The sequence below is a fragment of the Exiguobacterium sp. s161 genome, assembly GCF_018619045.1.
GTDB lineage: Bacteria > Bacillota > Bacilli > Exiguobacteriales > Exiguobacteriaceae > Exiguobacterium_A > Exiguobacterium_A indicum.
Window position 1 is genome coordinate 115,343 of record NZ_JACSNH010000006.1, and the last position, 44,578, is coordinate 159,920.

Below are 44,578 nucleotides of genomic sequence, written 5' to 3' on the forward strand. Positions count from 1 at the left end.
GAGACGTTTGATCCACCTTGTTCGATGCGTGCATCGTAACCGTCTGGCATCCGTTCGATGAAATCGGTCGCTTGTGCGATTTGCGCTGCATGCGCGACTTCTTCGTCTGTCGCGTCCTCTTTCCCGAAGCGAATGTTTTCCGCGATCGTACCCGTGAACAATAACGCCTTTTGGGGAACGAAGCCGATTTTCGACCGCAGTTCCTCTTGCGGGACATCCTGGCTATCGACACCGTTGACGCGGATACTCCCTTCCGTCACGTCATAAAAACGAGGAATCAAATTGACGAGTGTTGATTTACCAGAACCGGTTCCGCCGATCACAGCCGTCACTTCACCTGGTCGTGCCGCAAAACTGATATCGGATAAGACAGGTGTCTCAGCACCTGGGTAACGGAATGTGACGCGATCAAAGACGAGCGTTCCTTTTTCACGGTCAGCGGTTTGTGTACCCTCATCTGTCATCGTCGGAGTCATCTCGAGGACTTCATTGATCCGTTTCGCCGAGACGGCTGCCCGCGGAATCATGACGAACATGACCGATGCCATGACGAGAGCGAACATGATTTGCATGACGTACTGGATGAATGCCATCAAATCCCCGATTTGCATGCCGCCATTATCGATCCGAATGCCCCCGAACCAAATGACACCGACGACCGTCAAGTTCATGACGAGCATCATCACTGGCATCAAGAACGCCATGATTTTATTGACCTTGATCGAGACTTCTGTCAAATCCGCGTTCGCTTTCGTCAATCGTACTTGTTCATCGCGTTCTCGGTTAAAGGCACGGATGACACGAATGCCGGTCAGGTTTTCTCGCAGGACGAGGTTCAGACGGTCGAGTCGCTTTTGGACCTTTCCGAACAACGGAACCCCTTTCCACAGGATCAACAGGATTGAAATAACAAGGACCGGCATCGCCGCGACGATGACAAGTGATAGTTTGGCATCTTTTGAGACAGCCATGATCAATCCACCGATGAACATGATCGGCGCACTGACGACCATCCGTAACATCATGATGACGACTTGTTGGACTTGCGTGATGTCGTTCGTCGTCCGTGTGATCAATGACGCCGTTCCGACTTGGTCGAACTCTTGCAGGGAGAACCGTTCAACATGGTTGAAGACTTGGCGACGGATATCCCGTCCGAGTCCCATCGACGCCTTCGATGAATAATAACTGGCGGCAACTGCAGCTAACGCCCCGACACCGGTTACCCCCAGCATGACGGCACCAATTTTCCAGATATACGCGGTATCGCCGGTAACGACGCCTTTATCGATAATGTCCGCCATCAGTGTCGGTAAATACAAATCGGACATCGATTGTGCAAATACAAGGATAAGCACAGCAAAGACCGCCCATTTATAGACCGTCAACCGTTTGAGTAACTTAATCATCCGAACATCCTCCTTTCAGATCTGGACGTAAAATCTGACCGATTCCCTCAGCAATCATTGCGTGTGTTTCAAGCATCTGTTCGAATACGTCCGGCTCAATCGTCGCAAGCACTTGCTCAAGTTGACGTTGCATGCCTTTTTCTTGTTCCTTGATGTCGGTGACGAATTGCTGACCTTGATCACTAAGCATCAAAACGACTTCCCGTCGATTATCGGGGTTTGTCTCGCGAATGACCCAGCCCGATTGGACGAGCCCTTCAATCGACTGACTGAGTGTGCTTTTCGGTAAATGCGTATGCGCAGCAAGCTCTTTTTGTGAGATCGGTCCACGCGGTGCAATCGTCATCAAGCTATGAAATTGCGGTAAGCTGAGTCCATTTTCCTGTGCCGTCTGGTGTGCTGCTCGGACCAGATGACGCTGGACATTCCAAAACGACTGCATCATCGCTGTCGAACGGGTCGTTTCCGTTTGATCCATCTTGTTTCGCCTCCTTGTTCCATTTCAAATCGTTCCAAAGGGAACAATTACTTATATGAATTAAATTACGCCGATTATTTTTGATTGTCAACGAAAAGGCAATGTGAAAAATCACATAGTTTTTGCTATGCTCAAGGAACACAAGGAGTGAGCATAGATGAGACATGAAATGGGATTATTTGAAGAACCGTTTCGTTCGATTGAACAAGGACGAAAGACCGTCGAGATTCGACTAAATGATTTAAAACGACAACAGGTAAAAGTCGGTGATCAGATTCGGTTCACGCATACGGAAACGAGCGAGACACTACTTGTTCGTGTAACAAAACGACAAGTCTTTCCTGATTTCCGAGCGCTTTATGAACACATCCCAAACGAAGCTATCGACTGTGTCGGTTGGTCGCTCGACGAACTCGTAACGTCAACTTACTCGATCTATTCAAAAGAAGCCGAGCAACAGTACGGGGCACTGGCTCTGACGATCACATTAGAACCATAAAAAAACGTCTTTTCTACGCTTACAGTAGAAAAGACGTTTTTTCGATTCATTCCGGTTCGACGTGAACATGGATATCGTAGACACCATATTCTTCCGTCAGTGTATCCTCGACACGTGTCGCAATATCGTGCGCCTGATGGATATTCAATGTGGAGTTGACGAGGATAACAACATCGACGACTTCATTGTTGCCGTAGTTACGTCCTTTGATTGACTTGATCCCTTTGACACCTTCGAGATCGAAGATGACATCTTCATACATCTTCAGCTTCTTCTCATCGAAGCCATCCGTCAGTTCGTGTGACGCTTCCGTGAAGATGTCCCATGCTGTCTTACAGATCAAGAAGCCGACGATGATCGCGGTCACGACATCAAGCCATGGCATACCGAACTGTGAACCGACGATCCCGATTGTCGTCCCGACACTGACCCACGCATCGGATAAATTATCTTTCGCTGCTGCCATGACGGCTTTACTATCAATCTCCTCGGATAACTTCTTATTGTAGCGGTACACGAAGTACATCACGAGGGCTGAACCGATTCCGACGTATGCTGCGAGGATATCCGGTGACTCCTGTTTGCCTTCGAACAACGTCGAGATTGTATCGATCAAGACTTGAAGACCGACTGCCATCATGATGAAGGAAGCTACGAGCGAGGCAATCGTCTCACTTTTCCAGTGTCCGTATTTGTGATCGTCATCTGCCGGACGTTGCGAAATCCGTAAGCCGATCAAGACAGCGATCGACGCGATGATATCAGTCGCATTGTTCAAACCGTCCGCCCGGAGTGCGGCAGAATCTGCTGTATACCCAATGATTAATTTTAAAGATGATAACAAGATATAAGCTGCAATACTGATCATCGCACCGCGTTCGCCGCGTTTTAGATTATCGTATTTTTGTTGTTCCATTCTCGTCGCCCCCACTTTCTCTGCGATTAGCAAACCTCATCGTACCAGTCGGAAATCGAGTGGGTCTAGAGAAATCATTTTGTTTCGAACTAGGTAATTAACAAACACGCAATAATGTTTCCCTATACCAAACAGAATTTAATTGAGTCATGTGGCTCTTTTAAAGAAAATCGGTAGCATTATTTTAAAGAGCAACCAACTTTTTTGACTTGTCAGACTCTTTAACGAACATAATTCGTGCAAGTTCTGAAGGGAATCGGTAGACTAAAGGTACAACACCAAGAGGAGGAGTTCTCACAATGGCAGAATTCATTAAGAGTGAAGAAACATTCAAGGAATTGATTTCAAGTGATGCACCGGTCATCATCAAGTTCGAAGCAGACTGGTGCCCGGACTGTAAACGGATGGATTACTTCATGCCGGACGTCGAGTCACAATTCGACCACTTACCAATCCACACGATCGACAAGGATGAGTTCCCTGAAATCGCATCGAACCACGATGTCATGGGAATCCCAAGCTTACTCGTCTTCAAAAACAATGAAAAACTGGCGCATTTGCATAGTGCAAATGCCAAAACACCAGAAGAAGTTACAGCCTTCCTAAAGCAAAACTTCAACTAAGCAAAAATAACCTGACGCTGCGGCGTCAGGTTATTTTTTATGTATCGATCTGATTTGGGATGCTACTTCAATCCGTCTCAACTTTTCTTAAAAAAGATACGGGTGAACAGATTCGTAATCGTCCCAGCTATCGCTGCTTCGATCAGAGCGACGACCACAATCGCTAAAATATCCTGCATACCTAGAGTTCCTAAGAAATTAATGAGATTCAGAATGAAAAAAAGAATAAAGAAAATCAGATAATCTCGTTTTCGCATCGTAGTCCTCCTACTCAATACGTCTTTGTCGTCTTTCATCGCTACAACACTACCATACATAATATTTTCTAAGGATTACATAATTGAAAGGAACAACCCACATCTACAAAAAACAACATCTACAAAAAAGTAGTCTTTCTCCCGCTCGAGAAAGACTACTTTTGCTTATTTAACGTTCACACGCGATGCCGTCTTTATCCCGGTCTCTTTTCGTGTTTAAGTTATACGTCGCAAGACTCACGTATGCCTTGTACTTTCTTGCTTTGTAAATCGGTTTGCCATTCTTGTCATACCCGGTCCGATTTTTTAGACCCGCTTTTTTCGCGACACCGCCTTTATACGTCTTTTGCATTTCTGCACAACTGGAAAAGGCTTTTGCTTTCGTTGCCGCTTCACTGGCTACCGGAACATGGATCAAGGCGAGACTGACGACACCCGCGAGTACGAGCCGACTCCATTTTTTCATAGGGATTCCTCCTTTTTTCAAAAAACAACGATTCGTCTTTTGATTATAAGAGGTCATTTTTAGAAATTGTTTCCTTTTTTCATTTTTACGTCAATGTTTTTTAAAATCTGACAATCAACGAATATAGGTCGAACTGACGAGGTCATCTTTTAAGATCGACGTCGGGATCTTAAACTCAACGATGCCCATATATCCTGGAGCGATGCTGTACTCATCAAACGACAAAACTAATTTGTGATCTGCCGTAATATAGAAGTTTTGCTTCGCTGAAATGTGCTTGAACTGTTCGTCCTCTGGTACATCCGGTGTTCCTTCGACGAAGTAGACCTTCCCTTCATCGGCTTTCATTTGGCGACGCATCTCTTCTTTTAGATACTCACTGATCGTCGTGATATATCCGTCATCCTTGAACAAGGATGGTAACGTCAGGACCAGCTGTTGTTTTTTGTCGATTGTATCGTATTGGGCGCTTTCCGATGCACTTGCCCGTGTTTCGGTGACGGTTCGCCCAATCGACAACAAGTCGTCCGTATCCGTCTTAACGTCATAGCGGCTATCGACGGCAAATACCCCTTCCTGTCCGTTCGTCTCCTGTTTGAACTTTTCGTAGAGTGCTTGTCCTTCCGCAATATACTTTTCGTTTAGTTGTTGCTCGAGTGCTTTGTCCGGTAACGTCACTTGAGGGGCTTTGATATCAGCCGACTGTTGTGTCTTCGTCTCTTTCCAGTCGATCGTCACGATCTCAGTCAGTTGACCAAAGACCGGCACCTTCGCCATCGCGTCCGCAAATGATGTACTGCTATTTAATCCGCCAACGAATAACGTGATGGCGGCAGCTGTAATCAACACGGATCGCTTCGTCCGCGAAGGACGCGTCCGGTGCTCGACTCGGGCAATCATTTCATCGAGTTCTTTTGGAACCGGTGGTTGTTGGTATGCCTGTTTCAGATCATCAAGTTTGTTCGACATCTAAATCATCTCCATTCAATTTCATTTTCAGTAAGGTCAACCCTTTATACAGCCGGGACTTGGTCGTACTTAAATTCAGCTCTAAAATCGTCGCGACGTCTTTTAAGATCAAGTCCTCGAAATAGTGTAAGATGACGACTTCCCGGTACATGACCGGTAGCTCCTCGAGCGCCTGTCGTAAATCGGAATCCGGGTATGTATCTTCTTTTGTCGCGACGAGTTCGATCAGTCGATCCGTGTCGTAACTGATACTATGCTGACGCTTCCGGATTGCATCAATCGCTGTTCGTGTCAAAATTTGATAGAACCAGGCTTTCATCCGTTCCTCATCCTCGAGTCGATCGAGCGACTGTAACGCTTTTTGGATGCTGTCCTGAATGACATCCAGGCTATCCTGTTCATTTTTCATATAACTGTAGGCTAACCAGTAGAGATTCGGTTTGTATTGCTTTAAAAAACGGACGAATGCTTTTTCCCGTTTTCTCATTTGACGAGAGGTCATAGGCCGCGGCTCCTTTTTTCGATATCGTTCTGTGTATACATCATTAAGACGGGCGAGTCGAGAAAAAAGTTGACGACACAACAAAAAAAGGTGACACCAGGTCACCTTTTCATGGAGCAGACTTCATTAAGATAAGGATGATCAACAGAAACGGAACGATGAAAAGTAATGGAATGCCGACAATCGTGACGCATCCCACATCGATTTTCCGTTGTTTTCGGCGTTCGCGTTTCCCGGTCCGTTCTTCGCGCTCATTCACGGGACTCAACATACCATTCACCTTTTCTACTTAATAATGCAAATGCCGCGATGTATCATTCCAGACCTTTACGTAGAGCGTAATCAAGGCGATACCGTACAGGACACTCATGTATAACGAAAACTCACCAAACAATACATCCGTCCAGGCATTTAATCCAAACAATGGGACAACGAAGAGAAAATAGAACACGAACTGAACACTCGCCAATGCATCAAACCAAATCGTTTCAGAAAATGCGCCTTCGAGTAACGAAACACCATAAATGAATAACGCCGCAACGAGACCAATCCGGATATACCAGACCACGAGGCGAAGCGCCTTGTCTTCCTTCATATAGAATAGCGACCCGACTAGAATAACGAGCCAGACGACGGAGGCGATGCTTTGCCATCCGTTAATCGTGCCGTCCGGATGGAGCATGGCGGACCATCCATTGATACCGATCATGCCAAGTAAACCTATGATGAAGATGAGCCGATACGGTATGTACCTCTGACGCATGACGTTTCCTCCTCTGAAAACGAATAGATGTCACTTCTACGTTGTATATTCCATATGATGGGTTTTATTCCTTTTTCATCACGAAAAATAGTTCGGCTTTTTTGTTTAAGCTGATGACACAACAACAAGGGCTAACTCATCAGTCAGTCTATACAAAAGATAAGGGTGACAGAATGATGATCTGCCACCCTTATCTCGTAAAAAAATGACACGTTACACGCCACTCCTACAGGAAAAAGCGCATTATGCGCTGTCAGAGACAAACAAGACCCGTTTTCCTGCTTGGATGAAGCAGGAAAACTGGCTTGTGTCTCGCCTGAGGAAAGGGCGTGCAACGATGAGTCATTCTTTTTTGAGTCAAATCCTTGTTTCGGTCATTCCTTCACTTTAAGATTCACATCATCAATCGTCACGTCATGGGCGGCGAACGGCGAACCTTCCGCGCGTCCCATCAAGAACTTCAACGCACCTGTATCGGCTTGTCCCATCGTAAACGTATAGCTATACGTTTTCGGTGTTGCCGTGATTGGCTCGACTTGACTGAAGTAACGCGTGTACGAAGCATTTTCGACTGTTACTTCGATCGGACGCGGTACAGTCGACGATGCCGTGAAGCTCAATTCATATGTTTTGCCTTTCGCGAGTGACAAGTTTCCTTGCTCGAGTAAGACACTCCATGGTTCTTGTCCTTCCGCTCCGATTTGGATGCGTGCTGCTTCATTGACAGCTTCGATAGCGGCTTGCGCATCATAGTGGACGTATGACGACCACGACGTCAATCCGTTTGCGAACGAACCGTTCTTCAGTGGTGACGGATCGACCGGCACTGGTGTCACATCGATCAATTCCACATCATCGAGCGAGATTTTTCCGGCTTGTCCACTGAAGTCAAACACAAGCTGATTGTCGTCTGCCGTTTGTGTAGCTGTGAACGGAATGTCGACAGTCGTTGCTTGTTTCGTCAACGGTACAGTCGTCTGTTTCAATTGCTCTTGTGCTCCAGTGATTTTCACCTGAAGTGATTTCGCTTTTTTCGCACCTGCTGTGAATCGAAGCTGATACGCATGCCCGGCTTCTAGTTGAAGTCCCTTTTGCGTTAAGCGCGCTGTCGTTTTTTGACCATGTCCTTCATAACGGAAATCACGTGACTCGGGATCAACAGACCCTGTCGTCCACTTGTTACCATCGAAGTGCCAATACGTCAAACGATCCATCGCCCCTTGATCGAACGTTCCGTTGTAGACGAGGTTCCCGTCCGGTAGTGCCGGTTTTGTTGCATCTTCATCGATGACGCCGCGCGGAATCTGTTCGACACGGACGTTCCCGATCTGAACACCCGCTTTTTCAAGTCCGAGGTTGAACTCAAGACGCGCTGCGAGATCCGTCTCTGCCGCCATATCGAACGTGAACGTATGTCGTTTGACGCTCGGTGTCAGAGCAATCGACTGTTCATTTGAATATTTCGTGTAGCCACGCTCTGCTCCACCGCCGACTTTGACCATCATCTTCCGGTCTGCTGTGCTGCTCGCGTCAAAGCTAACTTGGTAACGTCCACCTTGCGCAAGGGATACGTTTTGAATCAGTTGGTGAGAATACGTCTGTGAACCAGGCTGATCAATCGTGACGTCTGCCATCCGTTGCCCTTCTTTTTCAATGATCGCAAGGCTTCCTTTGCCACCGAAGTCTGGGAGCGTGACGTAGTTCCAGTACAGCGGATCAAACGACTGATTCCCGGTGATCATCGTGACTGGTTTTTCAAACGCTGTGTCGTAAACGAGGTTGCCGTCGATCGGTTGTTTGGCTCCGTCCGGTAACGTTACGTTTTCGTAGGTCGGTTCGACCGGTTCACGGTACGCTCGGTTTTTTAAATCATAGACCCGGACGTAGTCGACTTCCATCTCGGCTGGGAACTTCGTCGTCGCATCGACCTCTCCATCGAACCAACCGCCGACCGCGAGATTCATGACGAGATAGAAGTTTTGGTCGAACGGTGCCGGATAACTATAGTTCGTTGCTGCGTTCAAGCCTTTGCTGTACCAATCGTTTTGTGTTTGATAGAGGTTGCCGTCAACGTACCAGCGGAGCTCACCCGGCTCCCATTCGACTGCGTACGTATGCCATTGGTCGATGCGTTGTCCGTCTGGGAAGTGGTAGTCTTTCCCCGTATACTTATTGTTCGGCCAGTTTTCTCCGTAGTGAATCGTTCCAGCGACCTTGTCCGGTTGACTGCCCCAAGCTTCCATCACGTCAATCTCACCGGACGCTGCCCACGCCCCGTACTTATCTTGCTCCGGTAACATCCAGAACGCAGGCCAGAGCCCTTTTCCGGTCGGGAGCTTCGCTTTGATCTCATAACGCCCGTACGTCTTACTGAATAATCCTTTCGTCTTCAGCTTCGCTGACGTGAAATCGTATGTACCGAGATCATCCGTCGTCTTTTCCTGCTTCGCCTTGATGACGAGTTTCCCGTTGCGAATAAACGAGTTGTCCTGTTTCGTCGTGTAGTATTGTTTTTCATTGTTGCCCCAACCCGGTGAGACCGGTTGTCCGTTCGCATCCTTGATCCAGTTCCCCGTATCATACGTCCATTTCGTCCGGTCGAGTTGTTTTGCCTGAAACTCATCCGACCAGACGAGCTTCCACTTCGTCTCTTTTTTGTCTGCCTTTGCGTCGACCGCTTGACCGCTCAGCAATAAACCGGTCCCGACCGCCAGTGCTACCCATGTCTTCATGTCTGTTTCCTCCTCTTAGTCAAAAAGAGGCAAGGACGAATGTTCGACCTTGCCTCCTTTGTCACGCTTCTTGCGGAATCGTTGCCTTATGTTGCTCGATGACGCCCGCATACCAGTGAGCGCTGTCTTTCCAAATCCGTTCTTGTGTCTCGAAATCGACGTAGAGAATCCCGAAGCGCTTATCGTAGCCGAAGCTCCACTCGAAGTTGTCGAGCAGTGACCAAAGATAATAGCCTTGGATGTTCATCCCTTCTTCGTTTAAATCAGACACGGCTTGCAAGTGTTGTGCGACGTAATCAATCCGGTTCTGGTCGGCGACGCGACCGTCGATCAATTCGTCGTCGAATGCCGCACCGTTTTCTGTGATATAGATCGGTAAATCCGTATACTCGGCGCGCAAGCGACGAATCAAGTCCTTGAATTCGCTCGGGGCGATATCCCAGCCCATGCCTGTCTTGTCATAATCCGAGTACGCATCCTTCTGCAGGAAATCGTTCGCAGCACTGAACTCGACGAGGTTGCGGCTGTAGAAGTTGATCCCGAAGAAGTCACACGGTACAGAGATCGTCTCCATGTCGCCTTCCTCGATGAACGCATAAGAATGGACGTATTTCGAGAACAGGTTCATCATGTCGACTGGATACTGACCTTTGAAGACTGAATCGAGGAACCATCGATTCGCATATCCGTCTGCATTGTTCATCGCCAACTGATCGTTGACGGAATCCGTCTTCGCATACTTCGGTGCCAAGTTCAACGTGATACCAATCGGTGTGACCGATTTGAACTCACCCTTCAACAGTTCGACTGCTTTTCCGTGTGATAATAACAAGTGGTGCACGGCACGAACGGCTTCGTTCATGTCCGTATGACCTGGTGCATGTTGTCCGAGATGGTAGCTGAGGAACCCGGCACACCATGGTTCATTGTGTGTGATCCACGAGTCGACGATCCCGTCGAGCTCCGCAAAACAAGCACGGGCGAAGTCGAGGAACCAGTCGACCGATGCTCGGTTGACCCAGCCGCCTTCTTCATGTGCCCAAAGTGGTAAGTCCCAGTGGTACAACGTCACGGCTGGCTTGATGCCTTCTGCCCGCAGACGTGTCGCGAGTTTCTTGTAGAAGGCCATGCCTTCCGGATTGTAGACCCCTTTTTGCGGGAAGATCCGTGGCCAGGCAATCGAGAAGCGGTACGTGTCGACGCCGAGACGTTTGATGTGCTGAATGTCTTCTTCATAACGGTGGTAATGGTCACACGCGACATCACCGTTATGTTTTTCGAAGACTTTTCCGTCCTCATCACAGAAGGCATCCCAGATCGAAGGCGTACGTCCGCCTTCGTTGTGGGCTCCTTCGATTTGATACGACGACGTCGCCGTTCCGAATACGAAGTTCGGTGCAAATTTCATATGTGTACTCTCCTTTAAGCTACTTATTCTTTAACGGCACCTGCCGAGATACTGCTGACGATATATTTCGAGAGGAACAAGAAGGCGATCATGATCGGTACGACGGAAATCGCGATCCCGAGATAGAGCGAGCCTAAGTTCTCTGCGACTTGTGATCCTTTCAAGAAGCCCATCAAGACCGGGAGCGTATACTTCTCTGGAGAGAAGAGTAAGACGAGCGGCATGATGTAGTTGTTCCATGAACCGATGAACGTAAAGATCGACATCGTTGCGATCGCCGGCATCATCATCGGCAAAGCGATCGTATGGAAGATCCGGAACTCACTCGCTCCGTCCATCCGTGCTGCTTCGATCAAACTCGGGTGCAGGACGGTCTGGACATACTGTCGGACGAAGAAGACCGTGAACGGACTCGCGATCGCTGGAACGATCAACGGGATATAGCTATCGAGCAAGCCAAGATTTTTACTTAATTCGTAGAACCCGATCAAACCGAGCTGACCCGGAACCATCATCATGACGAGCATGAAGACGAACATCGCGTTCTTTCCTTTGAACTGATAGAAAGCGAATCCGAATGCTGTCAACGCCGAGAAATACCCTGATAGGACGGTAACGAGAACGGCAATGATCAAGCTGTTCTTGAACCCAGACCAGATGTTGACGTATGAACTGAGGGCGGCGTAGTTCTCAGCAAGTGAGTTCCCGGGAATCAACGAGAACCCGGACAAGACTTCTTCGTTCGAGCGCGTCGCGTTGATGATCATCATCAAAAACGGGATGATACAGGCGATCGTTAAGACGACGAGACCAATATAGATGACACTTTTGCCGAACCAGGCTTTCTTTTGTTTCGGTGGTGGCGTCAACTTGAGCGGGCGTTCGGAACGCTCCGGTTGTTCCTCCGTTTGTGGCACGATCCGACGTGCTTCTGCATTTCGTTCCATCGGTCAGGCTCCTTTCGGCGAACGTTCTTTTCGGAACATCCCTTTGAAGACGATGATTGAAAAGACGAGCGTGATGGCAAACAGTCCGTATGCGACAGCAGCGGCGTAGCCATAGTTGTTGTATTTGAAAGCTTGGTTATAGAGATAGAGCACCATCGTGTTCAAGGCACCATCTGGCGCACCGACACCATCCGTGATCAACATCGGGAGGTCGAACAATTGCAGACCACCGATCAACGACGTGATCATGATGTAGAGCAAAATCGGTTTTAAGAGTGGCAACGTGATGCGTGAGAAAATCTGCCAACGGGTTGCCCCGTCAATCAAGGCTGCTTCGAAGTAGTCCTTCGAGATCCCGGATACGCCCGCCATGACGACGATGAACGAGTGACCGAGCCACATCCATGTCAGGATGAGCGAGACGGAGATTTGTGCCGTCACCGGTTGCGTCAACCAGTTGATCGGCTCCGAGATGATTCCGATTTTCATCAACATCATGTTCAGTGAACCATGCTGCCAGTCGAGCAAGATGCCGAACAATAAGGCGACCGAGCTGATCGTGATCAAGTTCGGTAAGTAGAACGTCGCCCGGAAGAAGGCAAGCCCTTTTAATTTCAACTGGAGATCCGAGAACAACAAAGCGAGCAATAAGGCGCCACCGATCTGAAGGATGAAGTTCAGACCCCAAATCTTCAGAGTGTTAAAGAACGCTTCGATGAAGTACGTATCCCCGAGTAACCGCGTATAGTTCGCGAGTCCGACGAGTTGTTCGCCTTCAGCGCCCGTGTAGTTCGTGAAACTGTAATAGAAAGTCAAGGCAACCGGATAGATGCTGAAGATCAAGAAGACGATCCAAAACGGTGCGATGAACAGATACCCATGCCGATCGAGTTTTTTCACAGGTCAAACCCCTTTCTTAAACAAGAAGAGGTGAGGCGAGGATCGCCCCACCTACTCTCCTTATTCCGGTACTTTTACGTCCGGATACGCGTTTTTGACTTTTTTGTAGAACTCAGCAAGTGCTTCGTCTTTTGATTTTTTACCTTGGACGTATTCCATGACCGATGCACCATACAATGTATCGAGCTGCTGGTCATACTTCGTGACGATTCCTGGTGTGATCTTGTCTGCTTGATCAAGGAAGAACTCATAGTTGTTCTGTCCGCCGAGAAACTCATCTTTGAAGTCGGTCTTGATTTTTTCAGTAACTGGCTTGTATGCTAACACGTCACCTGTTTCTTTTGCCCAATCTGTTAAGAACGCTTCGTCTTGCGTCATCATCTTGACGAAATCATACGCAAGCTTTTGTTTCTTCGAATCTTTGTAGACACCTAACCACGTACCACCCCAGAAGTATGGGCTCGGTCCGCTTGTGACCGCCCAGTCACCCGCTGATTTTTTCGCGTTTTCTTTGAGGACACTGTGAAGACCCCATGTCGGGAGAACGTAAGAGAAGACTTCTGTTTCAGTCTCTTTACCGTTTTCTTTGACTTTGACCGGTTTATCCATGCCTGCGAACCATGATGGTGACCATTCTGGTGCAAGTGCTGTGTATTGTTTCGTCCGAAGTTCTTTTGCGTAATCCATGTAATCCTTCTTGTCTTGTGTCAAGACGAGCTCTTGCTTATCGTTGACCCAAGGTTGTGGGTCGTTCCCTTGTGCGAACCAACGGATTGATCCTTCATCCGGGAACATCTTGTAGCCTTTGCTCTTCATTTTTTCAGCGACTTCGAAGACGCCGTCCATCGAGTCCATCATGCCGCCGATTTCTTTTGGATCGTCTGTACCGAGAACTTTTTTCGCGATGCTTCGTTTGTAGTAGACGCCACCTGGTGTCGTTTGCCATGACAGCGCACGCACGTTGCCGTCCTTATCTTTCCCCATGTCATAGACGTACGGAATATAGTCATCTTTGACTTCGCCTGCGTTGAATGGTTTTTCAGAGAAGTTCGCCCAGTAGCCGGCATCAACCCACTGTTTCAAGAACGCGATCTCACCTGTGAAGATATCCGGTGCGCCGACGCCACTTTCAAGAGCTGGTTTCAACTTCGTCGGGTAGTCGGCGATTGGCACGATCGTCAATTCGACTTTGACTCCGTTTTTCTCTTCGAACTTTTTGATAGGCTCTTTTAACTCATCCGTGAACGACCAGATTTTCAAGACTTCTTTCCCGCCGCTCGTCTTTTCTTCGCTGCTACCTGAACATCCAGCAAGGACGCTTGCTGTTAACGCACCGACTGTTAACACGCTAACTAATTGTTTCTTCATCTCATCTCATCCTTTTGTTAAGTATTCCGCTTGTAAGTAAGCGGTTTCAATTAATTATTCAAAAATACCGAAAGCGCTTTCGAAAAGGCTTTAAAGAAAATTCCCGAAAGCCCTTTCGGAAAAAGTGATAAAAATGATTTCGAAATCGCTCTCGCTTTTCCTCACTGACAACGAGCGAGAGCGATTCCGAAACAACCATTGTGTTATTCAGGTACTGGACCTGTCGATTGACGAACCATCAAGTTAACCGGAATGACATCGCGTGTCGTGACCCGTTTTTTGTTGACGATCTGTTCAATCAAGACTGATGCTGCATGTTGACCAATCGTTTCCGTATCTTGTCGGACCGTCGTCAACTTCGGTGTAATGTATTTCGCGACATAGATATCATCGTACCCAATGACTGAGATGTCTTCTGGAATCCGTAACCCGGCTTCATGAATCGCTTCAATCGCACCGATTGCCATTTCATCCCCGGCAACGAAGACCGCTGTCGGTCGTTCAGGTAATGCTAGCAATTCGTTCATTGCCCGCTTGCCTTCTTCCCCGGAAAAGAATCCACCGTTGACGAGATATCCGTCCGGAATCGGCAAATCAAGTTGTTCCATCGCTTGCTGATAGCCTTCAATCCGCGCTCTTCCCGCATCTGTCGACGTATCCCCCGCAATGTGGGCGATCAACCGATGACCGAGTTCGTGCAAATGATTGATGGCGAGTGTGCCACCAGTGATGTTATCCGAGTAGACGACACTACAATCGGCACTGTCCATGTCGACGACGACGATCGGAATCGTACTTTGAATCAACTCCTGGACGTGCTGGTCCATCTGATCGGAGCAGATGACGACGATGCCGTCGACTGCCCGGTGTCGGAAATGCTCGAGGTAACTCATATCACGATTGCGTAAGTTTCGCGATGCGAAGATGAGGTCATACCCTTGTTGTTCTGTTGCTTTTCGGAAACTCTCAATGATCGCGTTGAAGAACGGATGCATCATTCCGACGCCATGTGCTTCCGAGAACATGACACCGATCGTCCACGAACGTTTCGTCGAGAGCGACTGGGCGTGCGCGTTCGGTAAGTATCCCATCTCGGCCGCTGCTTGGACGATTTTTGCTTTCGTCTTTTCACTGACATCCGAATAGTTATTTAAGGCTTTTGAGACCGTTGTAATCGAAAAACCGGTCATCTTCGCTAAATCATAAATTGTTCCCATGCTACTCACTCCATTTCACCGAAAGCGCTTTCGATAAATTTAGTATACGAAGTCTCTCTGGAAGTTGCAACCTATTTTTTAATGAAAAATCAGATAAATTGAAAACGTTATCATTTATACTGGATTCAATACAAAAAGAAATCGATTTTTCTTTTAATACGAACAAATGTTTGGTATAATTAAAAAAACACAATTCGCCTTTTTTAGAGAGGAGCTTTCCCATGCCAATCAATCCGTATCTCGTCTTTAACGGCAACACGCGTGAGGCACTGACGTTTTATACACAGGTCTTCGGTCAAGAACTACCAGACATCATGGAGTTCGGACCAGGTCCCGGTCCTGATGGTCAGCCCTACCCTAAAGAGATGCAGTCGCTTGTTCTACATGCTGAACTGATCGTTCATGGTACCCGCTTAATGTTCTCAGACGCAATGCCGCATGATCCGGTCACGATCGGTCAGAATGTTACCTTGGCGCTCCACTTATCTGACGTAGATGTGTTACAGAAGACATTTGATCAACTCGCAAAAGACGGCACCGTCATCATGCCGATCCAAAAGACATTTTGGAGTGAAGCCTACGGAATCGTCGAAGATGCGTTTGGTGTGCAGTGGCAGGTCAATCATGTAGAGAGTGAAGTAGCGGTGTAACCTTTAAACTCCTCGAAAACCCGGGGAGTTTATTTTTAGTCTATCAAGCCATGGTATACTTTGAAAAAAGGGTTAGAAGGAGCGAATCATATGATATCGGTGACGTTGCGACAACAACTCGTTCAAGCGATTAACGTACACGTGCATGCTCATTTTATTATCTTATTCGGCTCCGGAGCTACGGGAAACATGACAGACGATAGTGATTTGGATATCGCTTATTTAAGTGACCACACCCTCTCCGCCTACGATCGATTTTTAATGGCGGGTCAATTAGCACGACTCGCTGGTCGTGAAGTTGATCTCGTCGATATAAAACAGATTGATCCGATTTTGACGATGCAAATCTTCACAGAAGGTTTAGTCATCGACTGTCAAAATCCGAATGAGCTGACACGACAACAAATGCGTGCTTATAGCATGTATGCTGCCTTTTCTGAGGAGAGGGCTCCAATCGTACAGTCAATCAAAGATCAGGGGAGTGTTTTTTAATATGAACGATGTGTTGTTAAATAAGATAGCGACCATTGAACGTTGTTTATTAAGAATACAGGACGTCTACCAGAACGAACCTAGTCATTTAAAGGATTACACCAAACAAGATAGTATCATTTTGAACATCCAGCGGGCATGTGAGGCAAGTATCGATATTGCCATGCATCTAGTTCGAACACGGAAGCTTGGTCTACCTAAATCGAGTCGTGATGGATTTCAGTTGCTCGAGGAAGCTCAGCTCATCGATACTTCCCTAGCTACTAGTCTCATGAACATGGTCGGATTTCGTAACATTGCAGTACATTACTATCAATCACTGAATCTAGACATTCTTCAAGCGATATTAGATCGTCATCTTAATGATTTTTTGACATTCACTCGAACTGTCATTGAACTAGAAGATTGATTCGCTACGAAGCTTTTTTTATAGGTAAAGGCGATTCCGTAAGTTGGAATCGCCTTTTGTTTAGCTATCGCTTAAAAAGTTGCATGCATAATTGGCTGAATTAACGGCTCCAACTAGTATTGTCTTATGTGTGGAAAATCCTCCATTTCCACAGACCTCTCCATTGTAATGTAGCCAAACAAAATAGAGTGATTTTTCAAATGTTTATACAGGTTCAAAGCAATTTACAGGAATGGTTGATGATTTAAAATATGTCATAGGCGTTGAAGAAGGACATATATATTAACTTAATTCATGAATGGAAGAAGGAGTTGTGCTTTATGGATATCCAAACCTTTATCTTTTTAGAAAATGAACAGAAACATGTGAACATCACAGAAAAAGATCGCATTAAAGTGTACATTCAGCAAAAAGAGGATTGGTTAGAGGATGGCTTTTTAAATCTAGACGGTACAATTTCTTTTGCCCAGAATGGAATCATACAAGGAGCCGATCACTCAGATGAACTTGCACCACTGTGGCAGTACTATGCAGACGCTTTGAAAAACTGTCTAGAGGATGGATCTGCTACATTCTATTTCCCGAACACACCTATCGAAGTATGCTTTAAAAAAATAAGTGAAAATCGCTTCTCATTAACCATCGATCAAGAAGAGGCTAGCTATAATACTTCAGACTTCATTCGAGCTTTTAAACAAGCAGCTTTATCTTTTCATCGGCTCATCGAGGTCATTTCTGATCAAAAATACGAGGATGATTTACTCGAAAAAATAGAAAGCTTACCACAATAATAAAGGCGATTCCGTGACTTGGAATCGCCTTTTACTTAGCTCTCGTTTAAAGAAGTTGAACGCGCAGTCGACTGAATCAATTGCTTTAACCAGGCTTGTCTTGCTTCTACTGAAAAATCTTCATTTTTGAATACTTCTACTCTGAATGGAAGTAATTCGAACAACTGACGCTCCAGTGTTTGCCGTGCCTGTAGAATCGCAATCGTCCCTTTCACTCCTGATAACGAGTGATTCACACCATATGCTTGCTCTGTGTAGTAGGATACGAATCCGTCCGCCCATTCTGTCGGACGCTCGTTTAATGCTTTACGGAAGCTTCGTTCTACATCTGGTTGATCAACATAGATTAGAACAGGATGGAGCGGCGTAATGATCGTCGCTAAGCGTTCAATATACGCTCGCAACGTCTCTTCCGGTAAATCGTATTTGATGAGCCCCATCGTCAACGGATTTTGCAAGAAGCAACACTCAAAAACATATGTTGTATCCGTCGTTAACGCTTGATCGACGAACGCTTCCCACTTTTTAAAGATCAATGACTGATATAACTCGAACGGCAGTTCATAGATATCACGTGCTTGCAGAAATGTAAGTGCTGCTTCAGGAACATCTTGTTCTGATTGCCACTGACGATACGATACCAGTACGTCGTCATTGAACACCTCAGTAAATCGTAAGACATCGAGTGAGGCGTACTTGCTTTGAAAGTCTGCCCATTCATTGAGCGTTAAGTAAGCGACACTCTCATAATCTGCAGGATGGTTGAGATCTCCTTCGATATGAAGACGCGTATTGGTTTGTTGCTCTTGCAATAGACGAGTTAATGCTTCAGCTGTTGTTGTTTTGCCTGAGCCCGGGAGTCCTTCTATTAGATAAATTTTGGTGCTCATACTGTACACTCCTCAGATTATTTTCGTGTCACTGTTTGATACTTCATTTCTATAGTACACAAAGTAGTCAAAGATAGATCATAAACAAAATAAGTATTGAAGAAATAAAAATCTAAATATCCTCTCAAAAGTTATTTTTAATATATATTCATATGAATATTTTAATTTTTTTGTTAATAAATTGATTGTTTTTAATGATGTAAGGGAATTTTATTAATATTACACTGTTCTAGTTTTTAAAAAAGGAGGTCTAATATGCAAACTATATTAATAATCATGAATTATTTTTCGTTAACGATTTTAATCTTAACAATTATTTATCGTTCCCAAGTTATAAAAAAGGGTCAGTCTTCAGAAAAAGTAAAAAACACTACCCTTCTACTTCAGTTAAGTAGCCTACTATTCACCTTAACTCTACTCAATGTGTACGTTTTGTATAATCAAGATGGTCAGTATGAAATCATAATGCTACCGATTTTATATGTCATCATATTTAGTTCACTTTGTTGGATGCTTTATTACAGCTACAAAAATTCAAAAAGTCGGCCCTCTCCGCAAATTTTCATTCCAACTATTTTGCTATTCACATTATTTATACTCACTGTATTTGCCACTGCACTTCATTTTGAAAATATTTTTTACATCATACTTTGCATTGGTATAGTAGGTATTTTTATGAGTGTGCTTTTTTTGTTAAAGCATCAGTCTTTTAAAGAGCTTCCTCTAATATGGAAGTTTATCTTACCTTTTGGCATCCTATTCTTAGTAACCTCGTACGAAGTGATTACTTCAGCCCCCACTGAGATTAATTCAGAATCTACTGCTAGTACTTCTACCAATACTGATAGCACGACTACAGATGACTCCGTTGATGAAGAAACGACTGCTGAAGAACCTATAACTAGCGACTCTGAGATAGAACAAGACACTTCTGTCGATATAGCAGATGTGCCTGATAAAAAAATTTATGATCAAACAGAAAAGTACTATGGGTCATACAGTTCTTTGAAACTACAAAAAATTAATAAAAAAATTGAACTAGCCCCTAATTTCTTTTACGAAATCGATCAAATCGAAATTGGAAAGGTCACTGACTATAAGCCATTCGTCAAAAAATTCATGTTTGATGTAGAGCCTACTTCCGTATTAAAAGTAACTGCAACCGTTCAAAACAATACATCAATAGACTATTACTACTCGTTTGCTGGCACTTTTATCAATAACGGTATAAATGAATATAGTCCTGTTGGAAAGTTCACACTGGACAAAAGCTATGATCCAGACGCAGATTTGCCTCTCCTAAAAGCCGGTATGATTGATAAGGGGAGCTTCTATGTTTTTATGGAAGAATCAGCTGACACGCTGACTTCTCTTGATTTCTTAATCGGATTACCAACAGATCCTGCTACAGGAGATCCGATTGATTCTTCTTTTGATAACAGCATGACGATTGAACTTCCATAATCGCAAAAGACCTTCCGATAAATAATTCGGAAGGTCTTTTTTGCTTTGCACTATTCTCTCTATCCTCTTTCCTTGTATACTAATACTGTCCTAAAAAATAGGAATTAATCGATTTATTTTTCAATAAACCACCTCTAATTTCCTAACTTTTAAATTTACATACAAGGAGCATCTAGTAATGAGTACTACTCGAACAAAAGCGATCAATCTGTTTCAATTCATGGCTTCCGTCAAAAAACTAGGATTAAAAACGCAACGCGATACGAAGGCCTATACCGCAATTTTAGACGAGACGACACTTACTTTCCCAAACGTCAACTCGACGTTTGATGAAAGCCAACAAACCGTAGTCGAAGTAAAGTTCCAGCCTGCTTTCACGACGGATCGTCCTGTACTTCCAAATAAACTTACTGAATAGATGGTCATTAATGGTGATGAGGTCACACCAAAGGTTTCTCTCCCTACTGAATTGACTTCCGTTTGGACGACTTATGAATTAGCCGTTCGAGACTGGAAAAAGAAAAAAAGACAACATGAAAAAGCCCAAGCCCTCTATGATTTGATGTACCGCATGTATCAATTTCAAACGACAGATAATGATACACACGAAATCGTCTGGTCGTTTGGTCACCTTCATTGGCCAACCCAATCCATCAAACGTCCTTTGTTCGTTCGACCGGCTGTCATTGATTTTGATACGGAAAAGAGCGTTTTCCGTATCGAAACGACACCAACCTTGCCAAAGCTCGAGTTGGACATGTTGAACTGGGATAGTGTTTGGATGAAAGCCGAGCTTTCTGAGTATGAGCTTGCCTTTAAAGAAGATCATGCTTTTGACTTTAATCCCTGGGACAAGGACCAACTCCAAGAGCGGAGTGAACAAGTCTTACGTTTGTTGCATGCGGATCACGCCTATGGTGAGGAAGCAGATGTCTACGTCTTACCAAACATCTGTCTCTATCGTCGTCCTAAGTCCAACCATAGTTGGGTCGAAGAACATGAACATCTCGCAGAAGCCATTGAACAAGACTTACCGCTCTCACCAGCACTCGAGCAATTCTTTACTTCTGACGATGCTGCCATAGCCGCACTCGATCAACAAGATCGAACAGAGTGGCAAGCAGTCGGAGAAGAGATTCTATTCCCTCTTCCGTATAACGAAGAACAAAAACGGATCCTACAACAACTCAGTAACAATGCCGGTGTCGTCGTCCAAGGTCCTCCCGGTACCGGAAAAAGCCATACGATTTCGAATTTGATTTCGCATCTGTTGGCACATGGTAAGCGGGTCCTTGTCACAAGTGAAAAAGAGCACGCGCTGACTGTTCTTCGTGACAAGTTACCTGCTGAAATTCGTGAACTTGCCGTTTCTGTTCTTGGGGCAGATTCAAAGACGATCAAACAGACAGAAACATCGTTGCATGGAATTTCTAGTTATTTAAACAAGACGTCTGCTGAAGAACTAGAAGCCAGTGCTACGACGATTCGCCAGCGGTTAGAGTCGATTCGTCAAGAGATTGCATCGACTCGTCGGACGATGCTCGATCAAGCCATCGTCGAACATGATGGTCTAACGATTAGACAAGAAACAAGAACACCACTCGAATGGGCCAAGTGGATCAGCCAATCAACACTTTCAACACACATCCCGACGCCACTCTTAACAGAAGAGGCACCGATGAGTGCGATCGATATTCAAGAATTATATGAATTGATGCAAGACCAAGAGGCATTGGCTGAACTTAAAATCTTAGGGCGTCGTCCTATGCGAACGTCTTTTGCCAAACCATTACTTTTTAAAGAGATCGTCAATGAAGTACAAACACTACGCGAACTTGAACCAATCGCTTCATCAGTCGCCTGGATGAAATCTGCCTCTGATGATACGAAATATCAACTCTTAGACTGGTTGCGTCAGTCGTCCCGAAAATATCCACTTCTTGAGCAATGGACAGTGAATCTGTATTGTCATTGGTTGGCACACTCATCTGATTTCGATGAACTCGAACAAGATCGCTTATCGTTCGAGCAGGCGTTGCATGAGATCGAGCAACTTGAACGAATCGTCTCTCTTCACGACTTCGCGATTCCAACAACCGATCAAGATGTATCTGCACTCGCAGCAGAACTCTTACCGCTATTTGAAGGCAATAAGGTCGATGGCGTGTTCTTCAAGTGGACAAAACGAAAAAAATACGCATTCCTCCTAGATGAAGTGATGATTGATCAGAAACGATTAACGAGTGCTGCTGACGTCACACTACTTTTACAGCACTTAACATATATTGACTCACTTCGAAAATTGGAACGTACCTTTAAACATCGCTTCGAGCACCACTCGATTGAGTTGACGATACCTGAAATCACGACGTACAGAAAAGCACTTGATGTCTTCCGCTCTCTAGACGACATCATACAGCATTTCACACAAGTCGTTCGTCCATTGCAGGCAAGTTATGAACAACATGATTTCATGTATGAAGCGGACTGGCTAACAACGCAAACACATGCACTCGAAACGTTATTCGAGTTGAATCGTTTAGATGAATTAACAGCCCAGCAACAGACCTGGTTATCACTACTCGACGTAGCAGAGTTGACGCATCCCATCACCTTACCTTTACAACAGGCAATTCGTGACTGGAATCCGGATCAGTATGCAGTTATTTATGAAGAGTTACGCGTTCTAGAAACAAACGAACACCGAGCGAGCCGCTTACAAACACTTAGTGACACACTTGAACAAGCTGCGCCAAACTGGATCACAGCATTACGAACGAATAGTGCACCGACATTCCACGCGCTCGAACTTCGAGATGCTTGGCATCTTGCCTATGTTAAAACTCGACTGGAAGCATTAAGTGACGCGGACGAGCGTGAGCACTTGCACCGTCTCGAGCAAGAAGAAGGTCAAACTGTCGCACGACTATGTGCCACACTGGCATGGAAAGAACAACTCAAACGGATGACACCTTCGAAGCAAGAGCAACTGAACAGTTGGGCAACCTTGATTCGTAAAGTCGGAAAAGGGACAGGGAAACATGCCCCACGTTACCGAAAAGAAGCGGCTAAACAAATGATGCAAGCACAAGACGCGATTTCCCTCTTATCACGGGCACGTAAAGCCATCATCGTTGGAGATGATCGCCAAATTAGTCCGACGAGCTTTGATAATCGGGATAACGTCGAAGAAAAGCGAAAAACCTATTTTGGGGATGATTCCACGATGGCGTTGTTCGATGGAACGAGTAGTCTCTATTCACTCGCTTCCGTTAAGTTCAGTACAAAAGTTGGATTGCGGGAACACTTCCGCTGCGTTCCGGAAATCATCGGCTTCAGTAACGCTCATGTCTACGAAGGTACGATTGTTCCACTCCGCTTACCACAGCGAGCTGAACGACTGAATCCTGCAGTAAAAAATCATTTCGTCAGTGATGGATATGTCGACGAGACGACGACGGATAAAGTCAACATTCCGGAAGCTCGTGCCATTGTTGCTGAATTAAAACGAATGATTCAAGATCCGCTCTATCAAAATCGGACGTTCGGTGTCGTCTCTTTACTTGGAAATGCGCAAGCGACGCAAATCGAGCGAATCGCAACATCGGAAATCGGAATCGATGTCTTGATGCAGCATCAAGTACGCTTCGGAGATGCGTATACGTTCCAAGGAGACGAACGAGATGTCATGCTTCTCTCAATGGTCGTCGCACCAAATAAACGCTTCATGTCGATGACAAAAGAGACGGATAGTCAACGCTTCAACGTCGCGGCTAGTCGAGCCCGCGATCAAATGATTTTGTTTCATTCCGTGACGTTAAACGATATCGGAAACAACAACTGTATGCGCTATAAATTACTTGGGTATTGTCAAAATCCCCTCGGTGACCAAGCATCCTTCGATAGTGTGAAACATCGCTTTGATTCTCCATTCGAAGAGGCCGTCTATCGTCGCCTTGTTGCTCGTGGTTACCTCGTCACACCACAAGTACAAGTGAATGGCTACCGGATCGATCTCGTCGTTGAAGGTGAACACAATCGCCTTGCTGTCGAATGTGATGGAGAACGCTGGCACGGTCCAGACGCTTATGAAGCAGATATGTTCCGACAAAAGGTGTTGGAACGCGCAGGTTGGCAATTCTGGCGTGTCCGTGGTCGTCATTTTTATCAAGATGCTGATCGAGCGATGGAATCGTTATGGACGACGCTTGAAGAGATGGAGATAAAACCAGCCTTAATTGAATACGTATAAGAATCTATTAAGTACACAATGTATAAACATATTATTGTATTTAATTAGAAATGAACCTTATACTTATAATTAGAAAATAAATGGATATTTTGTTTTCGAGAGAGAGGTGGTTTTAAGATGGATATGAATAAAGTAAAGACCCAAAAAACCTCTGATCGATCAGCACTAGGTGTATTAAAAGCAGGTACTACTCCTTCATTATCTGGTAGAAAACCAGTGCATGTGGCAATGTTTAGTGGCGGTGCATCTTCTGCCTATGTTGCTTATCATATCGTTCAGAAATACGGCAAAGAAAATTGCGTTCTTTTCTTCACTGACACGCTTTGGGAAGATATCGATAACTATCGATTCATGGATGAAGTAGCAGAGTATATTGGTATGGAGATTACTACTCGAATAGATGGAAGAACGCCTGACGAAGTTTTCCACGATGTTAAATTCTTGGGTAATTCACGTATGGCTAAATGTTCTGAGGAATTAAAGGTTCGTCAAACAATGATTTATCTAGAAGAACTTCGTGATGAGCATAATCTTGAACCAATCCTTTATTTCGGTATTGGTCCACATGAGCAGCATCGAGCTATCAACCTTCAAAATTTCTACGAACACAATCCAATCGAACCGATAGAAACACGCTTTCCTATGATTGAAACTTTTAAAGGCGATCTTGATACGAAAGAAATTATTCGTGACGAATGGAAAATTGCGTTGCCGAGAATGTATGGTTTAGGCTTTTCTCATGCAAATTGCGCTGGTCGATGTGTTCGAGGAGGCTTAGGTCATTACGCTCTTTTATATAATGTCTGGCCCGAACAATATGCCGAGCAAGAAGCTATGGAAGAACGCTTCCGTAGTAAGTTTGAGAAAGATGTTTCTATTCTAAAGAGAAACGGTGGACCATTTACATTGCGTGAATATCGAGAATTAATGGATAGAGACGGAATCGAAAAATATTTAAGTGAAAAAGACGATACAATTCCTTGTGTATGCTCTTTCTCATAAATAAAATCTATACAAAAAGGTAGTGGATAAGATTCCGCTACCTTTTTGTATAGATGGATTCGACAAACAATCATTAAGCATTAAATAACTGTAATTTTTATTTAGATTCTAGTTCACTTAAAATCTTATACACAACAAAGCGGATTTCATCATCTGACATTGTTCTACTGCCAGCATTTACTATCCTACTTACATTGTTATAGATAGTCTTCCCTTTAACAGAAAGCTCAACTTCTTTGATTTCCATAACTGTTTGATTATCAGTCACTATTTTGATTAATCCATTTTGATTGTGATTCGTCAATAATAACTGCTTGAAATTCATCCAAAACGAATCGTATGTGACATCTGACCAGTCTTTTAATGACACTCCAACAATTTTTTCAATTAAATATGCTAACCAATCTTTATTTTGAGCGTACTCTGAAACAAACCCAGCTAATATTGGACTGCTTAACACAAGTTCTTTATTTCTATCAGCCCACCCATGAATATCTTTGTTTGATTCAACTTCCATTTTAAGAAGAACTTCTTCTTTAATTCGTTTTATCATAAGACTCAAATGGTTTTCGAGTCCAGTTTTTAATTTTTTTAAATCAGAATCACTTTTAACGATTTTTGCAAGGTTATTGATTGAAGCAAGTGGGTCTGTTTCACTGTGGCGAATAATCTCTTTGAAATGATTTTCAGTAACAGTCAGTTGGTCGGTTACTTGAGTATATCTTGGCAAGCTCCGTAACCATCGCATCAGCTCTGTAAAAATTATAACGGGTTGTTCTGATAAAGTTCCATTAAAGAATGTAGCATTTACATCTTTGAGTAAAATTAAGTTTTCTGAAGATAATTCATATAATTCGTATTCATAAAAATCTGCTCTTAATTCTAAAATATCATATAGCATGTCTGCATTTAATTCATGAATATAAAAATCATTTGAGTAAAACGCCATCTGATGCCAAACGTCTTTTAAAAGACCTATTAATAATAGTGGTATTAGTGGTTCTCTAATGCCATAGGGTTCATGTCTTAATAAATCATATAAATCGACAATTTTCCCTCTTTTATTTTGTTTGAAATGCGAAAGCAGATCGTGCCTTAACTCTAACAGATTATCATCAGCTATTTGACTTAAATTATTTGTATCAATTCCTGTATTTTTAAACATAGTTGCATAAATTAAATAATCCGGACCAAATCCTTGGATGTCAAAATCACCTGAAAATGTAGGCGCAAGTAGCTGAGACAAGATACTTTTAGCAGCTTTCTTTTGGATAGAAGTAACGTTTTTTTTGTTAAATCCTTCATTTCTAATTTCCGGTGTAGCAGGAAATCTGTCGAACATCCATTTCGAAAGTTTCTTTTCAAGTGAATTCTTTGAATCGATTTTAACGACGTCATTTTTGATATACCAAGTTAAATTATCTGTCTCAAAATGTCTAATTGGTCGTAAGAGCTTTTCAATTTCGAATCTAATATTTTCTAAATGAATTATAATTTCCGCTTCCAAATTCTCATCTTGTTGAAGTAGTTCTGAAGTATTGAGTAGAAGATCTAAAATCATAAATTCATCTAATTTAATAGTTAAATCTTTAGTATTTAACTTCGTAACGCAAACTATAATATCTTTTCTTTTAGAATTTATTACGAACTCCCGGATATTTTTTAATTCTTGATCATTTCTATAGATCATATACAGTAGTGTTCCATCACCAACCGAAAGATCTAAGTTCAAAATGTTTCCCCAGGTAAATTGAGATTCAACAAAGCGTGTCATGCTTTTAACATTATTATACTCATGAGGTAGAAAATATTTATTGGGTAAAAAATTATTTAAAAATTTTATTCTAGATTCATCATTAATAACTGTTTTAGAGCGATAATCTTCTATTAAGGATTCTAAAGAAAGTATAGATCCACTATATAATTCATATGATGAAGCTAATGGATTATATCTTATTATCTTTATTTTTTTTAGTTCTTCTATACTCTCTCGTATTTTTATCTCATTGATACCTAGTGCAAAGGATAAAAAATCTATAGAAATTTTAAAAGGTCTATTAGATATATTCAATAAAGTCATTAATTTTACAAGTCTTTTTGCTTCGTTCGTTATTTGGTAACTCATTGATAGTCGATAATACTTTAAATCATCAATTAAATAAAATGAAGATTCATCTGGATAGAAATAATTAAACAACTGATCTGCATAATACCAATCAGTCTCTAAACCATTCTCATCAAATTGAGATAAAAACGTATATAACGTTCGATCATTTTGTCCTAACATATTTGAAAGAATAGGTAATAATCTAATTGTTAGTGGGTGTATAGGTTGGCATTTTTCTAAAATGAAATTCTCAACTTCAGACACTTCCATATCTGGAAAAAGACTATACTTTTTTAAATCGCTTTTAATTTTTTCAATATCGTTCAACAAAAATAAGTTTGGAGCATTATCTTCTTTAACAATCTCAAGTATTTTAAATGCTGTTCTATAAAATAAAGAAGGATCACTATCTAAACGATGCGATTCAAATCTTTTTTCAACTCTTTCTAATTCTTCTTTAGATAAATTATTACTCTCTGTTGAATACTGTCTAAGACCTGTATGAGTAATGAAGAGTAAGCCTAAGTTAGAAGACCTGTTTGCAAATTCAGCGATATCTTGTAAATCTTGCATAGTTTGAAAAATCAACGATTGGTTTACACCTTGAAGAAATCTTCCGAACTCATCATAAATAATAAAAAGTCCCATTTTTTTTATAGATAATTGATTCGTTAAGTGTTGAATTTTTTCAACAAATGATGCTTTTGATTCTGAAATATATGTAGCTCCAGAAGTCAAAGTTCCATACATTTTTTTAAATTCCACTATGAATCTTTCATCATTTATAGTAATTCCTTCAATCAATTCTTCTATAGTGCACCCAAAAGTAGTACACAAATTTATCAGTTTAAAATACGTATCCTTATAGTCGTTCTTCCACAATTCAATGGTGTGAAGAATTTGCTCACTATCTCCTTTTAGAGATAAAACGATTCCTTCTGACTTTAATTTTAACTGAATAGCTTCTAAAATAATTTCGTCAATTCGTCCATTTTTACCAGTTATAGTAATAGGAATCCACTTGATATTATTCTCATATAAATTGTCTTTAATTTTATCTGATAAACTATTATTTAAACCACTAACGTTGTATAAAAACGACTTTACATCCTTGCTATTTTTTCTTGCTGTTATTAAAGAAGCCGTAATTGCCCCAACCATTGATTTTCCTGCTCCATATGGACCAATCATAAGATGAGAATTGACTAAGCTTTTTTTAGATAGACTTGAAATTATATTTTCCATAATTTCCAACTGATCATTGTTTGGAACAAACATATCAAACAGTTCGGACTTTCCTGTGTCATAAACTACATTAATACTAGGTTGAAACTTTTTCATAGCACTACCTCATTTTCAAAAAATCGTTCCATATAATCTAAATAATTAGTTGTATCAGTAATTCTAACTACATCAAGACGGTTCGTTCTAGTAAAAATTATTGGATATCTTTTTTGCATCTCTTCTAGGCAGTTAACAATTTCAGATCTTGACAGGTTAAAAATTCTTCCCCATAGATTTTCACCATCGATTAATTCATCAAGACTCACTTCAGTGAGTTCATTTCTTTCTATATAAATCAAAAAAGTGATGAAAAGTACTTCAAACTTAAACACCGTATCTAGCGGTGTTTTTTTGTAAGTACCCTTAACTGTATTACTTACCAACCCTAATTCTTCAAACGGACTTTTAATAACATCTTCAGGAGTAGATGAAAGATTATTTGGACCATACATTTGAATGAGACAATCAATGTCTCTTTTTAGTGAATTAGAAGAGACTGATTTTTCTAAAGTGTGACCGATCCAGATTTCTAACGTTTCTATCAATATCGCTTTATCAAAAATTGATTCTTTGAATACATTAAAAAACCAATACCAACTTGTTGCAATTTTTGGATCAGAGGCTAGGATATAATGTAAAATACTTTTCGTAACAGGATGTTGAATATATTTATCGTATTTATCAACTAATTCCCCTAAAGAAGTAAGGTGATGTTCTGTTTTTCCCGATTGCCGCTTCTCTTCCATTAGACCAGTTGAGAATAACCAATACTTCGCTGATTTCGCCATGTTTTTCCCTAAGCCTAGTTGTTCAAAATGAGTATCATTATAAAAAAAGCGAGCATCGCTTTTAATTTCAGTTAACCCTTTATATAACCATTGCGGACGTAAGTAAAAACTTTGATGTTGTCCAAAACCCATTTGTAACCCACCTTAATTTTAACAAAGCAAAGTAGCCAGATTACTCTTGGCTACTTTGTAAGTTTAGTTATTTTTAAAGAACCTCATTAATGCTCGTAAAGACTGTGGTTCTAAATAAGGACTCTTACCTCTAACTGGTTCTCTATCTTTCTTTAAGAGATAGTCACCTTTACCCGCTAAATTCTCGGCACCGCTTGTATCTAATACAACGTTAGATGCAACAGCGTCTGTTACTTTTAATCCTAAACGTGCTAGCAAATTATTTTTAATAGTAGTATTAATAATCTCCGCTTTAGGTGATTGTGTACAAACTATCATATGAATCCCTGCTGCTCGTCCTTTTTGCCCGATTCTCTTAATAGCAGTTTCGATACGTTGTGCAAATTCTTTATCTTGCATCATGAAGTCAGCAAATTCATCAAAAACAATAACAATACGAGGTAAAACTTCTGATGATTTATTTTCTTCAATCAAAGCTTCATTGTATTCTTTCAGATTTTTTGCATAAGCATCTTTAAATTTACTATAACGATTTTCCATTTCCATAATCATAACATCTAAATAATCAGCAGAATCCATTAAATCCAATAATACTTTATCAGTATGTTGAACATCTTCAAACATAGAGAATTCAACTTGTTTTGGATCTATAAATACGAACCTTAATTCTTCGGGTGTGTATAGACACATCATAGACATGACAATCGAATTCAAACTAACACTTTTTCCACTTCCAGTTGATCCAGCGACTAACATATGAGGTTCTGTTCCATTAAAATCAACTGACATTACTTCATTTAAAGGGTTAAGTCCAATAGGCACAAGAAAACCATTCTTCAAGTCTGTTTGTGTGATATCTCTTCGAACGTACTTCATAAATTGTGAAAAGAAAATTGTATCAGGATCATTACGATTAATATCTATATTGATACCATTTCGATCACTAAAAATAGTTGGCGGCGAATCAATATGCAGCCATAATGGCATATCTTTCGCTTTCTTTTCAACTGCTGTAATACTTTGATCCGATGGAATTCTACCAATAATTCGAATAACGCTAGCACCTACGATAGTTCGCTCCACCGTAAACTGAACATTATTTATTCGGAGTTTAGTTTGCAGTGTGTCCGCATAACTATCACCTAATTTTTTCAATACCTCATCAAATGATTCTGTTTGTGGAGCTTGAACGTGCTTTAATGCATGATCTTCTGGGTATTGAGATTCATCGATAGCTTTAATTGATTCGATATCTTTTACTTCATTTTTTATACGCAGGTTATCTTGATTCGACGCGTCACCTTTATCAATAACTTTATTACTTGGAATTGTACCCGAAATAAGTTCGCTATTATCTATATGGATATAGTGATCAAAGTACTTATCATCATTAGTTATAGCGACCTGTTTTAATATAGATTCTTCTTCAGCCTGTATTTCATTATTTACTTCATGATCAGGAACATTCATTTCCGATAAAATGTATGATCTAGTAAAAGTATTTACTGCTATTTCATTTTCGTCTTGTCTTTCATAATAATGTCCAGGTGAAAGTTCTAAACGACCTTCAAATTCAATATTTTTATTATGAATGTATGCATAAATTGACTTTGTAAATTCAAAATTAATTTGAATATTTTCGTTATTTCTTAGTTCATGAAGTATTGCTAATTCAAATTCTTCATAAGCACGTTTATCTTCTAAATGAAGCAAAAATGAATTTAAATACAGATTTCTTTCAAGTGTTGAATCAAACCTTCTAAAGTACTTTTTCAATGTCTTTTCACCTGATATTAACTGAACTTTAGCATCAGTTACTTCGCTAACATAGCTTTCTTCTTGTATAAGCTTTAATTCAATTAAATCAAATTTAACATTATACACTGCTGATTCAGGAGAATATTGAATAGTTGTTTTTAATAAATCTGGACGTTTTTGCCGAGTTCTAAACCACTCTAATTCATCACACATGTCCCATAAAACTACAGTATCATCAGACTTTTGGTCTTGTAGAACAGTTAAATATACTGACAAAAACTCGTTAACAAACTTTCCAGGTCCTAATGCTCTTAGCACTAAACCACCGGATAATTCTTTTACAACTTTAAGAGCGTTATCGACCTGCTGTACATCTATACTACTTACTTTCAACTGATCCTTTAATCTACTGTGGAGACGATCACGATAATAATTGACTTCCACATCCGCTTTTGAAGATCTTCTAATCGAGTCTGAAGAGGAAACCAGAACTTTAATTTCTTCTTTTCCTAATCGATTTACATGATAACGAATAATATTCGAACCTTCAGCTACTTGTTTCATTAATAAAGGATCCATAAATCTATCATAAGTGACAACCCAATTAAACTTTTCATGTGCAAGTTTATATAACGTATTTGTTTCTGTACGAGTTACAGATAGTCTACCTTTTAATAAACCAATCTTGTTAGATTCGATCACTAATCCGTCTTTTAATATTGCTTGCATATTATAAAATTGTTGCATCAATTTCGGCTGGTTGGGTGAAACATAATTGATTAATCGAGTACCTTCTTTAACCGCTTTAAATTCACGATTTTCGTAAAAGACCCAACTTTTATCCGTAAGCTCACATTCTTTATAGCTTTCCGAGTAAAATTGATGTGGAATTTTTAAGTTTTCGCTTTGACCAAAGTAATCAATAAACACGGCTAAATCAAAGTCCAACATAGACGTATCTAACTTTTCCTCAAGTGTTTTAGGATCGCTAAATGGTAATACGTTGATTTCTAGTCTAGGAAATTCACTAAACGAATCTACAGCATTAATATATTCTTCTTGCGATTGAATCCATTGATTGATCTCATCATAAAGCATTGCAGCTCTCGCAGGACTATGAATAGTTATATTTAGCTTTTTTAAACTATCATTTTTCAAGATTTGTTCTACACTCTTTTTTACAAACTCCAAGTTTGTAACATATAAGAATAAGACATCTAAACAGTCCGCAGCATACGGATAAACTCGAACATAATCGTTTGCCACTTTTTCAATTTCTTTCGCAAAAGAAGTTGCTTGGGAAGATACACTCTCAATTTCTCCACCTTCGATATATGTTCCCTGACCATATAGTTCATCTTGTGCAAATAGGTGATTCCCTTCTCTAGATACGTAATAAGATGGTGCTAAGTTCGTAAATGATCCTCGTAAATACTCTTTGTACTGCTTTAAATCTTCTACATCTTGGATTTTATTACGTTGTTCAGACGTATCAGAAATATTAGAGAGTAAGTTTCCAAAATGAATGAGTTTAAAGCCGTAAGCAATAAATCTAATAGGATTAAATACAGATACTATCTTACGTTCAACTTCTACTTGCTTAACGTTTTTAGTTTCAAAAACCTTTATCGTTCCAATTTCATTTAATAGTGAGTATATTTTTCTGACACTATCTACATCATGATCCGAGCACTTTAAAAATGATTCGCTAAGATCAGCTACTCTGTTTAAATCTTCAATAGTAATTCCTCTATTTTCGTCGATAATAGATTTAAGAATACTAGTGTATTCAGCATTATAGTTTTTAAATTGTTCGATGGGTTCTAACAATCTTTTATCAGACATCAGAGTGTAATTTTGTTGTTCGTTCAAATACTCCTTAAGATCTTCTTCAATTGGCGTACCCTTTTTCGTAATAATAGATTGTAAAAATCCATCTTGAATTTGATTGATAAATTTTGAAAAACTCGTTTCAATTAATGATCTACTAGCATCGATTTTGACAATAGATTTCGCTATAGAATTTTCATTTTTTAAAAGTCGTAATCTAACAGGGATTATTTCAATTTCTTTAGATGATTCATTGGTGTTCCTCAATTCTGAAAGAACAATTATGTTCGAAGACAACATTGATAAAGATTTTAGATGAAAATTAAAGAATCTAGCTTGTTCTTCAGAAACTTCTATATTTTGATCTATTGAAATTTCAAAGGTAAGATTACCATTAAATTCTTCGTGATCTATTTCCTCTAACATCACTAAACTTTCAGATAAAATCGCTTCGAAAATATCAATATATTCAGATGGGTTTTCAAGCTTATTTTCGATATTAATAATTTTTTTCAATATATTTTCTTTTTCAAGTTCTTGTTCATATTCTTCTCGAAATTCTCGAATCGCCTCAATATCATTTTTAGCATTTACAGCTTCAACACCACGGTCAAAATGACTTTCAGCTTCCATTTTTTCTTGCTTTAACTGGCTCTCTTCTTCAATACTTTTTGCTTCTCTAATCTTCTCTGCAAAATTATCTAGAATTATATCTCTTGTGTTATTCAATTTATCCTTTAAAGAATTAGAAACTTTAAATCCGAAAAGGCGCTCTGCATCATTGTATGAAATTAGATTTAAAAGATCGTTGTTTCGTCTTTCAATAAACTCCATTGTTTTTTCTAAAAACAATACTTTATCGTTATTAAAGCTTTTCCAAACTTCACTTGAAAAATTATTTTTTTCTTCATTGACAATAAAATTATCTACATTTTTCATCAACTTCTCTGGATCTAAATAATTTACTAAAGTTTTTCTTAAGTGACTTAATAAAAAGTTTTTTCTAAGCTGACTACGAAGACCATCTAGCGACTCAAACTTTAAATGCTCGTCTTTAAATAGCCGAAAATGAGGTAGAGATTTTCCTAAAATCACTTTAAACGTATCATTAGATATTTCTTTCTCCTGTAACACACTCTCAATATAGGCAATAAGCATTGAAAGTTGTAAATCAAGTTCTCCTCTATGCTGATATGCTCCAATTAGTTTGAGTAAATCTTTTATCTGATGTGGTTCTAAATACCCTTTTTCTCGTAGAGATTGATCTAAACTGAAAAATCCATCAGATGATAGCAACTGAGTTTCATCAATAGAAACAATATCTTTTAAGCTTTGAGCTTCTGGTGTTCGTTCATTCATTAATAAAATTAATGCTTCGTTTGTTTTTACATTGTTTCGTAACCATACTCCATTTTCGTTTTCATTTAGAACAAAGGAATCGTAACCTTCAATTTTTTTTATAGTCCGTATTAATGGTTCATAAAAACTTTTGAGTTGAGTTTGATTTTCCAATAGAGCGTTTAAAATAGCTGGAAAATATTCTTCGTTTATTCCCTCTATCTTTACTAGTACTTTTTCGGCATTTTTATTTTTATGATCTTTAAGATAATTAAGTAGGTGTTGTGCAATCCAACTACCTATTATCTTTTCTTTATGAGTAATTTTTGCAATCATTGCTTAATGCTCCTTCCCAGTACTTTGCATCAATTATAATAAGGATTTGTAACTAATGCTGTTGCATCTGAGTATTCTTGAAGTAGTCCATTTTGTTTTAACTTTTGTCTCATTTTTTTCTCATTACTTCTAAAATGAGTTAGATTAATTCCCTCTTTTGAATATAAACCAGAAATTTTGGCAGCATCTTCTCCAATAATAATGCGATATTTTTGGAATAATTCATTTAAGAAATCATCATAGGGTAAATTATTCTGACCATTAAGAGTTGCGTATACTAAAGCACTTAAAACATTATCATGTAGTACGTATCGAGCTTTAGATCCTTTTCCTGAAACAATGAACTGACCATCACGAGCTAAAGTTTTCATAATGGGGACTTGTGTTTTAGATAAATCCTCCATGTAAAGTTCTACGATACGTAGTCTAAGTAACTTTTTAGCATTATTGATATCTTTAGTCTCTAATGCCTCTATGAGTTTTTTCTTTTTTGTTGCCTGAAGGCTGTTAAAATTTAATTCATTAAAAAATCCAGAATAGCCTTTTAGTTTATCTTTTTCAGAGCTATCAAAATTATTTCTCCAAAAATAAATTTTTTCTTCTGCTTTAGATTCAGAAAACACTTCTTCTACTCGATCTTCTACAAAAGTTTTATACGCTTCTCTTACTATAGTTTCGTGAATTCGGTAAGAATCTTGTGCTAAAAATTTAATTGATTTATTTTGACCTTCTAAGCAATCAATAAAGTAACTACTCGTTTCACCAATTATTTGTTCTGATTGAAAAATCATATAACGATGAAGTTGGAATGTTATGAGAGAGGTTAAAATATCAAACATTTCATAAATATCAATATTTAGCATAAGTAGTGCATTAAGTTCCTCTGCAAATTCTTTATATAAATCTAAATCTGTATTTGGTAAAGTTGGGTATTCACTGCTTTCCCAGCTAGTAATGACGTTTGATAACTCTTCGTCTTTGATTAGTGGTGCTGGTTGATCCCCCGTACTATACTCGCTAAATGCTTCGTTTATTTGATTAATGACAGCGATTACTCCACTAGAGCTAGATAGTAGAGTTTTCATGTTTTTTTCAATATTAATCCTTAGTTCAGAATTATTTAGTGTTCCATAATGCAACATTAAAAAGTACAGTTCTCCACCACGCGCAAAAAAATTACGTTCATAATTAATGGTTAGATTTTTCGTATTATTTTTATCTCTATTTACACGAACTTCAGAAAAAAGCAACGATTCATGGAGCGGATACATCATTTGAGCGTACCAAGAGCGATCAACCGGTTTTCCCATCGGTGTCATTAGAGGTATAGTTAAATTTTTGAAGAACACTTGTAAATCTTCTAATTGTTTTTCACTTACTCCAAGTTTCTCCCGAATTATATTTTTTTTATTTTCTTCGAAAATTGCGGTATGACCTTTTGCCCCCTCCTTTTCTCCTTCATAGACAAACTGGCGAAATTCAATCATTTTTCTTCGGTCGTAATACTTCTTCTCTAAACTGAAACCTGTTCCAGCAAATACATTTAAAAATTCTAAAGTATACTCTGGTCCTCGCTGTCCATCTTTAAAACGATGGCCCCATATTTCAGCACCAATCTTGCTAGAAAACTTTGTACTTTCATCTTGCATCTCTAACACCCTCTCAATCACTTTTACTTATATTTAAAAATCATCATCTTCAGGTTCAGTGTCTACACCAGGACCTTCACTTTCATTAATTTCAATGGTCTCTAATACAAATGCTCCTTGAGTACGATCGAACTTTAGAATTTGTAAAATATTTCCATCCTGTTTTTTTAACGAAATCAATCTATTTCGAAAACTATTAAGTAATATCTCTACATGTTCTCTCAGAACGTTTAACATGCCTCCATTGCTCAAACGCATTAGATATTCAAAAGTTACTAAATTTATAGCTAATTCTACACCTTGCACACTCAGGGTTAATGTAGTACCTGTTTGATCTATTGTTTCGTTTTTACCTTGGATATGGAAATCTACCTGATCCAATCCAACAATTTGATGAACTAATAAACTATCTGAAGATACGTATAGCTGATGAGAGGGGGAATATACCATTCTCTTTGCGAAGAATGTATTTAATCCATCTACAAGCTTAACTTTTATACTATGTTCAATTCTTCCTCTATGAAGAATGCTTATAAAATCATATCGATGTCTATAGGGAATTAATTTTTCAACCTTTTTATTATCTTCGGATTCAAAGTAATATTTTCTTCGTAATCTTGGAAACCATTTATTCATTAATTCAACACCGTTTACATTATCACCGTGTATATTTGAACGATACATTTTTACATCTTCATAATAAGCACCATTCTCAACATCAATATCTTTACCAAACAAAGTGTGATGAGAGTCTTTAATTTGTTCATTACTACTTAAGTCACCATTAAGCAAAAAGTCATCAATTAAAGAATCTGAAATAGATCCAGGATCTAGTGATTTAAATTCTTGAATACCACCAATTTCCTCGAATACTTCTGGTCTAAGGTTATTACCAAAAAAGTTCTCATAATACGATTTTTTTGCTAGAGCTTGAATTGATTCACTATTAGAAGCTTCATGTATATCTTTGCAAGCCATCCCACCTGTTTGCGTGTACGCTAAGTGAATGAGTAGCTCGCGCATTGTCATATGCTTTCCATTCATATCTAAAGATTTATACATACGCATCATTCGATTTTTTGTCGTTCTATCACTTAAAGCTAGATGATTACTATTTATGATGCATTTATTTTTACTAGTACAATCAGTACAAATGCTCCAGTTTTGTTCTTCATTCCATCCTTCTACGATCTTTTCGGCATAAATCGACGATGATGCGTATAACAAATTATAAACTTTGACTTCTTTCGTCATTTCTAGTTCTTTATTACTTGATATAAATTGAGGAATGACAGCATTTTTTAATTTATTTAACTCAGGATATTTCACAAGGGTGTGCGTTAATTTCCCTTCATTAGCTGCAATGAGGAAATATACTTTTGACTCATCATTTTCTAGTGAATCTTGCAATTTTTTTAATTCTTCAACGATAACTTCATTTTTTAATTCCGATAAGTCTTTTATTATTCGAATTTTATAATTTTTATATGAAATTTCTGCTATACCAGATTCTGGCCACCCCTTAAATTCTTCTTCAACTAATTGATCATATACGTTTCTACAAATTCTGGTTTTTCCATCTCCAGCATTACCTGTTATGATGATAGAGCGAGGAGATGTTGAAAGCTCCTCAATAATTTTCTTATTAACATTTGTATCGATGCTGTATTCAATTTTCTTAGTGTGTTCATCAAAGATTTTAGAGTAGTCTGCTGTGGTTAAATCATATTGATGCATAAATGAAACAAAAGGATTGACCTGATTTTGCATTATAATTTCTCCTTAATCACATAATTATTTGTAACAACTTCCCTAATAAATTATATCATTTATGGTTTTTTATTCATATTGTATTGTTAATAATTATAATAAAAGTGATTTTAAGTTATATCTTTTAATTTACTTTAGAGTAAAAATTATTATAAGAATGGAGAGAAATAACGACATGTCATTTTTGAAAATCGAAACTTCTAACGCTCCCGCTGCGATCGGTCCTTATTCGCAAGGCTTTATCGCGAACGGCACACTCTATGCTTCCGGTCAAATCCCGATTGATCCGGCAACAGGTGAACTCGTACCAGGCGGAATCACAGAGCAGACGGAACAAGTCATGCGAAACGTCGATGCCATCCTGAAAGAGGCAGGACTGACACCTGACCGCGTCGTCAAGACGACATGCTACTTAACGAGCATGGAACACTTCGCTGCTTTTAATACGATTTACTCCGATTACTTCGCACCGCACAATCACTTCCCAGCTCGGTCTTGTATCGCGGTGAAGGAACTACCAAAAGGTGCATTAGTTGAAGTCGAGATCTTAGGACTCGTGTGATCTGATCGCTACGCACTCGTTGCGTAGCGTTTTTTATCGCAATCCCCAGCGGCCTGTTCCTTTTCCCGTCTCGCTGTAAAAGAGGTCCTGCTCTCCCCGGTACAATTTACACTCACTCGCATGTAGGTAGATCAATTTCCGAACGCGTGCCTCGAGTCCTGCTTCTGATGTAAACCGTGATAGATCCAAATGTTCTGTTTGTCTGACGCGCTGGTAGATATCAACTAAGTCGAGTGGCGATTGCCGTTCTAGGATTCGTTGAATTACATCAAGTAATTGTTGGCTCTCATCCGTCATGTCCTTCTAACTCCTTTTTCATCACTTTGTTTCGAATCGCATGCATCACGATCGGTATTTGTACAACCAGATTCAAGATACTTACTCCGATCACCAGTTGACTGACCGTCAATGGATTGAAGTACCCTTCACCATATCCTTTCCCTGCGCTGAGCGCGATCCCGTATGAAATCGCAAACGAAACTAGATTGCCGATGACGATATATTTCGGTTTCCCACTCCGCGCAAGTGAATACGATAGAGCACCGAGTCCAAACAAAAATAAGGCATAGCCTAGAAGTGAACCTTCTTTCCAATCAAAATAGGGTCCAAACCAAGCAAAGGGAATCACATACAACCATGTTCGTTTCATCGCTGCCCCTCCTGACTCGCTTGTGATATGAAAAAATGATACAACGCGTCACGGATGTTTCTCCATCCAGGTGGATAGACATTTGACTTGCTGATACAGACGGTTTGGTTATTCGTTGTTACTTCAAGCGTCCAATCCGTCCCGTCTAGCATCTCATGTACTGACTCAGGATACGTCCCCCACGCTACTAGATCATACTTACTCATCCACGTATCCATGAACGCTAGATCGTCTTGTGTCAGTGTGCGTTCTCCGGTTGCCGTCAATCGATTTTCTTCATCTTCCGCTCGAATCGTCCGACTTGCGCGGTCCCACCAAAACGTTTGTCCTTCTCCCATGCCGGACTCCCGGTAATAAATTCGTTCGACTGTTTGCATCGTGATCATCCTCTAAAATTGATATTTCCATTATAGCCCATTTGTTATTTTTAACCTGTTACATTTTTTACTATGGTTCTGCTGATTTCTGTTGCTGTGAAACATTTTTCTTCTTCTATCAGTAGATGTAGTGAAAGGAGATGTTTCACATGCATGTATCCATTCAACAAGCCGGTTATGACGTCGGTCAACCTGTCTTACAAGAGATTGCGTTTGCCTTACACCCTGGATCCATCACCGGTTTGATCGGTACGAACGGTGCAGGAAAAAGTACGACGATTCAAGCGATGTTCGGTACGCTACCTTGGGTCGAAGGAGAGATCGATTTACCGGTCTCACTCGCCTATATTGCGGAGCAGCCGACCTATTACGAATATTTGACGCTCGCCGAGCACCTTGAGCTGGTCGCCTCACTCCACGAGACGGATCATGCCTATACAGAACGACTCTTAAAGACGTTTGAACTGCATGCCGTCACAGGTGACTATGTATCTTCTTTCTCTAAAGGAATGAAACAGAAGGTAATGCTCGTCTGTGCCTTGATGCAACGCGCAGACTGCCTGATCATCGATGAACCGTTCGTTGGTCTCGACGCGGTCGCGACGATTCGGTTGTTACATTTACTCGAAGCAGAACGAACGCGTGGTGTGGCGATTCTGCTCGTCACCCATGTCCTTGATTCCGCGGAACGTCTGTGCGACGACTTCGTCTGGATTGATCAGGGACGCATCAAACATCAAGGAACACTCGCTCAAATCGGTGAAGCCTCTGGTCAGCCAGGTGCCCGCTTATTTGACATCATGGAAGCGATGGTGCTCGAACATGATTGAAACCTTTTTGAAGCAACGGATCCGTCGACGGCATGCGGAACAACGTCGCTTCTTTCGAGAAATTTTCGATTGGACGATCTTGCTGTATCTCGTCGTTCCGGTCGGTCTGTTCATCATCTATGAAACGATTCAAATCTTAAATGGTCAAGCGGACTGGGTTCAAACGGTTCCGGTCGCTTGGATTTTACTCGGATGGATTCTGTATGGATTCCTGCCCGCCTTTTACGCCTGGTTCGAACCGGCAGATCGCCTCTTCTTCAAACCGGTTCCTGGAGCGATCGTTCGAATGAAGTGGTATTCCGTTCGGTATCACTTCGTGAGGATTTTTCTAATGACTGCCGGATTACATCTACTCTGTTTTCCGTTACATCGCATCCGGTTTGACCAATCTAGTATCACAGTACTGCTGATTAGTCTCGTGCTCTCTTTGCTCCAACCGTTCTTTAGCTTTTGGACATACCGGTTGTCCGGGCAACGGTTCTTGCGGAAATGGAGCGGTCATCTCGTCCTGGCAACAGGACGCATCACTCTGTTGCTCCTGCTTTGGCTTCAACCGCACCCCGTCCTCTTCGTCGTCGCACTGTGTGTGGTGCTGCTCGGATCCCTTCATGTCCGGCACTGGTCACGGCGAGAGGACGGATTAACGGAGGATATCCTGTTGTCAACGAAACGACAGTCGAGTTTATCGGCGACCGTCCTTGAATTGAACGGTGCCTTACCGAAGCCGTCTGACCGAAAGCGTCCGTTCCTTCATCTGCGATTATTCAAGCAGACACACCATCAACTCCCACTGCTCACGTATCTGCGGGATCCGAGTAAGCGTCGCTTATTGCTCCAGCTATTTGCTGCAATGAACTACGGTCTTCTCGTCTTACCATGGATCGGACGCGGTCTCGTTTTCGCTTTCGTACTGTTCGTTCTCTTTCAAGAACGGAAACAACATCATACATGGTTCCGCAGACAATCATTCTACCAGCACATTTCCAATTGATTGATTTCTGCTATACTTTTTCTATTACATTGGTTGGAGGGATGACTTCATGCGTACTCATTTATTCTTATTCGGAGGCGGTCCTCCTTTTACACCGAACTTACGAACACGATTTGCTACATTAACGAATGGTGGACCGGTCGCGATTCTATACGTTCCGCGGACCGGTAAGGACTGGACGAGCTACGCCTCAATCTATACGAAGCCGTTAGAGGAAGATGGCATCTCGTCGTTCGTCCATCTGCCACTGTCTGACGCACCAACGGACGAACAACTTGCACAACTACAGCAGTGTCAGGGCATCATCATCTCCGGTGGCGAGACCGAATTGTATCAGCAATACTTGGTCGCTACACCGATCGGTGACATCATTCAGTCGCGTTTCGCAGATGGTGTTCCGGTCGCCGGCTTTTCAGCCGGTGCCCTCGTTTCGCCCGAACGGTGTGTGATTCCGGAGATCGACCAACGCGACAATCGACGCCTTCGCTTACCTGGTCTTGCCTTACTGAAAGACGCGGTCATCTGTGTCCATTACGAGACGTGGGGCGAAGCTGCTCATCTCATGCAATCCTTTACGGAAGAAGGGACGAACCGTGCCTTCGGACTCGCTGACGAAAGCGGTATCTACCTCGAGGATCAGCACTTGATTGAGACAGAAGGAACCGATCCTGTCGTATTGTCGCGGAGTCCCGTCAGATGACGGCGATCGTTCCTGCCGTCAAAGGCATCATCATTCACGAGCAACGTCTCTTGATCGTCCGCCGGGCTGCTGCTGACTTCGGTGGCGGCACGTGGGAATGTCCGGGTGGCAAGATCGACTTCGGTGAATTGCCAGTCGACAGTCTTGTTCGCGAGATTGAAGAAGAGACACAATTGACTGTGACGCCGGAGCGTCTACTCTATGCCTCGAGCTTCCTGACGCATCCCGATCGGCAAATCGTTCTCTTGATGTACGTCTGTTCGACGCATCAAACGGACGTTCAGTTGTCAGCAGAACACGACGCTTATCTTTGGGCGGACGAAGAAACGATTCGTCAGTTGATTGCACCAAATATTTTGGCTGATTTTGAGCGATATGATGTATTTTCGTTACTGCATCGCTAAACACAACTGCCCCGCCTGACCAATCGGTCGAGCGGGGCAGTTTTTATTTACAGTAAAGGATCTCGATAACAGACGACGCGATTTCGTCCAGTTTGTTTGGCTTCATATAACGCTAAATCTGCCTTTTGGACAGTCTCAAATACGGTCGATGCTTGATCGGAAGAGGCAGCCCCTAGCGATAATGTGACGTGAAAGACGGAGTGCTCCTTATAAACGAAGTGTTGATCGGCGCAGGCAGATCGAATCCGCTCCCCGAGTCTTTCCGCTTGTCGGAGTGGTACGTCCGGCAACAGTAAGACAAACTCTTCACCACCGTATCGACCGACGACGCCTTGTTCTGGACAATACGATTGCAAGAGATGACTGAGTTGCCGTAAGACGACGTCGCCCCCTTCATGTCCGTATGTATCGTTGATCGATTTAAAATGATCGAGATCAAGAATGAGGACGGAAAAGACCGTTCCGTTCTGAGCATACTCGGCTAACGTTTCATCTAGCTTCCGGCGGTTTCCCAGTTGCGTCAGCCCATCCGTTAAAGCCAATTCTTGTTGCGTGTGGACGAATAAAAAATGCTTCCTTAGTTCCTGTAAGAAACGATAGGTGACGTAGCCACCAATCATGATGACGATGATATAGACGAGCGCAATCTCTAAAAACCGCTCGAACGTGTTCGTCAATAAATAGAGCGCCGGTAAGCTGTATGCGATCCCTGTTCCAAGCAACACGAGATAATCTTTCATCCGTTGAGCAGCGAACCGGCGATAAACCGTCGCTGTCACGAGTAACGCAACACAAATCAAGGTCGTCAGAATCAGCCCTTGATATTCGCCAGCTGGTGTCACCGCAAATCGGGCACCGATGATGAACAGCATCGTGATGCTACCGCTGACTAACCCTCCGTAAAAGTACGCCGTAACAAGTGCAACGAGACGCAAATCAATCTTTGCAACGTCATAGGAGATACTGTTGAAAATCAACAGTGCACCAATCACACCGGCGATACAACCAATCGCGAGTCGGACTTGTAAGGAAGAGTTAGGCGAGATGCGCTCAATCCGTCGTAGTGGTAAAAACGCAAACAGCAATGTCGCAATCAACAGTGAGAAGTTCAACAATAATGAATTGAGCAACGTAAGCACGACGACATCCTCCTCATTCCATTTCAGATAGTTACTCTATTCCCTCCACATTACACATTCCCCTCTTTTTCCAAGGTTTTCAAACAAGAGGAGAGGGAATCAAACAAATATGTCTATCGTCTACATCATTAAGGGGGAATCTTTCATGGATCGTCAGGCTGAAAAACGAAAAAGTAAGATGCCGTTCTTCATCATTCTTGTCATCGCCATCTTCGTCATCGTTGCTGCTGCGTTGATCATTTACGTCACATCTGAACCAAAAGAAGAGACACAAGCACTTATGACACATCTTGCGACTGTCCTACCAATTTACGTGAATTAGATTCACAAGACCTTTACAGAATGTACGAGCGAGAAAGCCCACTCCTTTAGGAGTGGGCTGATAGCGAGTTCGGGGACGGGGTGTCTTCAGACACCGCATGTCCCCGACTGTTCTTCCTGATGAAATGCATTTATAGTCAATCTATAATGGAGTTGATTATTAGGATGAAGGAGGTGTCAAAGATGAGTCAAGTCGTCACGGTAGAAGT

General features: G+C 41.4%; 41 protein-coding genes (1 of these 41 only partly in view). 16 read left to right on the forward strand and 25 right to left on the reverse strand.

Annotated elements, in window-relative coordinates; all coding sequences use genetic code 11:
• Both KNQ14_RS14200 and KNQ14_RS14205 read right to left on the reverse strand, forming a co-directional pair.
• Window positions 1-1,409, reverse strand: partial view of an ABC transporter ATP-binding protein gene (locus KNQ14_RS14200; protein WP_214861439.1) — the 5' portion only. 316 nt of this gene lie to the left of the window's left edge; the window shows 1,409 of its 1,725 coding nt (coding positions 1-1,409); the start codon lies at window positions 1,407-1,409; its stop codon lies off the left edge, out of view.
• On the reverse strand, window positions 1,402-1,887 hold the full coding sequence (locus tag KNQ14_RS14205) for a MarR family winged helix-turn-helix transcriptional regulator (protein WP_214861440.1): 486 nt from the start codon (window positions 1,885-1,887) through the stop codon (window positions 1,402-1,404). Before KNQ14_RS14205 ends, KNQ14_RS14200 begins: the two co-directional genes overlap by 8 nt.
• 157 nt (window positions 1,888-2,044) lie before the next feature.
• Here KNQ14_RS14205 and KNQ14_RS14210 point away from each other — a divergent pair, with 157 nt between their 5' ends.
• A complete protein-coding gene (locus KNQ14_RS14210) occupies window positions 2,045-2,386 on the forward strand; it encodes an ASCH domain-containing protein (protein ID WP_214861441.1) in 342 nt (113 codons plus the stop codon).
• A gap of 46 nt (window positions 2,387-2,432) precedes the next feature.
• Here the strand turns inward: KNQ14_RS14210 and KNQ14_RS14215 are convergent, their stop codons facing one another.
• Complete coding sequence (locus tag KNQ14_RS14215; protein ID WP_058703546.1) at window positions 2,433-3,302, reverse strand: cation diffusion facilitator family transporter; 870 nt, start codon at window positions 3,300-3,302, stop codon at window positions 2,433-2,435.
• A 299-nt stretch (window positions 3,303-3,601) separates the two neighbouring features.
• Between KNQ14_RS14215 and KNQ14_RS14220 the strand changes: the two genes are divergently transcribed.
• Window positions 3,602-3,925: a thioredoxin family protein gene (locus KNQ14_RS14220; protein ID WP_023466923.1), complete on the forward strand. Its 324-nt coding sequence runs from the start codon at window positions 3,602-3,604 to the stop codon at window positions 3,923-3,925.
• 77 nt (window positions 3,926-4,002) lie between these two features.
• Here KNQ14_RS14220 and KNQ14_RS14225 read toward each other — a convergent pair whose 3' ends face one another.
• The 12 genes from KNQ14_RS14225 to KNQ14_RS14280 all read right to left on the reverse strand — a co-directional run bounded on the left by KNQ14_RS14225 (window position 4,003) and on the right by KNQ14_RS14280 (window position 15,454).
• Window positions 4,003-4,182 (reverse strand): hypothetical protein, encoded by a 180-nt coding sequence (locus KNQ14_RS14225; protein WP_133208308.1) that lies wholly within the window; start codon window positions 4,180-4,182, stop codon window positions 4,003-4,005.
• 169 nt (window positions 4,183-4,351) lie between these two features.
• Window positions 4,352-4,648, reverse strand: a complete 297-nt coding sequence (locus KNQ14_RS14230; protein ID WP_214861442.1) for an excalibur calcium-binding domain-containing protein — start codon at window positions 4,646-4,648, stop codon at window positions 4,352-4,354.
• 114 nt (window positions 4,649-4,762) lie between these two features.
• Window positions 4,763-5,617, reverse strand: a complete 855-nt coding sequence (gene rsiV, locus KNQ14_RS14235; protein ID WP_214806023.1) for an anti-sigma-V factor RsiV — start codon at window positions 5,615-5,617, stop codon at window positions 4,763-4,765.
• On the reverse strand, window positions 5,601-6,104 hold the full coding sequence (locus KNQ14_RS14240) for an RNA polymerase sigma factor SigV (protein WP_047392144.1): 504 nt from the start codon (window positions 6,102-6,104) through the stop codon (window positions 5,601-5,603). Before KNQ14_RS14240 ends, rsiV begins: the two co-directional genes overlap by 17 nt.
• Window positions 6,105-6,228: 124 nt before the next feature.
• On the reverse strand, window positions 6,229-6,390 hold the full coding sequence (locus KNQ14_RS14245) for a hypothetical protein (protein ID WP_193748996.1): 162 nt from the start codon (window positions 6,388-6,390) through the stop codon (window positions 6,229-6,231).
• Between the two features lie 18 nt (window positions 6,391-6,408).
• The gene (locus tag KNQ14_RS14250; protein WP_214861444.1) at window positions 6,409-6,882 is read right to left on the reverse strand and encodes a hypothetical protein; all 474 of its coding nucleotides are present in this window, start codon (window positions 6,880-6,882) and stop codon (window positions 6,409-6,411) included.
• 374 nt (window positions 6,883-7,256) lie between these two features.
• Window positions 7,257-9,614, reverse strand: coding sequence for a carbohydrate binding domain-containing protein (locus tag KNQ14_RS14255; protein ID WP_214861445.1), 2,358 nt, complete (start codon window positions 9,612-9,614; stop codon window positions 7,257-7,259).
• A gap of 61 nt (window positions 9,615-9,675) precedes the next feature.
• Window positions 9,676-11,022: a GH1 family beta-glucosidase gene (locus KNQ14_RS14260; RefSeq protein WP_214861447.1), complete on the reverse strand. Its 1,347-nt coding sequence runs from the start codon at window positions 11,020-11,022 to the stop codon at window positions 9,676-9,678.
• A 23-nt stretch (window positions 11,023-11,045) separates the two neighbouring features.
• Window positions 11,046-11,969 carry a carbohydrate ABC transporter permease gene (locus KNQ14_RS14265; protein WP_081637442.1) on the reverse strand — a complete coding sequence of 308 codons (924 nt, stop codon included), beginning with the start codon at window positions 11,967-11,969 and terminating at the stop codon, window positions 11,046-11,048.
• A 3-nt stretch (window positions 11,970-11,972) separates the two neighbouring features.
• Window positions 11,973-12,869, reverse strand: a complete 897-nt coding sequence (locus tag KNQ14_RS14270; protein WP_023466912.1) for a carbohydrate ABC transporter permease — start codon at window positions 12,867-12,869, stop codon at window positions 11,973-11,975.
• A 60-nt stretch (window positions 12,870-12,929) separates the two neighbouring features.
• Window positions 12,930-14,237, reverse strand: a complete 1,308-nt coding sequence (locus KNQ14_RS14275) for an ABC transporter substrate-binding protein (RefSeq protein WP_214861450.1) — start codon at window positions 14,235-14,237, stop codon at window positions 12,930-12,932.
• A gap of 203 nt (window positions 14,238-14,440) precedes the next feature.
• The gene (locus KNQ14_RS14280; RefSeq protein ID WP_174315962.1) at window positions 14,441-15,454 is read right to left on the reverse strand and encodes a LacI family DNA-binding transcriptional regulator; all 1,014 of its coding nucleotides are present in this window, start codon (window positions 15,452-15,454) and stop codon (window positions 14,441-14,443) included.
• Window positions 15,455-15,675: 221 nt separating this feature from the next.
• Here KNQ14_RS14280 and KNQ14_RS14285 point away from each other — a divergent pair, with 221 nt between their 5' ends.
• The 4 genes from KNQ14_RS14285 (at window position 15,676) to KNQ14_RS14300 (ending at window position 17,796) form a co-directional block, all read left to right on the forward strand.
• Entirely contained in the window at window positions 15,676-16,104 is a 429-nt protein-coding gene (locus KNQ14_RS14285; protein WP_214861452.1) for a VOC family protein, read from the forward strand.
• Window positions 16,105-16,194: 90 nt separating this feature from the next.
• Window positions 16,195-16,596, forward strand: coding sequence for a type VII toxin-antitoxin system MntA family adenylyltransferase antitoxin (mntA, locus tag KNQ14_RS14290; protein WP_214861453.1), 402 nt, complete (start codon window positions 16,195-16,197; stop codon window positions 16,594-16,596).
• Window position 16,597: 1 nt separating this feature from the next.
• Window positions 16,598-17,005 (forward strand): type VII toxin-antitoxin system HepT family RNase toxin, encoded by a 408-nt coding sequence (gene hepT / locus KNQ14_RS14295; protein WP_214861454.1) that lies wholly within the window; start codon window positions 16,598-16,600, stop codon window positions 17,003-17,005.
• A 320-nt stretch (window positions 17,006-17,325) separates the two neighbouring features.
• The gene (locus KNQ14_RS14300) at window positions 17,326-17,796 is read left to right on the forward strand and encodes a hypothetical protein (protein WP_214861455.1); all 471 of its coding nucleotides are present in this window, start codon (window positions 17,326-17,328) and stop codon (window positions 17,794-17,796) included.
• 35 nt (window positions 17,797-17,831) lie between these two features.
• On the opposite strand, the gene KNQ14_RS14305 is transcribed toward KNQ14_RS14300, so the two are convergent.
• Window positions 17,832-18,686, reverse strand: a complete 855-nt coding sequence (locus tag KNQ14_RS14305) for a P-loop NTPase family protein (RefSeq protein WP_214861456.1) — start codon at window positions 18,684-18,686, stop codon at window positions 17,832-17,834.
• Window positions 18,687-18,941: 255 nt separating this feature from the next.
• Between KNQ14_RS14305 and KNQ14_RS14310 the strand changes: the two genes are divergently transcribed.
• The 4 genes from KNQ14_RS14310 to KNQ14_RS14325 all read left to right on the forward strand — a co-directional run bounded on the left by KNQ14_RS14310 (window position 18,942) and on the right by KNQ14_RS14325 (window position 25,404).
• A complete protein-coding gene (locus KNQ14_RS14310) occupies window positions 18,942-20,150 on the forward strand; it encodes a hypothetical protein (protein ID WP_214861457.1) in 1,209 nt (402 codons plus the stop codon).
• Window positions 20,151-20,328: 178 nt separating this feature from the next.
• A complete protein-coding gene (locus KNQ14_RS14315; protein WP_214861459.1) occupies window positions 20,329-20,568 on the forward strand; it encodes a hypothetical protein in 240 nt (79 codons plus the stop codon).
• On the forward strand, window positions 20,569-24,402 hold the full coding sequence (locus tag KNQ14_RS14320; protein ID WP_214861461.1) for an AAA domain-containing protein: 3,834 nt from the start codon (window positions 20,569-20,571) through the stop codon (window positions 24,400-24,402).
• Between the two features lie 117 nt (window positions 24,403-24,519).
• Window positions 24,520-25,404 (forward strand): phosphoadenosine phosphosulfate reductase domain-containing protein, encoded by an 885-nt coding sequence (locus KNQ14_RS14325; protein ID WP_023466896.1) that lies wholly within the window; start codon window positions 24,520-24,522, stop codon window positions 25,402-25,404.
• 97 nt (window positions 25,405-25,501) lie between these two features.
• Here KNQ14_RS14325 and KNQ14_RS14330 read toward each other — a convergent pair whose 3' ends face one another.
• From KNQ14_RS14330 to KNQ14_RS14350, 5 genes are all read right to left on the reverse strand, one after another.
• Window positions 25,502-28,852, reverse strand: coding sequence for a hypothetical protein (locus KNQ14_RS14330; RefSeq protein ID WP_214861463.1), 3,351 nt, complete (start codon window positions 28,850-28,852; stop codon window positions 25,502-25,504).
• Window positions 28,849-29,715 carry a DUF4007 family protein gene (locus KNQ14_RS14335; protein ID WP_058265522.1) on the reverse strand — a complete coding sequence of 289 codons (867 nt, stop codon included), beginning with the start codon at window positions 29,713-29,715 and terminating at the stop codon, window positions 28,849-28,851. The genes KNQ14_RS14330 and KNQ14_RS14335 overlap by 4 nt, the downstream gene beginning before the upstream one ends.
• A 63-nt stretch (window positions 29,716-29,778) precedes the next feature.
• Entirely contained in the window at window positions 29,779-34,977 is a 5,199-nt protein-coding gene (locus tag KNQ14_RS14340) for an FtsK/SpoIIIE domain-containing protein (protein WP_214861464.1), read from the reverse strand.
• Window positions 34,978-35,006: 29 nt separating this feature from the next.
• A complete protein-coding gene (locus tag KNQ14_RS14345) occupies window positions 35,007-36,626 on the reverse strand; it encodes a hypothetical protein (RefSeq protein WP_023466889.1) in 1,620 nt (539 codons plus the stop codon).
• Between the two features lie 33 nt (window positions 36,627-36,659).
• On the reverse strand, window positions 36,660-38,396 hold the full coding sequence (locus KNQ14_RS14350; protein WP_214861465.1) for a hypothetical protein: 1,737 nt from the start codon (window positions 38,394-38,396) through the stop codon (window positions 36,660-36,662).
• 175 nt (window positions 38,397-38,571) lie between these two features.
• On the opposite strand from KNQ14_RS14350, the gene KNQ14_RS14355 reads away from it, so the two are divergent.
• Entirely contained in the window at window positions 38,572-38,958 is a 387-nt protein-coding gene (locus KNQ14_RS14355; RefSeq protein ID WP_058265519.1) for a RidA family protein, read from the forward strand.
• Between the two features lie 33 nt (window positions 38,959-38,991).
• Here the strand turns inward: KNQ14_RS14355 and KNQ14_RS14360 are convergent, their stop codons facing one another.
• The 3 genes from KNQ14_RS14360 to KNQ14_RS14370 are packed head-to-tail and all read right to left on the reverse strand — an operon-like array spanning window position 38,992 to window position 39,993.
• The gene (locus tag KNQ14_RS14360) at window positions 38,992-39,255 is read right to left on the reverse strand and encodes a hypothetical protein (protein WP_023466884.1); all 264 of its coding nucleotides are present in this window, start codon (window positions 39,253-39,255) and stop codon (window positions 38,992-38,994) included.
• Complete coding sequence (locus tag KNQ14_RS14365; protein ID WP_023466882.1) at window positions 39,245-39,607, reverse strand: hypothetical protein; 363 nt, start codon at window positions 39,605-39,607, stop codon at window positions 39,245-39,247. The genes KNQ14_RS14360 and KNQ14_RS14365 overlap by 11 nt, the downstream gene beginning before the upstream one ends.
• Window positions 39,604-39,993, reverse strand: coding sequence for a hypothetical protein (locus tag KNQ14_RS14370; protein WP_214861466.1), 390 nt, complete (start codon window positions 39,991-39,993; stop codon window positions 39,604-39,606). Before KNQ14_RS14370 ends, KNQ14_RS14365 begins: the two co-directional genes overlap by 4 nt.
• A 140-nt stretch (window positions 39,994-40,133) precedes the next feature.
• On the opposite strand from KNQ14_RS14370, the gene KNQ14_RS14375 reads away from it, so the two are divergent.
• Genes KNQ14_RS14375 through KNQ14_RS14390 form a run of 4 tightly spaced genes read left to right on the forward strand, consistent with a single transcriptional unit; the run spans window position 40,134 to window position 42,909 of the window.
• Window positions 40,134-40,814 carry an ABC transporter ATP-binding protein gene (locus tag KNQ14_RS14375; protein ID WP_214861467.1) on the forward strand — a complete coding sequence of 227 codons (681 nt, stop codon included), beginning with the start codon at window positions 40,134-40,136 and terminating at the stop codon, window positions 40,812-40,814.
• Entirely contained in the window at window positions 40,807-41,805 is a 999-nt protein-coding gene (locus tag KNQ14_RS14380) for an ABC transporter permease (protein ID WP_214861469.1), read from the forward strand. The genes KNQ14_RS14375 and KNQ14_RS14380 overlap by 8 nt, the downstream gene beginning before the upstream one ends.
• Before the next feature lie 49 nt (window positions 41,806-41,854).
• On the forward strand, window positions 41,855-42,505 hold the full coding sequence (locus KNQ14_RS14385; RefSeq protein ID WP_214861472.1) for a Type 1 glutamine amidotransferase-like domain-containing protein: 651 nt from the start codon (window positions 41,855-41,857) through the stop codon (window positions 42,503-42,505).
• The gene (locus KNQ14_RS14390; protein WP_214861474.1) at window positions 42,502-42,909 is read left to right on the forward strand and encodes an NUDIX hydrolase; all 408 of its coding nucleotides are present in this window, start codon (window positions 42,502-42,504) and stop codon (window positions 42,907-42,909) included. Before KNQ14_RS14385 ends, KNQ14_RS14390 begins: the two co-directional genes overlap by 4 nt.
• A 47-nt stretch (window positions 42,910-42,956) precedes the next feature.
• Here KNQ14_RS14390 and KNQ14_RS14395 read toward each other — a convergent pair whose 3' ends face one another.
• The gene (locus KNQ14_RS14395; protein ID WP_214861476.1) at window positions 42,957-44,048 is read right to left on the reverse strand and encodes a GGDEF domain-containing protein; all 1,092 of its coding nucleotides are present in this window, start codon (window positions 44,046-44,048) and stop codon (window positions 42,957-42,959) included.
• Window positions 44,049-44,193: 145 nt separating this feature from the next.
• Here KNQ14_RS14395 and KNQ14_RS14400 point away from each other — a divergent pair, with 145 nt between their 5' ends.
• Window positions 44,194-44,370 (forward strand): hypothetical protein, encoded by a 177-nt coding sequence (locus KNQ14_RS14400; protein ID WP_023466867.1) that lies wholly within the window; start codon window positions 44,194-44,196, stop codon window positions 44,368-44,370.
• The last annotated feature ends 208 nt before the right edge of the window (window positions 44,371-44,578 follow it).

Coding starts and splice junctions, on each gene's coding strand:
- KNQ14_RS14205 (WP_214861440.1), bottom strand. CDS start 1,887: ATGGATCAAACGGAAACGACCCGTTCGACAGCGATGATGCAGTCGTTT.
- KNQ14_RS14210 (WP_214861441.1), top strand. CDS start 2,045: ATGAGACATGAAATGGGATTATTTGAAGAACCGTTTCGTTCGATTGAA.
- KNQ14_RS14215 (WP_058703546.1), bottom strand. CDS start 3,302: ATGGAACAACAAAAATACGATAATCTAAAACGCGGCGAACGCGGTGCG.
- KNQ14_RS14220 (WP_023466923.1), top strand. CDS start 3,602: ATGGCAGAATTCATTAAGAGTGAAGAAACATTCAAGGAATTGATTTCA.
- KNQ14_RS14225 (WP_133208308.1), bottom strand. CDS start 4,182: ATGCGAAAACGAGATTATCTGATTTTCTTTATTCTTTTTTTCATTCTG.
- KNQ14_RS14230 (WP_214861442.1), bottom strand. CDS start 4,648: ATGAAAAAATGGAGTCGGCTCGTACTCGCGGGTGTCGTCAGTCTCGCC.
- rsiV (WP_214806023.1), bottom strand. CDS start 5,617: ATGTCGAACAAACTTGATGATCTGAAACAGGCATACCAACAACCACCG.
- KNQ14_RS14240 (WP_047392144.1), bottom strand. CDS start 6,104: ATGAGAAAACGGGAAAAAGCATTCGTCCGTTTTTTAAAGCAATACAAA.
- KNQ14_RS14245 (WP_193748996.1), bottom strand. CDS start 6,390: ATGTTGAGTCCCGTGAATGAGCGCGAAGAACGGACCGGGAAACGCGAA.
- KNQ14_RS14250 (WP_214861444.1), bottom strand. CDS start 6,882: ATGCGTCAGAGGTACATACCGTATCGGCTCATCTTCATCATAGGTTTA.
- KNQ14_RS14255 (WP_214861445.1), bottom strand. CDS start 9,614: ATGAAGACATGGGTAGCACTGGCGGTCGGGACCGGTTTATTGCTGAGC.
- KNQ14_RS14260 (WP_214861447.1), bottom strand. CDS start 11,022: ATGAAATTTGCACCGAACTTCGTATTCGGAACGGCGACGTCGTCGTAT.
- KNQ14_RS14265 (WP_081637442.1), bottom strand. CDS start 11,969: ATGGAACGAAATGCAGAAGCACGTCGGATCGTGCCACAAACGGAGGAA.
- KNQ14_RS14275 (WP_214861450.1), bottom strand. CDS start 14,237: ATGAAGAAACAATTAGTTAGCGTGTTAACAGTCGGTGCGTTAACAGCA.
- KNQ14_RS14280 (WP_174315962.1), bottom strand. CDS start 15,454: ATGGGAACAATTTATGATTTAGCGAAGATGACCGGTTTTTCGATTACA.
- KNQ14_RS14285 (WP_214861452.1), top strand. CDS start 15,676: ATGCCAATCAATCCGTATCTCGTCTTTAACGGCAACACGCGTGAGGCA.
- mntA (WP_214861453.1), top strand. CDS start 16,195: ATGATATCGGTGACGTTGCGACAACAACTCGTTCAAGCGATTAACGTA.
- hepT (WP_214861454.1), top strand. CDS start 16,598: ATGAACGATGTGTTGTTAAATAAGATAGCGACCATTGAACGTTGTTTA.
- KNQ14_RS14300 (WP_214861455.1), top strand. CDS start 17,326: ATGGATATCCAAACCTTTATCTTTTTAGAAAATGAACAGAAACATGTG.
- KNQ14_RS14305 (WP_214861456.1), bottom strand. CDS start 18,686: ATGAGCACCAAAATTTATCTAATAGAAGGACTCCCGGGCTCAGGCAAA.
- KNQ14_RS14310 (WP_214861457.1), top strand. CDS start 18,942: ATGCAAACTATATTAATAATCATGAATTATTTTTCGTTAACGATTTTA.
- KNQ14_RS14315 (WP_214861459.1), top strand. CDS start 20,329: ATGAGTACTACTCGAACAAAAGCGATCAATCTGTTTCAATTCATGGCT.
- KNQ14_RS14320 (WP_214861461.1), top strand. CDS start 20,569: ATGGTCATTAATGGTGATGAGGTCACACCAAAGGTTTCTCTCCCTACT.
- KNQ14_RS14325 (WP_023466896.1), top strand. CDS start 24,520: ATGGATATGAATAAAGTAAAGACCCAAAAAACCTCTGATCGATCAGCA.
- KNQ14_RS14330 (WP_214861463.1), bottom strand. CDS start 28,852: ATGAAAAAGTTTCAACCTAGTATTAATGTAGTTTATGACACAGGAAAG.
- KNQ14_RS14335 (WP_058265522.1), bottom strand. CDS start 29,715: ATGGGTTTTGGACAACATCAAAGTTTTTACTTACGTCCGCAATGGTTA.
- KNQ14_RS14340 (WP_214861464.1), bottom strand. CDS start 34,977: ATGATTGCAAAAATTACTCATAAAGAAAAGATAATAGGTAGTTGGATT.
- KNQ14_RS14345 (WP_023466889.1), bottom strand. CDS start 36,626: ATGCAAGATGAAAGTACAAAGTTTTCTAGCAAGATTGGTGCTGAAATA.
- KNQ14_RS14350 (WP_214861465.1), bottom strand. CDS start 38,396: ATGCAAAATCAGGTCAATCCTTTTGTTTCATTTATGCATCAATATGAT.
- KNQ14_RS14355 (WP_058265519.1), top strand. CDS start 38,572: ATGTCATTTTTGAAAATCGAAACTTCTAACGCTCCCGCTGCGATCGGT.
- KNQ14_RS14360 (WP_023466884.1), bottom strand. CDS start 39,255: ATGACGGATGAGAGCCAACAATTACTTGATGTAATTCAACGAATCCTA.
- KNQ14_RS14365 (WP_023466882.1), bottom strand. CDS start 39,607: ATGAAACGAACATGGTTGTATGTGATTCCCTTTGCTTGGTTTGGACCC.
- KNQ14_RS14370 (WP_214861466.1), bottom strand. CDS start 39,993: ATGATCACGATGCAAACAGTCGAACGAATTTATTACCGGGAGTCCGGC.
- KNQ14_RS14375 (WP_214861467.1), top strand. CDS start 40,134: ATGCATGTATCCATTCAACAAGCCGGTTATGACGTCGGTCAACCTGTC.
- KNQ14_RS14380 (WP_214861469.1), top strand. CDS start 40,807: ATGATTGAAACCTTTTTGAAGCAACGGATCCGTCGACGGCATGCGGAA.
- KNQ14_RS14385 (WP_214861472.1), top strand. CDS start 41,855: ATGCGTACTCATTTATTCTTATTCGGAGGCGGTCCTCCTTTTACACCG.
- KNQ14_RS14390 (WP_214861474.1), top strand. CDS start 42,502: ATGACGGCGATCGTTCCTGCCGTCAAAGGCATCATCATTCACGAGCAA.
- KNQ14_RS14400 (WP_023466867.1), top strand. CDS start 44,194: ATGGATCGTCAGGCTGAAAAACGAAAAAGTAAGATGCCGTTCTTCATC.